Below are 50,114 nucleotides of genomic sequence, written 5' to 3'. Positions count from 1 at the left end.
GGAGACGGCTTTGCCGATCACCTTCGCTCGTTGTCGCTGTACCGGAGACTCGACCGCGACGTCCGTGAGCCCCTGCTCGACGCCATCGCCGAGCGCATCCGCACGCGGATGGGCGACCGAGCGTCACGCCGCTACCTGAGTGTCCTCCGTGTCGGGCAGCGCACCGACGCCGTGGGTTCCCAGTGAAAGCACCTCAGTCACGCTGAACTCACGGCCGATGTGCCGGCGGGCGAGCGTTGAGGGGGCGCGGCGCCCCACCGAATCAGCGGAAGGCGGCGGTGCTGCGGGCGGCCCAGTCCGCGAAGGGGCGCGGCGCACGGCCCAGGACCCGCTCGACGTCGGGGCTCACCCGGCGCTCGGCGGGCAGCGGTTCTCCGAGGATGGCGAGGGTGCCCTCCACCACCGGCTCGGGCATGAACGCCAGCATCTGCTCTCGGGCCTCCTGACGGGTCTGCTCGACGAAACGGACCGGCTCGCCGAGCGCGGCGCCGATCGCCGCAGCCCGCTGGCGCGGGGTGGTGGGGGCGGGGCCGGTGAGCTCGTACACGGAGCCGGCGTGGCCGGGCTGCAGCAGCGCGGCGGCGGCGACCTCGGCGACGTCCGCCGGGTCGACCATCGGCAGGCCGACGTCGCCGAACGGGGCGGCGGCCACCCGGTCGGCGCGGATCGACTCAGCCCAGGCCAAGGCGTTGGAGTCCAGCCCGCCGCAGCGCAGCACGGTCCCGTCGAGGCTGGCGCCGAGGAGCGCGGCTTCGAAGGCGGCCGGGTGGCGGTAGGCGTCCGGGCGGGTCGCGACGCCGAGAGAGGAGACCAGGACGACCCGACGGACGCCGCCCGCCTTCGCAGCGTCGAGGACGCCTTGCGGGTCGTCGCCGGCCACCAACATGAACAGTGCGTCGGCGCCGTCGAGAGCGGGGCGCAGACCATCGGGGTCAGCGAGGTCGGCCCGCACGTGGCGCACGCCGACGGGGATGTCGCGCGCCTCGCCGCGCGAGAGTGCGGTCACCGCCTCGCCTGCCTCGGCGAGGATGCGGACCAGTTCGCGGCCGACGTTCCCGGTAGCTCCAGTCACGGCAATCATGAGAACCTCAATAAGTTAGTTGGCTGACTTAGTTCGAGGACAGTAGCACGCCCCTTGATGGAGATCTACAGTTGGTTAGGTGACTAACTCAGCGAAGCCCAGGGCACAGGCAGCCGACAAGCGCCGACGGCTCACCGCCGCGGCAGCACAGGTCCTGCACGAGCAGGGCGTCGAGCGCACCACCCTCGCCGACATCGCACACGCGGCCGACGTCCCGGTCGGAAACGTCTACTACTACTTCAAAACCAAAGACGAGCTGGTCCGGGCCGCATTGTCCGAGCACAGCACGCACCTGGGTGAACTCATTGGTTCACTGGACCAGTTGCCCAACCCGCGCGACCGTCTCAAGGCCCTGATCGAGGCCTGGGTCAGCCGGCGCGACACCGCAGCCCGCTACGGCTGCCCCACTGGCACCCTCGCCGTCGAACTCGACAAGCGCGCCGACGGCACCCTCGACGCTGAGGCCGGCGCCGTGATCCGACGGCTGCTCGACTGGGCCGGACACCAGTTCCGCGCATTGGGGCTGCCCGACCCTGACGATCTCGCCGTCACCCTCGTGTCCGCCTACCAGGGCATGTCGCTTCTGGCCAACGCCCTGCGTGACCCGGACATCATGACCCGCGAGGGCGCCCGCCTCCTCCACTGGCTGGACTCCCTGAAGGCCCCCGGCCAGAGGCCCTGACCAGACGGGCACACCTTGGCCAGGCTCACTGAAAGCACGTACGGTCCCCCACGCCCTGGAAGGAGCGCTCAGACCACCTGGTGGAGCCAGCGCACGGGAGCGCCCTCGCCCGCGTAGCGGAACGGTTCCAGTTCGTCGTCCCAGGGCTTGCCCAGGAGCTTGGCGAGTTCGGCTTCCAGGTCGGTCTCGCCGTGCTGGGAGCGGGTCAGGGCGGCGCGCAGCCGGTCCTCGGGGATCAGGATGTCGCCGTGGATGCCGGTGACGGCGTGGAAGATGCCCAGGTCGGGGGTGCAGCTGTAGCGCTCGCCCTCGGCGGTCGGGCACGGCTCGGCGGTGACCTCGAAGCGGAGCAGGTGCCAGCCGCGCAGCGCGGAGGCGAGCTTGGACGCGGTGCCGACCTGGCCCTGCCAGGAGAACTCCGATCTCCAGGTGCCCGGTGCCGCCGGCTGTCTGATCCAGTCGAGGTTCACACGGGTACCGAGGACGCCCGCGACGGCCCACTCGACGTGCGGGCACAGCGCGCGCGGCGCGGAGTGCACGTACAGAACTCCACGTGTCGTCACCGGGGCCTCCACAGAGCAGGACATCTTGTAACTTAGCGGAACGTGAGCGGCGCGGCAGCCACGGGGCGAGGCTACCGTGCGGCGGGGCAAGGAGTGTGACGTACCGTCGGAGCCGACACCGGGAAAAAGCGATGTTTCACCCGTGGGGACGCGCATTCGATCGACGGTCACGCGCCCGGCCGGGGTACGACCGTGACGTGGTGTAACTCCTGTGGCGCAGTCGCCGACGGATATGTGTCCCTCTCGCATGCCCAGCCACTCAAGGGGACGCATGTAACGGGCCCCACAGTTGCAGCTGCCGCAAAAGGGAACCTTCGCGCGTTGTTATGGGGTGGGGGGCCATCGTACGACCGACGAGGGGACCGACGCATGCGGCACCGACGCCACCGATCACGGGCGGTTCTCTCCGTCGTGGCGGCGACCCTGCTGGGAGCGACCGGCTGTGACGCCATCGGTGGCGGAACACCCGGCCCGTCCGGCAAGGAGGCGTCGGCGCGGCCCTCCCCCACGCCCACCTGGGACCGCACGCCTCGTTCGATCGCGGCCGTCGGGGACTCCATCACCCGTGGGTTCGACGCGTGCTCGGTGCTGTCGGACTGCCCGGAGGTCTCGTGGGCGACCGGCAGCGACCGTACGGTCAAGAGCCTCGCCGTACGGCTCCTGGGTCCCGCCAAGGCGGCCGAGCGCAGCTGGAACTACGCGGTGTCCGGGGCCCGGATGGCCGATCTGCCGGGACAGATGACGGAGGCGGTGGCCAAGCGACCGGAGCTGGTGACGGTGATGGCCGGCGCGAACGACGCGTGCCGTGCGACCACCGATGCCATGACGTCCGTCGACGCTTTCCGCGCTTCCTTCGAGGACGCCATGAAGACGCTCCGCAAGTCCTCGGCCAAGACCCAGGTGTATGTGACGAGCGTGCCCGATCTGAAGCGGCTGTGGTCCCAGGGCCGTACCAACCCGCTCGGCAAGCAGGTGTGGAAGCTGGGCATCTGCCCGTCGATGCTGGGCGACCCGGACGACCTGGACGCGGCGGCGACCCGGCGGCGCGACACGGTGCAGGACCGTGTGGAGGCGTACAACGAGGTACTGAAGGACGTGTGCGCGAAGGACCGGTACTGCCGCTTCGACGGGGGCGCCGTCTTCGAGTACCGCTTCGGGACCGCGCAGTTGAGCAAGTGGGACTGGTTCCACCCGAGCAGGAACGGGCAGGCGCGGCTCGCGGAGATGGCGTACCGCAATGTGACCGCCCGTGAGGATCCCTCCTGATCACCGCCTGATCACCGCTTTTCCCGGGCCGTGACCTAGGGTTCCGCCCATGAGCGAACTCTTCGGCACGCTTCCCGACGGCACCTCCGTCCACCGCTGGACCCTGGAGCGGGGCGGAGTACGGGTGCGGGTGCTGACGTACGGCGGGATCGTGCAGTCGTGCGAGGTCCCCGACCGGGAGGGGCGGGTCTCGGACGTGGTGCTGGGGTTCGCGGACCTCGACGGCTACCTCGCGCATCCCGAGCCGTACCTCGGTGTGCTGGCCGGGCGGTACGCGAACCGGATCGCCGGCGGGCGGTTCACGCTGGACGGCCGGACGCACGAACTGACGGTCAACAACGGGCCCAACTGCCTCCACGGCGGCGAGCGGGGCTTCGACAAGCATGTGTGGGACGCGGAGCCGGTGGAGCACGGTGTGCGGTTGTCGCGGGTCAGCCCCGACGGTGAGGAGGGGTTCCCCGGGCGGCTGTCGGTCTCGGCCACGTATGCGCTCCGCGCGGACGGGGCGCTGCGGATCTCGTACGAGGCGCGGACCGATGCGGCGACCGTGGTGAACCTGACGAATCACACGTACTGGAATCTGGCAGGGACGGGTGACACCGCTGGTCATCGGCTGTCCCTTGCCGCTTCCCGGTACACGCCGGTGGACGCCGATCTGATCCCCACGGGGGAGCTCGCCGCGGTTGAGGGGACGCGGTTCGACTTCCGTGCGGGGCGGGAGGTGGGCGGTGGTTACGACCACAACTTCGTGCTGGACAAGGGAGTGACGGAGGGGCCGGTCGAGGTTGCCGTGTTGAGTGATCCCGGTTCTGGGCGTGTGGTGACGGTGGAGACGACCGAGCCGGGGGTGCAGCTCTATACGGCTGATCACTTGGGCGCGCCCTTCTCGCCCGGGGACGGGGTCGCGCTGGAGACGCAGCACTTTCCGGACTCGCCGAACCGGGCGTCGTATCCGAGTACGGTTCTGCGGCCCGGTGGGGTGTATCGGTCGGAGACCGTGTATCGGTTCTCTGGTGGTGAGTGAGAGCTCGGCCCGCGGGGTTGTTGGGACGCCGCGGGCCGGTGGTGGTTGTTCGCGCAGTTCCCCGCGCCCCTGAAGGCGCGTCCCCCTACGCTTCGATCGTTGCCGTGAGGCGGACGTTCCCGATCGAGCGGGCCGCCTGGATCTCGTACGTGCCCTTCCTGCGCGTCCAGGAGTTCGTGCTCTCGTCCCAGGTCTCGAAGGCTCGGCCCGGTATGTCGATGACCGCCTCCGCCGTCTGCCCCGGTTCCGCCTCGACCGTCGCGAAACCCGCCAGCCAGCGCACGGGACGGTCAGTGGACGAGTCAGTCGGGGCCAGGTACAGCTGGACCACCTCGCGGCCCGGGCGCTCACCGGAGTTGCGGACGCGTACCGTCACCCTCGTACCGTCGGTCTCCAGCGACCCGTACGTCCAGTCGGTGTAGCCGAGGCCGTGGCCGAAGGGGTAGGACGGGGTCCTGTTCTCCTTCTCCCAGGCGCGGTAGCCGATGAACACGTCCTCGGTGTAGGGGAGTTCGCCGTTCGTGGGGGTGACCTCGGTGACCGGGGCGTCCGGGAGCGAGCCCCACGTGGTGGGCAGGCGGCCGCCCGGTTCGTGGGTACCCGTGAGGACGTCGGCGAGGGCGGCGCCGCCCTCCTGGCCGGGGAACCAGGTGAGGAGGACGGCGGCCACGTCGTCGCGCCAGGGGAGCTCGACCGGGGAGCCGGAGTTGACCACCACGACCGTGTTCGGGTTGGCGGCGGCTACCGCGCGGACCAGGTCGTCCTGGCGGCCGGGGAGCCGGAGGTCCTTGCGGTCGAAGCCCTCGGACTCGACACGGTCGGTGGTGGCGACCACGACGACGGCGGTGCCGGCGGCGCGGGCCGTCTCGACGGCCTCCGCGATCAGCTCGTCGGGGTCGCGCTGCGGCTCCTGGTGGCAGAGCGAGAAGCTGATGACCTTGAGGGGAATGCCTTCGGGGAGCTGGACGACGTGGGTCAGGGAGACCTCTACCGGTTCGCCCGCTGTCAGTTCGGCCTGGGCGCGGGGTACGGGCGCGCCGAAGAACGACACGAAGGGGTCGTCCTCGTCGGTGCGCTGGGCGTCGTCGTAGTGCGTGGTGCCGTCGACGGTGAGGGTGAAGGCGCCCAGGCCCTTGATGCCGAAGGTGTGCGAGCCGCTCTCGCGCGGGGTGAACGTGCCGGTCAGCTCGACGCTGTGGAGGCGTTCGTGGGTGACGCCGTCCGGGAGGTCCGAGCCCATCCACTGGAGCTGGCCGTTCGGGGCCGAACCCGTGCCGATGACCGTGCCGTCGAGGTCGCGGCAGACGGCCCGGAGCTCGAATCCCCTGTCCGCGACGGCGAGTTCCTCGTTCGGGTCGGCGCCGACGGCGTAGGTGAGGGAGCCTTCGGGGAGGGCGGCGGTGAGGCCGTCGAGCGGGGAGACGATCCGGGCGGGGAAGACGGTGGCGGAGCCGCCGCCGAGAACGCGGGCGTCGCGGGCGGCGGCGCCGATGACAGCGACCGTGCCGCCCTGCTTCAGGGGGAGGGCCTCGCGCTGGTTCCGTACGAGGACGAAGGAGCGGTGCGCGATCTCGCGGGCCAGCCCCTCGCCGTCGACCGTGCCCGGCAGTTCGGTCACAACCGGTTCGGCGCCCTCCAGGATGCCGACGCGGGCGGCGAGGCGCAGGACGCGCCGTACCGCCTCGTCGACGTCCGACTCCGCCACCTCGCCGTCGCGTACGGCACGGGCCAGGGCCTCGCCGTGGACGGTGACCGGGCCCGGCATGGCGACGTCGAGGCCGCCGGTGAGGGCGGCGCCGGTGGAGCGGGCGGCCATCCAGTCGGAGACGTTGAAGCCGTCGAAGCCCCACTCGCCGCGCAGGACCTCGTTCACGAGGTAGCGGTGCTCGGTCATCGTCGTGCCGTTGACCGTGTTGTAGGCGGTCATGATGCCCCAGGGGTGGGCGTTGGCGACGATGGCCTCGAAGGGGGCCAGGTACAGCTCGCGCAGGGCGCGTTCGGAGACCAGGTTGTTCACCGTGAAGCGGTCGGTCTCGGCGTCGTTGGCGACGAAGTGCTTGACCGTGGTGCCGACGCCGCCGGACTGCACGCCGTTCACATACGCGGCGCCGATCCGCCCGGTCAGGTACGGGTCCTCGCTGTACGCCTCGAAGTGGCGGCCACCGAGCGGGGAGCGGTGCAGGTTGACCGTGGGTGCGAGGAGGACGTGGACGCCCTTGCGGCGGGCCTCCTGGGCGAGCAGTACCCCGGCCCTGCGGGCGAGTTCGGGGTCCCAGGTGGCGGCGAGCGCGGTCGGGGAGGGCAGGGCGACGGACGGGTCGTCGGCGGTCCAGCGCACGCCCCGGACGCCGATCGGGCCGTCGGACATGACCAGGGACTTCAGGCCGATCCCGGGGAGTTCGGGCAGCGACCACATGTCCTGTCCCGCGAGCAGGCGCGCCTTCGCGTCCAGGTCGAGCTTGCCGAGAGCCGCCTCGACGGCTGCCTCGCGGGCCTCGTCGGCCGGGGTGGGGTTGGTCCTCGCCATCGGGGCGCCTCCTCGTTGAAGCGGTGAAGTCCGTGCGACGTCCGTACCGTTCTGTTCCGTCCACATCCTGCACCTGATCCCTGTAATGCAGTAGGTTCCGTTATGTTGTCGTTATCTTTGGGGTGATGCGCCTGCCCAGGGTTGCCGTACGGTGACGCCATGAGCACCAGGGCCAGGAGCGAGGAGCGGCGCGCGGAGATCGTGCGGGCCGCCCTGGAGGTGATCGCCGAGCGCGGCTACCGGGGCGCGAGCATGGCCGCGGTCGCCGAGCGCGTCGGGCTCACCCAGCAGGGTCTGCTGCACTACTTCCCCACCAAGGACGCGCTCCTCGTGGCCGTGCTCAAGGAGCGCGACCAGTGGGACGCCGTGCCCGGCGGTCGGTGGCGGCTCGATCTGCTGGGCTCGCTCGTCGAGTACAACGCGATGCGGCCGGGCATCGTGCAGACCTTCTCGGCGCTGCTCGGCGAGAGCGTGACCGAGGGGCATCCCACGCGGGAGTTCTTCACCGAGCGGTACGTCGGGGTGCGGGCGAGCATGGCGGAGATGCTGCGGGCCCAGTACGGGGACCGGCTGCCGAGCGGGCTCACGCCGGAGCGCGCCGCTCCCCTGATGGTGGCCGTCATGGACGGGTTGCAGTACCAGTGGCTGCTGGACCCGGAGTCGGTGGACATGCCGGGGGCGTTCCGGGACTTCGTCGCGTTGCTGGGCGAGGACGACTCGCGCTGAGAGGCATGGCCGTCACCTGAGTCGCACGACTGTGCGTGCGCCCCTTCCGACACGGGCATACTGCCGCCGTCCGGCGACACCCCGTGCACAGCGGAAGGAACCGAACTCCCTTGACCCCCATACGTGTTCGGATCGGCATACTCGGACTGGCCCTCCTCGCGGGCCTGGCCTCACCCACGGCGGCCTCGGCCGCCGGGAAGACCTCCGCGGCACCCCCGACCGTCGAGGAGCAGCGCCTCGACAGGGCCGCACCCCAGGAGATCCTGCGACGCTCCGGATTCGACACGGTGGCACCCGACTTCGCACGGGCACTCGCCGGGGCGCGCTCGTACGCGCAGGCCGAGCGGATCGCCGCAACCGAGGGATCCCGGCTGTGGCGGCGGGCCGTGGACCGGGCGCAGGGCCGTGGCCCGTCAGGCGGTGATCTCAGCCGGGACGACGACCGGCCGCTGTACTGGGCGCGGTTGGGGATGACGCGTGAAGTGCGCGGCTGGGAGCCGGAGTTCGGTCTGACGGACGCACAACGGTCGAGACTCCTCGCCACGGTGGAGGAGACCTCACGGGGACAGAACGCGATCCGCTATCCCCATGGTGCCCGGGCCGTGAAGCGTGTCCTGCTCACCGGCTTCGACCCGTTCACCCTGGACCGCGACATCCGCATCTCCAACCCCTCCGGCGCGACCGCGCTCGCCCTCGACGGCACGGTGATCGAGACCGCGGACGGCCCGGCGCGCGTCGAGACGGCCGTCTTCCCGGTCCGCTGGCAGGACTTCGCCGAAGGAACGGTGGAGCGGACGCTGCGCCCGCACCTGCGGAACGTCGACCTGGTCACGACGGTGAGCCAGGGCCGCGTCGGCCGCATCGACGTCGAGCGGACCAACGGGGCCTGGCGCGGCGGCTTCCCCGACAACGAGAACCTCTCGCGGACGGAGACGGTCCCGGTCGCCGACCCGGCCTCCCAGCCGCAGTGGACGACGACGACCCTGCCGTACGCGCGGATCGTGGCCGCGAGCACGGGACGTTTCCCGGTGTACGACAACACGAGCGTGACCGAGATCCCGGCGGGCGGGACGGAATCCGTCGTCCGGCCGGACGGACCGACGCCCGGCTCGACGGCCCGCGCCGGAGGCGGCGGCAACTACCTCTCCAACGAGATCGCCTACCGCGCGACGCTGCTGCGCGACCGGATGGGGCTGCACGACCGGCTGCCCGCCGGGCACGTGCACACGCCGGTGCTGCAGTTCGGGGCGGGCAACACGGACCCGGCGACGGGGGCGGTGACCGATCCCGAGTTCGTACGGAACCGGCTGGACATCATCGCGCAGGTGCGGGCGATCGTGGCGGTGGCGGCGACGGGGTCCGCCTCGGGGCCGGGGGCCGGTCAGGGCGCGGAGGCCTCTTCCTGATCGTCGTCCCGGTCGCGGTCGCCGTCCTCCGTCTCCTCGCCCATCAGGTCGCGGGCCATGAGGGTGGCGCCCGCGACCGCGCCCGGCATCAGGAAGACGGCGACGACCGGGACCAGGAAGGCGATGCCCAGGGGGGTGCCGAAGCCCCAGACCAGCGTCTTGCGGGTGCGGAGCAGGGCGAGGCGGTCGCGGAGTTCGACGCGGCGGCGCTGGAGGGCGACGGCGGTGAGTTCCTCGGTGAGGAAGAACCCGGTGACGAAGAAGCCGAGCACCGGAACGGCGGTCTGTCCGACGAAGGGGAGGAACCCGAGGGCGAAGAGGAGGATGCCCCAGAGCGCCGCCCGGATGACGATGCGGAGGCTGTCCCGGGCCGAGATCCACAGCTCCCGGGGGAGGGAGAGGCCGGACTCGGGTGCCGTGCCGTCCGGGGAGACGTCACGGTCGACCTGCTCCGAGAGGTTCTCGTAGAACGGCTGGCCTATGAGCAGGGTCGCGGCGGTGAAGGTGACGACCGCGAGGAGGAGACCGAGGCCGAAGAGGACGGCGGTCAGGAAGCCGCGGAAGAGGCCCAGCCAGGGGCTGGACCAGTCGTCGGCGAAGGGAGTCGACCAGGCGACGAAGTCCGGGCCCCACAGGGCGAGGGCGGTGATCGCCGCGGCGTACAGCACGAGCGTGATGAGTCCGGGCAGGAGCCCGAACCCGTACTGTCTGCCGTGCCGGGCGATCCATCGCTGTCCCTGCAGCAAGTACCTGAAGCCAACCCCGAGATCGCGCATGGGGGAACCCTATCGGGGCGTCCACGAGGGGTGATTACGCCCCCGCCGCCCCTACCCGTCCCATCCCCAGGGGCTCCGCCCCTTCGACCCCGCACGGGGCTCCGCCCCGGACCCCGCCCCTCAAACTCCCCCAGCTACCGCTGGGAGGTGCCACCAAGGGGCTGAATTTTCAGCCCCTCCGGCGTTTGAGGACGAGGCCGCAAGGCCGACAGCGGGGGTCTGGGGGCGCAGCCCCCAGGGATGGGACGGGTAGGGGCGGCGGAGGCGAAACAACCACCCCTGTGTCCGCGAGCCGCTACGCCGACGCCCTCTTGTTGCGCGAGATTCGAACAGGTACACCTCGCGTACCGAGCGTATCGATCACATCAGGCACCCTCGCCCCTGGAGGTACCGCGTGCTCCTGCCGAGACGCAGCGCCAGCGCCCCGCGCTCCACCCCGAGAACCGCCCTGATCGCCACCGTGACCGTCGCCGCCACCGCGGCCGGCTCCCTCCTGCTCGCCCCGCTCCCCGCGGGCGCGGACGACCACGACGCACCCGCACCGCCCGTCCGTGAGGGCTCCGCACTCCCCCGTGACGCCGCCGAGGCCCCCGCCGGCGTCACGCAGCGGGCTCTCACCGCGCCCGTCACCGACCTGTCCGGCAAGGGCACCATCCGCGGCTACCCGCGCGAGCAGGTCCTCACCCCGGACCCGGAGAACCCCGCCGACAAGTCCATCAAGCTGGGCCTCGTCCCGTACCACGGCATCGCGCCGAAGCTGAACGGGTTACAACGACTCGGCGACCGGGTGAGCGTCGAGATCGCCGGACGGTCGGCCGGCGGGCACCGGCTCTACCTGGTCACCGTCACCGCCCCGGAGACCGCGCACCAGGCCCGCGCCCAGGACCGTATGCGCGAACTCATCGAGAACGCACCTCGGTCGGCCGCCAAGGACCCGGCCGTCAAGAAGACCTACAAGACGCCCGTCTTCTTCAACAACAACATCCACGGCAACGAGTGGGAGGGCACCGACGCCGCCCTCAAACTGATCGAACGGCTCGCCACGGCCAAGGACAAGGAGACCACCGACCTCCTCGCCCACAACCGGCTCTACTTCAACATCACCGCCAACCCCGACGGCCGGATCGCCGGCACCCGCGCGAACGCGAGCGGCTTCGACCTCAACCGGGACCTCGTCACCGCCTCGCAGCCCGAGGCGCGCGCGATGCGGCAGATCGAGATCGACAAGCAGCCGGCCGTCATGCTGGACCTGCACGGTTACGTCAACGGCACGCTGATCGAGCCGACCACCCCGCCGCACGGCGAGAACTACGAGTACGACCTCTTCCTGAAGAACACCTACGCCAACGCCCTCGGCATGGAGGCCGCCGTCAACGGCCTCGGCTACACGCCCGGCAAGGACGGTGTCGAGCCCGCCCAGATCCCCTTCCGCGACCAGCAGGAGGGCTGGGACGACTGGCCGCCGATCTTCACCCCGCAGTACGCGGCGTTCCACGGCACGGTCGCCGCGCACACGGTCGAGATCCCGTTGGAGGTCAACAACGAGGCGTACGACTCGCTGCCGGTGGCCGAACTGCGTCGCCGGTCCGCCATCAACGTGGACGTCGCGGGAGCGGCGATGCGCGCGACGCTCGCGTACGTACAGGAGCACCGGGCGTCCCTCGTCGCGGACCAGATCGAGGTGTTCCGGCGGGGTGCCGCCGGGGCCGCCCAGGTCCCGGTCTCCGAGCGGACCGTTCCGGGAGTGCCGGGCATCGGCCCCGAGGACGTCTACACCACCGAGTTCCCGCGCGCGTACGTCGTCCCGGCCGGCGGGGGCGGACTGGGGGTCCCCCCGCTCGAGCGAAGCCGAGAGTGGGGGAGATCCGCCACCGCCGCCGCACGCCTCGTCGACCATCTGCTCGCCAACGACGTACAAGTGCGGCGCTCCACCCAGGCCTTCCGGCTCGGCGGCCGGTCGTACCCGAAGGGCTCGTACGTCGTCGACATGCGCCAGCCCAAGCGCGGACTCGCCAACGTGCTGCTGGCCGACGGGCGGGACATCAGCGCCAAGGTGTCGGTGATGTACGACATCTCCGGGTGGAGCCTGGGCCGGCTGTGGGGCGCGACCGTGGACGAGGTGAGGAGCGGCCGTCCGGAAGCGGTCCCCGCGCGGCCCGTCCAGGCCGCCGCACCGGTCGGTTACGTCGCCCCGCGCGGCGACCTGCGGCTGCGGCTCGACGACCCGCAGGAGATCGCCGCGCTCAACTCCCTTCTCCGTCAGGGCGTTTCGGTGCGGCAGGCCGCCGACGGCAGCGCACTCGTGCCCTCGACGGCGCGCCGGACGGCTCAGGTGCTGGCGCGGACGTACGACGTGGCCTTCGACGCGACGAAGACGTCCCGCGGCACCCCGCTGCGGCACGTGCGGGTCGCCGCGGCCGTCACGCCGGGTGAGCTGTTCGCGCTGCGTGAGATGAACTTCGACGTCGTCCCCGTGTCGACGGCCGTCCTCAACGAGGGCTTCGACTGGTCGGCTGCGGACGTGCTGTTCGTGTCGGCGGGACTGTCGTACGACCGCCTGAACACGGCCGCGCGGAAGGCGCTCGACCGCTTCCTCGGCACGCACGGTCTCGTCGGCAGGGGAGCTGCGGGAGCCGCGCTCAACTCCGCCGCCGGGCTGCTGAAGGCGACGGCCGTGGAGGGCAACGGGGACGCCAACGGTGTCGTGAGGGTGGTGAACTCGGGCCGGATCACGGCCGGGGCGCCCGACCACGGCTTCGTCTACGCACCCGTCTGGTTCACCGGCCTCGGCCGGGGAGTCACCGTCGAGCAGTCGTACGCGACCGGCAATCCGCTCGTCGCCGGCCACTGGCGGCCCCTGGATGACGGCTCGGGCGGACCGGCAGCGGCGGCGGGCCGGGCATCCGTCGTCAGCGGGCCGCACGCGGTCCTCTTCGGCACGGAACCGCTGTTCCGTGACCATCCGAAGGGCGAGTTCCCGCAGGTGGGACGGGCGTTGCTGACGCTGTCCTGACCGGGTGACCGAACGGGCCGGGCCCCTGCCCACGGCACGGCCGCCAAGTGGCTCGAGAGTCCCAGCGACACGCCACATTCACGGCGTGTCGCTGGGACTGGGAAGCCAATTGGTCTGCGGGTCCAGGGCTTCGTTGTCGCGCGGGCAGGGTCAGCGGACAGGGTCGTACGTCAGCCCGGGGCCGTCTGGCCCGTGCGGATCAAGGCCAGCAACTCCTCGTCCGACAAGCCCAGTCGGCGTGCCTCGGCGATCAGTCCATGGGCACGCTCGGCCAGCCGTGCCCGGTCGGCCGGGACCGTGCCGCCGGTGACCACCGCGCCCCGGCCCCGGCGCAGTTCGATCAGCCCCTCGTCGCGCAGCCGTTGGTAGCCGCGCAGCACGGTGTGCACGTTCACGCCGAGCGAGTCGGCCAGTTGCCGGGCGGGGGGCAGCCGCTCTCCGGTGTGGAGCTTCTCCGCGGCCAGCGCGCCGCGCACGTTCGCCGCGATCTGCTCCCCCAGTGACACCTGCGAGTTGGGATCGACGCGGAAGAGCATGTCACCTCCCCGGGGAGCGGCGCTGGTCGACCAGGGTGTTGAGCAGGGCCGCAGCCGTGTCCGCGTCGTCCACCGTCACGGCGAACTCCCGGCCGCCGACCAGCCTCAGCACCAGTGCCTGTCCGCCGTGCAGGACCACGGCAGTGGACCGGGGTCGCACCCGATAGCCCCAACCGCCGTACTCCAGCGGCCGGATGTCCCGTCGCACGGCGGACTCGACTTGCTCCAGCTTCACGCGTCTGCGCACGGCGGGCACAAGCAGCGACGCCACGGTCAGGCCGCGGATGTCGACGGTTACCCGCAGCACACCGAGCACGACGGCCGCCAGGCCGACCCCTGCCGCGAGCGGCAGGCCCACCCACGGGCTGGGGCCCTCGTCCAGGGCGTACCGCAGCGTCGGCACGGCCACCGCCACGGCGAGTACTGCGACGACAAAGCCGCGCGAGGCGCTCGGCCGACTCCAGGCCGCGCGCTCTCCTTGGCGCAGGTCGAGGCGCTCCCCCTGAGACGCGGTGTCGCCCGGGGCCGTGCCGGCCTGGGGCCTGGCGTCGGGCGGCAGCAGAAGCCAGGCCAGCGACCAGCCGAGCGCGGCGGCGGCCACCGCTGTTCCCAGACCGGCCAGGAGGTGCCACATCGAAAAGCGCGCTGCCGAGGGGTCCGTGAGGCCGGCGTTGACCGAGATGGTGGCGCAGAACAGGTAGCCGAGCAGCCCCGCGGTGCCCCAGCCAGTCGCCAGCAGGCCCCTGTGGCCCTTCCCCGGCAGGGCTCCCCTCAGCAGGGGCAGCAGTAGTCCGATGGCGGCCATGGCCGTGATCCCGGCGGTGACGGCGACCCAACGACCGGTGTCCATAAAGCCGTTGGGCACTCCGGCGAGGTCGAAGTGACTGGCCATCTCCGCGGGCAGCCGCTCGCGGTGCGCAGCGAACACACTCAGTTCCAGCAAGAGGGCGAAGGCGAACGGGGCCGTGCCCAACAGCGAGGGCGCGAGTATGCGACTGCGCGAGGGTCGCGTCATGTGAATCACCTCTTGTTCGCATACTACTAGAACAAGTGGGGGGGGGCGTAACTCCCCGTGCGCGACGACTTCACGTGACGGAGTTCAGAACGGCGGAGTCCGCACCCCACGTCCAAGGGTGCGGACTCCGCCTGTGCAAACGAACGTGGCGGGCGGGCGTCACGGGCACGCCACGCCCGTGACACACCACGCCGTTCGCTCGGAGCGCTCGGATTGCTCGGAGCGCTGGGATTGCTCAGAGCGCTCGGATTGCTCAGAGCTTGACGATCATCTTGCCGATGTTGTCGCCGCGCAGGACCCCGAAGAACGCCTCCAGGTTGTTCTCGATGCCCTCGACGACGGTCTCGCGGTACTTCAGCGCGCCCGAGGCGACCCAGGGGCCGACCTCCTGGACGAACTGCGGCTGGAGGTCGTAGTGGTCGCCGACGAGGAAGCCCTCGATGCGGCCGCGGGTCTGGATGAGGCGGGCGAGGTTCTTCGGGCCGGGGGCGGGCTCGGTGTTGTTGTAGACGGAGATCATTCCGCAGACGGCGACGCGGCCACCGCGGTTGAGCGAGCCGATGGCGGCCTCAAGGTGGTCACCGCCGACGTTGTCGAAGTACACGTCGACGCCGTCGGGGGCGGCCTCGCGCAGCTGCTGGGCGACCGGCCCGTTCTTGTAGTTGAAGGCCGCGTCGAAGCCGTACTCCTCGACGAGCAGCTTCACCTTCTCGTCGGACCCGGCGGAGCCGATGACCCGCGACGCGCCCTTGAGCTTGGCGATCTGGCCGACCTGGCTGCCGACGGCACCGGCCGCGCCGGAGACGAAGACGGAGTCGCCCTCCTTGAAGGACGCGGTGCTCAGGAGGCCTGCGTAGGCGGTGAGGCCGGTCATGCCCAGGACGCCGAGGTAGGCGGACAGGGGCGCCGCGTCGGCGTCGACCTTGACGGCCTGCTTGGCGTCGATCGTGGCGTACTCGCGCCAGCCGCCGAAGTGGAGGACGTGGTCACCGGGTGCGATGCCGTCGATGTTCGACTCGACGACCTCGCCCACGGCGCCGCCCTGCATGGCCTTGCCCAGCTCGAAGGGGGCGACGTACGACTTGGCGGCGCTCATGCGGCCGCGCATGTACGGGTCGACGGAGAGGTACTTGTTCCTTACGAGGACCTCGTCCGGGCCGGGCCGGCGGATCTCCGCGTCCACGAGGGCGAAGTCCTCGGGCTTCGGCCAGCCGACGGGGCGGCTGAGCAGGTGCCATTCGCGGCCGGTGGCGGGGAGGGCGGGCGTGTCGGACATGAGGGACCTTCCTGCGGACGTGCGTATGTACGTGCGTGTGGTTCGGGTAGCCACCCGGTCGCCTGCTTACGCTTCATACCGGGCGGTTAATTCACTGCCTGAAACAACAATGCGCTTGAATATTTCATGATGTCAAGTATCGGGGTAGCCTGGAGCTCATGGCCACGCAGAAGACCACCACTCCCACCACTCCCACCGACCCGCTGACACTGGAGGTCGTCGACCTCATCGGCGCGGTCGTGGCCCGTTACCACGAGGAGTACGAGGAGGCCGCCGCCGGGCACGCGCTGACGGGAGCGCAGGCGCGGTTGCTGAGTCTGCTGTCCCTGGAGCCGCTGCCCATGCGGCGACTGGCCCAGAAGCTGAGGTGTGAGCCGTCGAACGTGACCGGGATCGTGGACCGGCTGGAGGCGCGGGGGCTGGTGGAACGGCGGCCTGATCCCAAGGACCGGCGTGTGAAGCTGGCGGCGGCGACGGAGGAAGGGGGGCGGTTGGCGCGGGGGTTGAGGGAGTCGCTGGACTTCGCGCGGGAGCCGCTTGCCGGGTTGTCGCGGGAGGAGCGGCTGGCTTTGCGGGGGCTGCTGCGGAGGATGCTGGACGCGTAGGTTTTTCGCCCCCGCCGCCCCTACCCGTCCCGTCCCTGGGGGCTGCGCCCCCAGACCCCCGCTGTCGGCCTGCGGCCTCGTCCCGGGGCGGAGCCCCGGGGACAAGACGGGTAGGGGTGGCGGGGGCGAGAAACGCCGAGCGGTCCGTCGCACGGCGTACGTGCGACGGACCGCTCCGGCCGAAAGGGTCCCTCGGTGGCCCGTGGCCGCCCTTTCGGCTCAGGCTTTCCTACGGGTCGTCATGGCCCGCTGGATCAGGATGAACGCGCAGAGCAGCACGCCTGTCGCGATCTTCGTCCACCAGGAGCTGAGCGTGCCTTCGAACTGGATGATGCTCTTGATCAGGCCGAGCACCAGCACACCGAAGAGGGTGCCGATCACGTAGCCGGATCCGCCGGTGAGCAACGTGCCGCCGATGACGACCGCGGCGATGGCGTCGAGTTCCATGCCGGTCGCGTGCAGCGGGTCACCGGACTGGATGTACAGGGTGAACAGGAGCCCGGCCAGAGCCGAGCAGAACCCGCTCACGGTGTACACGGCGATCTTCGTGCCGCCCTGCGGAAGGCCCATCAGCATCGCCGACTGCTCGTTGCCACCGATGGCGTACACCCGCCGTCCGAAGCGTGTGTAGTGCAGGACGTAGAAGGCGGCGGCGAGGACGACCAGCGCGACGATCGCGCCGATCGACAGGAAGCCCGCTCCCAGCGAGACCTGCGCCTGGGCCATGCTGCTCACCGAGGCGTCGCCGATGGAGATCGACTCCTTGCTGATGACCAGGCACAGGCCCCGGAAGAGGAAGAGGCCGGCGAGGGTCACGATGAAGGGCTGGATCTCGAAGTTGTGGATCACATATCCCATCAGGAAGCCGCCGAGGGCTCCCACGGCCAGCGCCATGGGGATGACGAGCAGGATCGGCAGCCCCTGGCGCTCCACCAGCCAGGCCGTGAACATGGTCGTGAAGCCGATCACGGAGCCCACGGACAGGTCGATGCCGCCGGACAGGATGACGAAGGTGACACCGACGGCGGCGACCAGCAGATAGCCGTTGTCGATGAACAGGTTCATGAAGACCTGCGGTTCGGCGAACCCGTAGTTCTGGTACCGGTTCAGGCCCGCTATGTACATCACGAGGAAGAGCAGGGCCGTCACCAGGACGGGCATCCGCCGGTCGGCGAGCAGACGCGCGGCCTTGGACGCGGGGGACGTGGTACCGCTGTCCGGTGCCGTGGGGCTCTGGGTGGTCGCGCTCATCACGACACCTCCATCTTGGGAGCGGCCTCGGTCGCCGTGGCGGTCTCCGCCGGGGCCGCGGCCGGCTTGCCGCTGCCCTTCGCGCCGGGCCTGGCACCGAACTTGTTGCCGAAGACCTTGGCGCGGAACTTCGGGGACTGCAGCAGGCAGACGACGATGACGACGACGGCCTTGAAGACCAGGTTGGTCTGGGTCGGCACGCCGATGGTGTAGATCGTGGTGGTCAGGGTCTGGATGACGAGGGCTCCGACCACCGTGCCGCCGATGGAGAACCGGCCGCCCAGGAGCGAGGTGCCGCCGATCACCACGGCGAGGATCGCGTCGAGTTCGATCCACAGACCCGCGTTGTTGCCGTCCGCGGCCGAGGTGTTGGAGCTGATCATCAGGCCCGCGATGCCCGCGCACAGCGCGCAGAAGACGTACACCATGATCTTGATGCGCCGGGACCTGATGCCCACCAGGCGGCTGGCCTCGGCGTTGCCGCCGACCGACTCGACGAGCAGTCCGAGCGCCGTGCGGCGGGTCAGCGCCACCGTGACGGCCACGACCGCGGCCACCACGAAGATGGAGAACGGCAGCGTGAGCCAGTAGCCGCCGCCGATCAGCTTGTACGGCTCGCTGTTGACGGTGATGATCTGCCCGTCGGTGATCAGCTGGGCGACACCGCGGCCGGCGACCATGATGATCAGCGTGGCGATGATCGGCTGGATGCCCATCCGGGCGACCAGGAAGCCGTTCCACAGGCCGCAGACGACCGCGGCCACCAGGGCCAGGGCCATGGCGAGCAGCACCCCGGACAGGGCGCTCTGGTCGGCCTGGTCGCTGATGTACGAACAGGCCAGTGCTCCGGTGATGGCGACCACGGCGCCGACGGAGAGGTCGATACCCCCGGTGGCGATGACCAGGGTCATACCGACCGCCACCAGGATCAGGGGCGAGCCGAACAGCACGATCGAGACGAGGCTGCCGTAGAGGTGGCCGTTCGACATCCGGATCGAGAAGAAGTCAGGGGTGAAGGGGACGTTGACGAGCAGCAGGAGGACCAGGATCGCGACCGGCCAGAACAGGTGGTGGTGCGTCAGCGCTCGCCATCGGGGAGTGGTGGTCACTGGTGTTCTCCGCTCGCGATGGTCTCGAGGATCCGGCTGGGGGTGATCTCGGGCCCATTGGCGATCTGCGCCACCAGCCGGCGGTCGCGCAGCACCCCGATGGTGTGGCTGAGCCGGAGCACTTCCTCCAGTTCGGCCGCGATGTACATCACGGACATGCCGTCCTCGGAGAGTGAGACGACGAGCTTCTGGATCTCCGCCTTCGCGCCGACGTCGATGCCGCGCGTCGGCTCGTCCAGGATCAGCAGCTTCGGCTGGGTGATGAGCCACCGGGCCAGCAGCACCTTCTGCTGGTTGCCGCCGCTGAGCTGCCCGACACGGGCCTCCGGGTTGGCGGGTCGGATGTCGAGGGCCTTGATGTACTTGGCGACGAGTTCGTCGCGCTGGGCGACCGGGATGGGACGGGTCCAGCCACGCGCCGCCTGCAGGGCGAGGATGATGTTCTCCCGCACCGTCAGGTCCGGTACGAGGCCCTCGGTCTTGCGGTTCTCCGAGCAGAACGCGACTCCGGCGCCGATCGCGTCGTTCGGGGCGCTCATCGAGACCTGCTTGCCGCCGATGGACACCTTGCCGCTGTCCGGCTGGTCGGCGCCGAAGAGCAGCCTGGCGAGTTCGGTACGGCCGGAGCCGAGCAGACCGGCCAGTCCGACGACCTCGCCCTTCTTGATCTCCAGGTCGAAGGGGGAGATGGCGCCGGCCCTGCCGAGCCCCTCCGCCCGCACCAGCATCTCGCCGACATCGGCGTGCAGCTGCTGGTCGTGGAGCTCTTCCAGCTGGTCCAGGGCCTTGCCGATCATCAGCTGGACCAGTCCGACCTGGTCGAGGTCGCTGACCATGTGCTCGCCGACCAGTGTGCCGTTGCGCAGCACCGTCATCCGGTCGCAGACCTCGTAGATCTGGTCCAGGAAGTGCGAGACGAACAGGATCGCGACGCCTTCGTCCCTCAGCTGCCGCATCAGGCGGAACAGCTCCAGGACTTCGTCGCGGTCGAGGCTGGACGTCGGCTCGTCCAGGACCAGCACCTTGGTGCCCGATCCCTCGCCGTCGCTGTCGCCGGTCCCCACCGACCGTACGATCGCGACGAGTTGCTGCACGGCCAGCGGGTAGGAGGACAGGGGCGCGGTGACGTCGATGTCGAGGCCGAGCCGGTCCACCAGCTGAGCCGCCTCACGGCGCAGCTGCTTCCACTGGATGCGGCCCATGCGGGTCGGTTCGCGTCCGATGAAGATGTTCTCCGCCACCGACAGGTTGGGGCAGAGGTTGACCTCCTGGTAGACCGTGCTGATACCGGCGTGCTGCGCCTGCAGCGGGCTGCCGATCGCCACGGACTTCCCGTCGAGGGTGATGGTGCCTTCATCGAGGGAGTAGACCCCCGTCAGCACCTTGATGAGGGTGGACTTCCCCGCGCCGTTCTCGCCCATCAGGGCGTGGATCTCGCCGGGGAAGAGCCGGAAGTCGACGCCCGACAGAGCCCGTACCCCCGGAAACTCTTTGACTATGCCCGTCATCTCCAGGACGGGCCGCGGCTCTGCCATACCTCTCCTAGTGAGGGATCACCGGCTTTTCACCCGGTGGAGAATTCGCTGCGTGTAGGATTGATTACGCCCCGCAAGGGGTCGGTTCGGGCTGGACCGCAGCCTTTGGGCTGGAAGCCCCTCACGCGGGGCGGAGTCACGGCAGCGCTCCTCATGGGAAACAGCCGCTGCAGGCCCACAGGGCCCGGCCGACCGAATCTCGGTCGGCCGGAGACTCCTACCGGTGGTGCGGTCGGTCAGTACTTGCGGTTCGGGAGCGCGGCCTTGGCCTGGTCCTGCATGAAGTCGCCCTCCTTGGTCTTGATCCAGCGCTCGACCGACTCGCCGTCCTTGACCTTCTTCACGACCTCCATCAGCTGGGGGCCGAGCAGCGGGTTGCACTCGACGATGGCGTTGATCTTGCCCTCGGACATGGCGACGAAGCCGTCCTTCACGCCGTCGACCGAGACGATCAGGATGTCCTTGCCGGGCTTCTTGCCGGCCGCCTCGATCGACTGGATGGCGCCGATGGCCATGTCGTCGTTGTGCGCGAACAGCACGTCGATGTCCGGGTTGGACTGCAGGAAGGCCGCCATGACCTGCTTGCCGCCGGCGCGGGTGAAGTCGCCGGTCTGGCTCACGACGATCTTCCAGTCGTCCTTGTGGTCGGCGTCCATGACCTCCTTGAAGCCCTTGGCACGCTCGAGCGCGGGGGCGGCACCGGTGGTGCCCTCCAGCTGAGCGATCTTCACGGGGCCCTTGTGGCCGGCCTTCTCGAGGACCTTCTCCAGCATCTTGGCCGCGCGCCGGCCCTCGTCGGTGAAGTCGGAGCCGACAAGGGTGACGAACAGGGAGTCGTCGGAGGTCTCGACGGAGCGGTCGGTGAGGACGACCGGGATCTTCTTGGCCTTGGCCTCCTTCAGCACCGCGTCCCAGCCGGTGACGACCACCGGCGAGAAGGCTATGACGTCCACCTTCTGGGCGATGAAGCTGCGGATCGCGGAGATCTGGTTCTCCTGCTTCTGCTGGGCGTCGGAGAACTTGAGGGTGTAGCCCGCCTCCTTGGCCGCCTCCTTGACCGAGTCGGTGTTGGCGGTGCGCCACCCGCTCTCCGAACCGACCTGGGAGAAGCCGAGAGTGATCGCCTTGCTGCCGCCCCCGGAGGAGGAACCGTTGGAACCGCTGTCCTCCTTGGCACAGGCGGCGAGGCCACCCGCTGCCGCCACGCCGACCGCCGCAGTGAGGAAGTTCCGTCTGTTGAGCATGTTTCTTCTCCTTTGAAGAGCCGGCCCGGGGATGGACCCGCTGGTACTCGATGGGACCGGCCGCACTGCGTCCAGCCTGTCGATCATTGTTCGAGATGTCGGCCGCACCGGTGGACGGCGACCGATCGGTGCCGCGTCAGCCTGAAGTGCCTTCCGGTTGAGGTGCGTACGGAAAGGTACTGGCGCGGACGACGAGTTGGGGCTCGATGGCGACCCGGGGCTTCCCGGAGAGGGCTCGGCCCTCGATGAGGTCCAGCAGCAGGGCGATGCTCTGCTTGCCCACCGTCGAGAAGTCCTGCCGGACCGTGGTGAGCGGTGGAGCGAAGAACTCCGACTCCGGGATGTCGTCGAAACCGACCACCGCGACGTCCTGGGGAGTTCGCACGCCCGCCTCACGCAGCGCCCGCAACACCCCCAGCGCCATCTGGTCGTTGGCGACGAAGACGGCTGTCAGCCCCCGCCCCAGCCAGCCGGCCAGTTCCTGGCCCGCGCGGTAGCCCGACAGCGGACTCCAGTCCCCTCGCAGCAGCGTCGGCGGCTCGACGCCCGCCGCTTCGAGGGTCGACCGCCAGCCGGCGGCCCGGTCGGCCGCCTCCAGCCAGTCCTCGGGTCCGGCGAGATGCCAGACCGTACGGTGGCCGGCGGCCAGCAGATGACCGGTGGCCAGCCGCGCGCCCAGGTGCTGATCCACGTTGACGCTGGGGATCCCCACTCCGGGCCCGCTGCCCACGGTCACCACCGGGAACGGATGGCGGAGTTCGGCCAGAGCCTCGACCGCCGACCGCTGTGGGGCGATGGCGACCACTCCCTCCACCCCACCCTCGCTGAGGTGGTCCAAGGCCTCGGACAGCTTCTCCACGGTCAGTTTGCGCAGACTCACCGTGGAGACGAGGTACCCCTCGGCACGGGCCGCCTCCTCGAGCGCGAACAACGTGCTGGCCGGTCCGTAGAGGGTGGTGTCGGAGGCGACCACGCCCAGGGTCCGGGTGCGACGGGTCGCCAGGGCCCGTGCGGAGGAGTTGCGGCGGTAGCCCATCTCCTCGATCGCCCGCAGCACCCTGGCCCGTGTCTGCTCCCGCACATGGGGGTGGTCCCCCAGCACGCGGGACACGGTCTGGTGGGACACGCCGGCCTGGCGTGCCACGTCGGCCATGGTGGGCGGCCGAAGCTGAGCGTCCGTCACGGCCGCACCTCCTTGGCGGTCGTCTGCCGATAAGACCTGTGGTGTGGGCGGGTGAGTCCCCGCCGCCGGCTTCACGCCGGGATTCCGGAAAGCCCCAAGGCACCGGGCGGGGCGACGAGTTGAGGCGCTGTCGGCACGACGCTCATACCTCCTTGGATGCCGTGGGACGCCGAGTGGTGAATGCGGAGGTCATTGTGAGCGCTAACAATTCATGGTCGTCAAGAGGGCTGCAACGGGAAGGCGTCACGGTTGAATAACGTGCCCAGCGGCGCGAGGTGAGGAGGCGGCAGGCCGCGACGGCACCTCCCGCCCGAGATCGCGGGCCCCGCCCGAAAGGAGTTGACAGACGGTTCCTCGTAGCCGTATCCAGACGTGGAGGCAGAGCCGATCCGCCTGGTACGACACCCTTCCCCCGCACCGCGGGGCGCCCGCGCCGTACGGCGGCCTGGCCAGGGCCTCAGCGGGCGGGCCGCACCACAACTCGCGCCGGCGCCACGCACACCCTTGGCGTCCGGGCCGTCCGGCACGCCACCCTGGTCGGTACCGGCAGCCGGGCCGCGCGACAGTTCACGCGACGGACGGGACGGTCACCCGGCTCGGGCCAAGTGCGGTCCGCCCGACCGGAATTCCTACGAGCACCACCACAGGAAGCGCGTGCACGTCTGCGAGGGGGTCGGATCCGGGGTCGGCGAGTCCGCGGTCGGCCGGGGAGTCGGGGTGCTGGAGTCGCGAGACGGGTAGGCCGGGGCGGGAGCCGAGAACGTGGGGTTCGCTGTCGTGTCCGGGTCCGAGGGCTCCTTGGACTTGTCCCGGTCCTTCTTCTCGGGCTTCTTCGACTCCGAGTCCGAGGGAGACGCCGACTTGTCGGCCGAATCCCCTTCCGTGTCGGCCGGTCTCCCCGCCCCGCCGCCGGACTCCTTGATCCCCTCCGCCGACGGCGTCGGTGAACCGGCGGAGGCGTCCTCCACGGAGGCCCCGTTCGGCTCTCCCGAGGGGGCCTCCATACCGAGTTCCGCGAGACTCAGTCCACCCGCGGCGAGCAGCAACGCCGCCCCGACCATCAGGACCCGTCGGCGGCGGCGCCGGTGCAGCGCCGCCCGCCGGTCCCGTCGGCTCGCCCGCACACCGCGTCCACGGTCCCGCGACCGGGCGCGCCGTCCACCGGTCCCCGGCTCGTCGGCCTCGTAGGCTTCGCCATGTCCGCCCGCGGCCTCACCGTCCCCATCGGGGAGCGAGTCCTCGAATGCCCGGCCGTCTTCGGCCGGCGTGCCGCACCCCGGGCAGGCGAGGGCGCCATTGAGGTGCCGTTGGCACGGGTGGCAGTAGTCCATGACGTGGGAAGATTAAGTTCCACACCGGTGACGTTCCTAGGCGTGACGGTGAAAGTTGTGTAGCAACTTCACCTTCTGGCGCACCGGAAGGAAGGACAGGCCGGACCATTCCCCGCCATCGTGTCGAAACCGTTGTGGCCTCAACCCATTGACACCCCGACCGAGACATCCTTACTGTCCGACCAGCATTTCGAACGAGTGCCGAAATTTCGAACAGGGCCGCAGAGCAGCAGGGAGCGATCGCCGTGCGCATCACGGGAATCAGCACGCACGTAGTGGGTACGCCATGGCGCAACCTGACCTACGTCCAGGTACACACCGACGAGGGTCTCACTGGCGTTGGTGAGACCCGCATGCTGGGGCACACCGACGCGCTGCTCGGCTATCTGCACGAAGCAGAAACCAATCACATTCTCGGGTCGGACCCGTTCGCTGTCGAGGACCTGGTGCGCCGTATGAAGTACGGCGACTACGGTCGGGCCGGCGAGATCGTCATGTCCGGCATCGCCGTGATCGAGATGGCGTGTCTGGACATCAAGGGCAAGGCCCTCGGCGTCCCGGTCTGGCAGCTGCTCGGCGGCAAGGTCACCGACAAGGTCAAGGCGTACGCCAACGGGTGGTACACCACGGAGCGCACGCCTGAGGCGTACCACAAGGCCGCGCAGGAGGTCATCGCGCGCGGTTACAAGGCCCTCAAGATCGACCCCTTCGGCACCGGCCACTTCGAGCTCGACCACGAGGCGACGCTCTACTCCGTCTCGCTCATCGAGGCCGTGCGGGACGCCATCGGGCCCGACGCCGAGCTGATGCTGGAGATGCACGGCCGTTTCTCGCCCTCCACCGCCGTCCGCCTCGCGCATGAGCTCGCCCCCTTCAAGCCCGCGTGGCTGGAGGAGCCCGTTCCGCCGGAGAACCTCAAGGCCCTGGAGAAGGTGGCCGCGAAGGTCGACATGCCGGTCGCGACCGGTGAGCGGATCCACGACCGCATCGAGTTCCGCGAGCTCTTCGAGAGCCAGGCCGTGGACATCATCCAGCCCGACGTCGGCCACATCGGCGGAATCTGGGAGACCAGGAAGCTGGCCGCCACCGCCGAGACCCACTACATGCTCGTGGCGCCGCACAACGTGGGCGGCCCCGTCCTGACCGCCGCCTCCCTCCAGGTCGGCTTCAGCTCCCCGAACTTCAAGATCCTGGAGCACTTCAACGACTTCGCGGACGCGGACATCAAGAAGGTGGTCAAGGGCGCGCCCCAGGTCGTCGACGGGTACTTCCACCTCTCCGACGCTCCCGGTCTCGGTGTGGAGCTGGACACCGACGCGGCGGCGGAGTTCCCGCAGCAGCAGGCTCGCTTCGACCTGTGGGCGGACGGCTGGGAGCAGCGCAAGCCGAAGGGAACGAAGTGAGCTTCGCGGTCGTCATCGAGGCGCCGGGCGAGCACCGGATCGTCCCGCACGAGCCCACCGCTCCGGCCGCCGGGGAGGCCCTCGTACGGGTCCACGCGAGCGGCATCTGCGGCAGTGACCGCGAGGTCTACCAGGGCAACCGGCCCGAGGGGTACGTCCGTTACCCGCTCACACCCGGCCACGAGTGGTCGGGAACGGTCGAGGCGGTGGGCTCCGGGGTCCCGGCGTCCCTCGTCGGCCGCAAGGTGGTGGGCGAGGGCTTCAGGAACTGCCAGGTCTGTGACCGCTGCCACGCGGGTGAGACCACGCTGTGCTCGGCCGGCTACGAGGAGACGGGCTTCACCCAGCCCGGCGCGATGGCCACCACGCTCACCCTGCCGGCCCGGCTGCTCCACGTCCTCCCCGACGACGCCGACCTGACGGCGGCGGCGCTCCTGGAGCCCGCCGCCTGCATCGCGGCCGCCGCCCTCAAGGCGAACGCGCGGCCCGGCGAGCGGGTCGCGGTCGTGGGCACGGGGACGCTCGGGATGTTCGCCGTTCAGTTCCTGAAGGCGGGTTCGCCCTCGGAGCTGCTGGTTGTGGGCACGCGCCCGGACCGCGAGGAGCTCTCGAAGACCTTCGGGGCCACCGACTTCCGTACCCGGGACCAGGAGCTGCCGGACGACTTCGACGTCGTCATCGAGACCGCCGGGTCGGCGTCCGCCGCGAACACCGCCGCCTCCCTGCTCAGACGCGGCGGGCGTCTCGTCCTCACGGGTATCCCGGCCTCGGGTGCCGACGGACTCGACCCGACCGATCTCGTCGTACGGCAGCTGGAGGTGCACACCGTGTTCGGGGCGCCGCCGGAGGCCTGGGCGCACACGGTGCGCGTGTTCGGCGCCGGTCTGCTGAATCCGCTGCCGCTGGTCACGCACGAGCTGCGGCTGGAGGAGTTCGCGCACGCCATCGAGCTGGTCGGCTCGGGCGACCCGAAGGTGGGCAAGGTCCTCATCCGGCCTTGAGTCCACCGGGCGCCCGCGCCGCCCCCGAGACGTACGCCGGTACGGAGACCCTGACGCTCCGTACCGGCGTACATCCACTGAGACGAATGACGTCCGAAATACCGAACCCGAAGAAGGACACCCAGTGACCGACGCTTCCGCCACGGCGCCCCGTCGACCCGGTGAGCAGGCGCTCGCCGCGCTCGGCCTGGGCGCGCCCGACCTGTCCCCCGCCGACGCCTCGCCGCACACCTTCCCCGGGGGCGGCCGCTGGCGCACCGAGGTCCCCTCGTGCGAGGGGCCCGAGGCGCTGGCCGTGATCCTCAAGGAGGCCTCGCGTCTCGATGTGCCGATCCACCGGATCAGCCAGGGCTCCGGCGTGTGGATGCTGACCGACGCCGAGATCACCGAGATGGTCGAGGCCACGGGCGAACGTGACATCGAGCTCTGTCTGTTCACCGGCCCGCGCGGCACGTGGGACATCGGCGGCTCGACCCGTACCGACTCGCGCGGGGCGGGCCTGCGCGCCCGGGGCCACGACGCGGTGGCCGGGTGCGTGGAGGACGCGATCCGCGCGACGGAGCTGGGCGTCCAGTGCCTGCTCGTCGCCGACGAGGGCGTGCTGTGGACGCTGCACCGGGCGCGCGTGGCCGGGATCATCCCCGCCGACACGACGCTGAAGGTGTCCGCACTGATCGGTCCGGTCAACCCGGCCGCGTACGCCGTGTACGAGAACCTGGGCGCCGACTCGGTCAACGTGCCGAGCGACCTGACGCTCGATCACCTCACCGAGATCCGCCGGGTGTCGGGCGCCCCCATGGACATGTACATCGAGGCCCCCGACGATCTCGGCGGCTACGTGCGGATGTACGAGGTCGCCGAGCTGATCCGGCGCGGCGCGCCGCTCTACCTGAAGTTCGGCCTGTCGAAGGCCCCCGGGATCTACCCGTACGGGCACCACATGCGCGACCTGACCCTGGCCACGGCCAAGGAGCGGGTGCGGCGCGGCCGGCTCGCCCTGGACCTGCTCGCGCGGCACGGAGTCGATGGGGACATGGCGCCGCTGGGGTCCCGGCTGCCGGGTGCGCTCAACCGATTCGACACACCCTCATAACGTTCCGAACACGCCCTCTTCACAGAAGACGACGCAGCCGCACAGAATCCGACACATCGCTTTCTCGGTCTTTACCCGCACCGCCCGGAGTACAACCGCGCATCGCAGACCGAGCCCGGTCACACACATCAAGGAAGATGATCATGCGCACTCGCAAAGCAACGCTCGCCGCCATCGCCACGGCCGCCTCCCTCGCTCTCACCCTCTCCGCCTGTGGGCAGGACAGCGAGGGCGGCAGCGATGACACCGGGGGCAGCGCCAAGGGCGGCACCATCGGCATCGCGATGCCGACCAAGTCCTCCGAGCGCTGGATCGCGGACGGCAACAACGTCGTCAAGGACCTGCAGTCCAAGGGCTACAAGACCAAGCTGGTCTACGGCGAGGACGACCCGGACCAGCAGGTCTCGCAGATCGAGAACCTGATCACCCAGGGTGTGAAGGCCCTGATCGTCGCGGCCATCGACAACAAGTCGATGAACAACGTGCTCCAGCAGGCCGCCGACGCCAAGATCCCCGTGATCTCCTACGACCGCCTCATCCTCGGCACCAAGAACGTCGACTACTACGCGTCGTTCGACAACGAGAAGGTCGGCGAGCTCCAGGGCAGCTACATCGTCGACAAGCTCGGCCTGAAGGACGGCTCCAAGAAGGGCCCGTTCAACATCGAGCTCTTCGCCGGCTCCAACGACGACAACAACACGCGCTACTTCTTCCAGGGCGCGATGAACGTCCTGCAGCCGTACATCGACAAGAAGCAGCTCGTCGTCAAGTCCGGCCAGACCCAGCTGACCCAGGTCACCACGCTGCGCTGGGACGGCGCCACCGCGCAGCGCCGCATGGACGACATCCTCACCAAGTCGTACACGAGCGGCAAGGTCGACGCCGTGCTGTCGCCGTACGACGGCATCTCCATCGGCATCATCTCGGCCCTGAAGTCGGACGGTTACGGCTCCAAGAGCAAGCCGCTGCCGGTCGTCACCGGTCAGGACGCCGAGGTCGCCTCGGTGAAGTCGATCATCGCCGACCAGCAGGCCATGACCGTCTACAAGGACACCCGTGAGCTCGCCAAGGTGGCGTCGACCATGGTCGACGACGCGCTCAACGGCAAGAAGCCCGAGGTCAACGACACCAAGACCTACGACAACGGCGCGAAGGTCGTCCCGGCCTACCTGCTCACGCCGGTCGCGGTCGACAAGACGAACTACCAGAAGACGGTCGTCGACTCCGGTTACATCAAGGCGAGCGACCTGAAGTAAAAGCCCGCCACCGAACGACGATTCACCACTGATTGGAAGGCAAGACCATGGCGGGACCCGTCCTGGAAATGCGCTCGATCGTCAAGACCTTTCCCGGCGTCAAGGCGCTGTCGGACGTCACGCTGACCGTCCAGCAGGGCGAGGTCCACGCCATCTGCGGTGAGAACGGCGCCGGCAAGTCGACCCTGATGAAGGTCCTCTCCGGCGTCCACCCGCACGGCACCTACGAGGGGGAGATCCTCTTCGAGGGTGAGGTCTGCGAGTTCAAGGACATCAGAGCGAGCGAGCAGCACGGCATCGTGATCATCCACCAGGAGCTGGCGCTGGTGTCGTACCTCTCCCTCGCGGAGAACATCTTCCTCGGCAACGAGCACGCCAAGAGCGGGTTCATCGACTGGCGCGAGACCCTGAAGCACGCCAGCGAACTGCTGCGCCGGGTCGGTCTCTCCGACCACCCGGAGACCCGCGTCGCCGACATCGGCGTGGGCAAGCAGCAGCTCGTCGAGATCGCCAAGGCGCTGTCGAAGAAGGTGAAGCTGCTCATCCTGGATGAGCCGACCGCCGCGCTGAACGACGAGGACAGCGGCAAGCTCCTGGACCTGATCCTGGAGCTGAAGAAGCAGGGCATCACCTCGATCATCATCTCCCACAAGCTGAACGAGATCCGCAAGGTCGCCGACTCGGTGACGATCCTGCGCGACGGGCAGACCATCGAGACGCTCGACGTGAAGGCGCAGGAGACCACCGAGGACCGGATCATCAGCGGCATGGTGGGCCGTGACCTGGACCACCGCTTCCCCGAGCGCACTCCTCACGAGGCGGAGAAGGGTGCCGCTCCGGCCCTGGAGATCCGCAGCTGGACCGTGCACCACCCGATCGACCAGACGCGCAAGGTCGTCGACGACGTGTCGCTCAGCGTGCGGCGCGGGGAGATCGTCGGGATCGCGGGCCTCATGGGCGCCGGCCGCACCGAGCTCGCGATGAGCGTCTTCGGGCGGACGTACGGCCGGTACGCGGGGGGCACCGTCCTCAAGGACGGCAAGGAGATCCGGACGAAGCACGTGGCCGATGCGGTCGAGCACGGCATCGCCTACGTCACCGAGGACCGCAAGCACTACGGCCTCAACCTCATCGACACCATCAACCGCAACATCTCGCTCACCGCCCTGAACAAGGTGTCTACGCGCGGTGTCGTCGACGAGCACGAGGAGCGCAAGGTCGCCGAGCGCTTCCGGAAGTCCATGAACATCAAGGCTCCGACCGTCTTCGAGCCGGTCGGCAAGCTGTCCGGCGGCAACCAGCAGAAGGTCGTCCTCAGCAAGTGGATCTTCGCGGGTCCGGACGTGCTGATCCTGGACGAGCCGACGCGCGGCATCGACGTCGGTGCCAAGTACGAGATCTACACGGTCATCGACCAACTGGCGGCCGAGGGCAAGGCGGTCGTCTTCATCTCCTCCGAACTGCCCGAGCTGCTGGGCATGTGCGACCGCATCTACACCATGGCCGCCGGGCGGCTGACCGGTGAGTTCTCGCGGGCCGAGGCCACGCAGGAATCGCTGATGCGCCAGATGACGAAGGACAAAGAGGTAACCCGATGAGCACGGATGTGACCGCCAAGACCCCGGCCCCGGCGCCGCCGGGCAAGACCGGAGAGGGTACGGGCGGGGGCCTGCTGCAGCTGGTGCTGAACGGCCTGCGCCGCAACATGCGCCAGTACGGCATGCTGCTCGCCCTCGGCCTGATCGTCGCCCTCTTCGCGGTCTGGACCGACGGAGACCTGCTGCTGCCGCGCAACGTCTCCAACCTGGTCCTGCAGAACAGCTATGTCCTGATCCTCGCGATCGGCATGATGCTGGTGATCATCGCGGGCCACATCGACCTGTCGGTCGGCTCGGTGACGGCGTTCGTGGGAGCGTTCGCGGCCGTGCTGACGGTGCAGCACGGTGTGTCGTGGCCCCTCGCCGTGGCGCTGTGCCTGCTGGTGGGCGCGGCGGCGGGCGCGGCGCAAGGGTTCTTCATCGCGTATCTCGGCATACCGTCGTTCATCGTCACCCTCGCCGGAATGCTGGTCTTCCGCGGCGCGACGGAGATCCTGCTGGAGGGCCAGACCCTCGGCCCCCTCCCCGACGGTCTGCAGAAGATGGGCAACGGCTTCCTGCCCGAGGTCGGCCCGGACACCAACTACCACAACCTCACGCTCCTGCTGGGCATCGTCCTGATCGTCTTCGTGGTGCTCCAGGAGTTCCGGGACCGGGGACGCCAGAAGGAGTTCTCGCTGGACGTGGTGCCGCTGAACCTCTTCCTGCTCAAGATCGTCTCCATCGTCGCCGCGGCCCTCGTCGTCACGATGCTGCTCGCCAGCTACAAGGGCGCGCCGATCATCCTGCTGGTCCTGGGCGTCCTGGTGGTCGGTTACGGCTACGTCATGCGCAACGCGGTCTTCGGCCGGCACATCTACGCGATCGGCGGCAACCTGCCGGCGGCGAAGCTGTCCGGTGTGAAGGACAAGAAGGTCACCTTCCTGGTCTTCCTGAACATGGGCGTGCTCGCGGCCCTGGCGGGTCTGGTGGTCGCCGCCCGTCTGAACGCGGCCGGTCCGAAGGCGGGACTGAACTTCGAACTGGAGGCGATCGCCTCGGCGTTCATCGGTGGCGCGTCGATGAGCGGCGGTGTGGGCACCGTCCTCGGCGCGATCATCGGTGGTCTCGTCCTCGGCGTGCTGAACAACGGTATGAACCTCCTCGGCGTCGGCAGTGACTGGCAGCAGGTCATCAAGGGCCTGGCCCTGTTGGCGGCGGTCGGGTTCGACGTGTGGAACAAGCGCAAGGTCGGTTCGTAACCGCGTCGTCACGAGGGGCCCCGTCGAACGGCGGGGCCCTTCCGCGTCCGTCGCCGTACGCCATGAGAGACAGGAAAGAAGCGGTGAAAGAGCTCTTCGGAAAGCTCGCCGACGGCACCCCGATCCACAGCTGGTCGCTGGCGAACGGCGGCACGCGTCTGAAAGTCCTGTCGTACGGCGGAATCGTGCAGTCCCTGGAGATCCCGGACCGCGAGGGCCGGTACGCGAACGTCTCCCTGGGCTTCGCCACCATCGAGGACTACGTCGCCAAGAGCCCCTACTTCGGCGCCCTGATCGGCCGGTACGGCAACCGCGTCGACGAGGGCCGGTTCACCCTCGACGGCAAGGGCTACCAGCTCCCCGTCAACGACGGCGCGAACAGCCTGCACGGCGGCACCGAGGGCTTCGACAGGGCTGTCTGGGACGTCGAGCCGTTCACCGAGGGCGCCGACGCCGGACTGCGTCTGTCCCGCACGAGCCCCGACGGCGAGATGGGCTACCCCGGCACCCTCGACATGAAGGTCACGTACACCCTCACCGGGCAGGGCGACTGGCGCATCGACTACGAGGCCACCACCGACAAGGCCACGGTCGTCAACCTCACGAGCCACGTCTACTGGAACCTCGCGGGCGAGGGCAGCGGCTCGGCCCACGACCACGAACTGGAGATCGCCGCCTCCCGCTACACCCCCGTCGACTCGGGCTTGATCCCCACCGGTGAGCTCGCCGAGGTCGAGGGCACCCCCTTCGACTTCCGCCGGAGCAAGACGATCGGCGAGGATGTCCGCGAGGCGAACGAGCAGCTGCTGTACGCCAAGGGCATGGACCACAACTGGGTGCTCGACAAGGGGACAACCGCCGAGCCGGAGCACATCGCGACGCTGTGCGACCCGAAGTCCGGCCGCACACTGAAGATCGCGACCACCGAGCCGGGCCTGCAGTTCTACTCCGGGAACTTCCTCGACGGCACGCTCGTCGGTACGGACGGGAAGATCTACCGCCAGGGCGACGCCGTGTGCCTGGAGACGCAGCACTTCCCGGACTCGCCGAACAAGCCGTCGTTCCCGTCGACGACGCTGCGCCCGGGCCAGGTGTACCGCTCGACGACGGTCCACTCGTTCAGCTGACCCACCGCCACAGGTGGCTCACAGGTCCTTACCGATTTCTCAGCGGTTGAACAGCGCCACCCAAGCCACCGTATGTATGGGCGGCCCGTGCTCCCCCGCACGGGCCGCCCAGAACTGTCGGGCCCGGTCGTCCCCAACGGGTCCGTCCTCAACGGAGGTTTCATGGCCGGGAACGTCGCCTCACTCTTCCGCAGCACGGCAGCGCACAGCCCGTCGATGGCTGCGCTGACGCGCGAGGGCGGTGAAGGCGTCGGGCCGATCGACTTCTGCATCCCGTGCAACCCGTACTTCCCCACCCCGGCCATGTTCGACGACCTGGCCGGCCGGCTGCGCGAGATCATCACGTACTACCCGAGCAGCGCCGACACCATCACGGCCGAGCTGTGCAACCTCCTCCAGCTGCCGCCGCAGTGCGTGGCGATGGGCAACGGCTCGACCGAGCTCATCACCTGGATCGACCACCTGCTGGTCCGCGAGTCCCTCGCCATCCCCGTCCCCACCTTCGGCCGCTGGACCGACCAGCCGATGGAGACCGGCAAGCGCGTCGACATGTACCCGCTCCAGGAGTCGAGCGGCTTCGCCCTGGACCTCGCGCAGTACGCCGAGTTCATCCGCCAGCGCGGCACGAAGGTCGCCGTCATCTGCAACCCGAACAACCCCGACGGCGGCTTCCTCCACCGCCACGCGCTGGTGCAGTTCATGGACGCGATGGCGGACCTGGACCTGATCGTCATCGACGAGTCGTTCCTGGAGTTCGCCGACGCCGAGTCCGAGCCGAGCACCGTCGAGGACGCCGTGATGCGGCCCAACGTCGTCGTGCTGCGCAGCCTCGGCAAGAACTTCGGTCTGCACGGCATCCGCTTCGGCTACATGGTCGCCAACCCGGCACTCGCCGGGAAGGTCCGCTCGATGCTGCCCAAGTGGAACCTCAACTCCTTCGCGGAGACCGTGGTGTTCATGCTGAAGAACCACGGCGCCGAGTACATGGAGAGCCTGCACCAGGTGCGCAGGGACCGCCTGGAGATGGCCCGTCTGCTCTCCAACCTGCCCGGTCTGACGGTCTACCCGTCGCAGGGCAACTTCCTCTTCGTGCGCCTTCCCGTCGGCGCCGAGGGCACTGTGGTCCGGGACCGGCTGCTCACCGAGCACCGGATCCTGGTCCGCGAGTGCGGCAACAAGATCGGCTCATCCAGTCGCTTCCTGCGGCTCGTGGTCCGACCCGAGGTGGACGTGCGTCGCCTGGTGTCCGGCCTGGAGTCGGTGCTGTACGGGTCCAGGAGGGGAGCCGCCGTACCCGAGCTGAGCACCGGGACCAGCTACAGCTCGGGTACGGCGGCCGTGGACCGGCTGATGAGCGAGACCAACGGCTCGGGCATGCAGGGCGTGGCCGCCCAGGCCATGGGAATGCCGAACCTGACTGCGGCCCCCGCCCCGGCTCCGGCCCCGATGCCGGCCCCGGCGCCCACGCCGGCTCCCGCGCCCATGCCCATGCCGACTCCGACCCCTGTTCCGGCTCCGGCCGCCGCGTCGATGCCTCAGATGCCCCAGATGCCCCAGATGCCCCAGATGCCCTCGACCCCGTCGATGCCGTCAACGCCATCGATGCCGAACGTGGCCTCCATGCCGGGGATGACCCCGGCTCCGGCCGCCGGCCTGCAGCCGGTCGCCCAGACGGGCATGCCCGGCATGGCCGCCGCCGCCAACCGCCGCGCGATGGGCGCCGCGCAGGGCCTCACGGCGGCCCAGGTCCGCGGCCGCACGGCCCCGGAGGGCCAGCCGGAACCGCTGGGGTGGCCTGCGGCCGGGGCGATCTAGGTAGTAGGTCGGCTGCGGGCACGTTGGAGTTGTTCGCGCAGTTCCCCGCGCCCCCGACAGGGGCGCGGGGCTGTATCAATGTGCGGCTCCGCCGCGTGGGCGCGAGCAGCCACAACCGACCCGCACTCGTCACACGGCCCGCAGCATCCATTGCTGACACGCGTTGGCCAGCCACGACCACTGCCGCACGTCCGCCCCATCGGCACCGGAGCAGTTGGCCACGTCGGCGACCTTCCCCGTGGCCTGGTTGACGATCCGCACGTAGCCGCCGTCCGTCGCGAGGAACCGGAACCTCTGGCACGTGTTGTTGAGCCAGGACCACTGGCGCAAGTCCGCCCCGTCGGCCGAGGAACAGTCCGCCGTGTCCAGGACCTTGCCGGTCGCCACGTTCACCAACCGGCTCGTGTCGTCCCCGAGATCCTCGATCCGCCATCGCTGATTGGCCCCGCCACCGCACGTCCACTGCTGGACGTTCGCACCGTCGGCCGTCGAACTCCCGGCCACGTCAAGGCACTTCCCACTGTTCCGGTTGACCACCGTGTACGTCGTGGACGTACTGGACGGCTCCCCGGAAGGCCCCGGCAGCGACGTTCCCAACCGCACCGGCGTCCCGAGGTTCGGTGTCCCGTCGGAGTTCCACGTGAACTTCTGCGCCCGGGTGGTCCGCCCGTTGTCGCACCCCTCGCTCGCGCCGTCGTTGGCGTGGTAGACGATCCAGCTCTCACTGCCGTCGGGCGAGGTGAAGAACCCGTTGTGCCCGGGCCCGTACACACCCGCGGAGTCGTTGCGCTGGAAGACGGGCGTGGACTTCTTCGTCCACGACGCCGCGGACAGCGGATTCGACCCCGTGAGCTCCAGCTGCCCGAGCTTGTAGTCCGGCGTCCAGCACCCGCTCGCCGAGTAGATCAGGAACGTCCGGCCGTTCCGTTGCAGCACCTCAGGACCCTCGTTGACGGTGCCGCCCTGCCGTTCCCAGTCATACGTCGGCGTCGAGATCGTCGAGTACGAGCCGCTGACCGTGTACGGGTTGGACATGGGGGCGATGACGAGGTTCTGTGTCCCGCCGCTCGCACTGCCCAGCATGTACAGCCTGCCGTTCACGCTGAGCACGCTGGGGTCCAGCATCCAGGCCGAGTTCAGCTGCCCCTTGTACGTGTACGGCCCCATGGGGTCGGATCCCGCGCTCTCCAGGACGTGGCTGCGCTGGGTGGGGTTGTAGTCGGAGATGTTCTGCCCGGCCACGTAGTACAGGTACCAGCGGCCGTTCAGGAAGTGCAGCTCCGGCGCCCAGATGTTGCAGCAGCGCGACGCGGCGTCGCCCTTCCACACCTGGACGCTGGGCGCGGTGGACAGCCCGGCCAGGGTGGGTGACTTGCGCATGGTAATGACGTCGGTCCAACTCGTCGTCACCAGGTAGTAGTTGCCGTCGTGGTACGAGATCCAGGGGTCGGCGCCCTTCACCGACTTCACGGGGTTGGTGAACGAGGCCGCGCTCGCCGAGGGCTGGCCCAGGGTGAGGGCGAGGAGCAGCGCGGCCAGCAGGGTCAGTAGGCGACGGGCCATCCGCTGCTCCAGTTCAGGAGGTTGATGCCGAGCTTGGGCGTGCCGTTGTCGTCGCCGTCGTAGTAGTGGTAGACGATCAGGTCGCCGTCGACGTCGCCCAGGATCGACTGGCCGCCGGGTCCGATGACGCTGCCGTGCGACTCCAGCACGGGTGTGCCGCCGTTGTTCGTCATCGCGACGCCGTTCCGGTCGCGGTAGGGCCCGGTGACGCTGGTGGCGCGGCCGACCTTGACCTTGTAGGTGGAGCTGGTGCCGGCGCAGCAGGTGTCGTACGAGGCGAAGAGGTAGTAGTAGCCGTTGCGCTTGACGACGAACGGGGCCTCGACGGCCTTGGTGCCGGTCGGGCGGGACGCCAGCGAGTAGCGCGTGGTGTTGGACGAAAGCTGCTTGCCCGTCGACGGATTGATCTGGATCATCTTGATGCCGGACCACCAACTGCCGAAGGACAGCCACCACTTGCCGTCGTCGTCGACGAAGAGGTTGGGGTCGATGGCGTTGTAGTCGGTGGCGGAGCTGGACGTGTAGACGATGCCGTAGTCGGTCCAGCTGCCCGGCTGTCCGGTGGTCGAGCCGGCCAGCCCGATGGCCGAGTTCTGCGAGCCGAAGGACGAGACCGAGTAGTACATCAGGTACTTGCCGCCGTGGTACGAGACGTCCGGCGCCCACGCCTCCGGTACGGAGGAGTAGGTGGACCACCAGCCCGGTTTCGTGCGGAAGGCGTCGGCGCCGGCGCTGAAGGCGACGCGGTCGGTGGACGTCTTGTTGGCGAGGCCGCCGCCGGTGGCGTACAGCAGGTACTGGCCCGACGAGGTGCGGATCATCGTCGGGTCGTGGACGACCGTCGAGCCGGTGACGCGCCCGGGGTTCGGGTACGCGTTCGCCGTACCGGGGACGAGGGCGAGCAGGACGGCCGCGGGGACGGCGAGGAGAGCGGTTCTTCGGGAGGTGCGGCTCATACGGAACCTCCTGGAAGTGGGGGGGAGGATTACCCAGCACGACCGTACGGAATACCGAACAGCGGCCGTTCGGTCGGACAGCCGTGTGCCCGAAACGTAGAATCGAAGCGCTTGCGCGTCAACGGTTCCCACACGGGCAACTCGCGTCAGCCGCATGTGTTTTGCCCTCCCCACCCCACTCCCGTCCCACTCCCGTCCCAGCGTGCTGTGAAACGCCCAGGTCAAGCGGCTCATGCCGTCTCGGCCATCCCACTGGGACGCGTTTCCTTGCCGGTGGCCGGTGCGCCCTGCCAGCGTCGGTCCGGCATCAGCAGCACCACCGCGACAGCGGGACCACCGCCGAAAAGGGGAATTGAATGCGACCGAGCGTTTTGACAAGGTCACTCGTCAGTGTCACGGCAGTCGTCGGGATCGCCGCCGCGAGCCTGGCGGGTGCGAGCGCGAGCTTCGCGGCGTCCGCGCCGGCCTCGAAGCCGGCGGCGAGCACCAGAACAGTTGCCCCGCTCGCGACGGTCAACCTCGGCCTGAGCACCGCGCAAGCCAAGAACGTCCAGTGCTGGCTGGTTGTGTACTGGGACTACAACGACTACCTCGACGGTCAGCTGGGCACCAACAGCTGGAAGGCGATGCAGCGCTTCCTCAAGGCGCACTACGGCTACACCGGCCAGATCGACGGAGTCGTCGGCAGCGGCACGGTTTCGGCGCTGCAGCGCTATCTGAAGTCCAGCCATGGCTACGAGGGCGGCATCGACGGGCAGGCCGGACCGCAGACCCAGGCAGCGTTCAAGCGGTTCGCCGCTTGGGCCGGCGGCTTCTGCAACTGACCCCCGTGGCCGCCGGGCCCCGCCGGGGGACGGGGCCCGGTCACCCACCACTCCGCCCGGTCACCGACGACGACCGCGGCCCCGCCTCCCGGGGCGCCTCCACTGTCTCCGGGGCCTCCACTGTCTCCGGGGCCTCCGGGTGCCGGGCCCCGGATTCCGACGACTCGGGGGCCCCGGCCGCGAGCTCCTCCCCGGTGCCCCGGCTCGTTGCCTTCGCTGCCTTCGCTGCCTCCGGCGAGGGCTGCGGCTGTTCCTCCGGTGCGGGTTGCCGCCCTTCCTCCGGAGAGGCGCGCGGACCCCGCTCGGCGTCCGCCAGGGCCCAGAGGCGGTGCAGTTCGCGCAACTCCGCGGGGGTGGCCCCGCAGACCGTGGCGATGCGGTGGGCCACGCCGTAGTCCGGCGGGACGGAAGTGCCCGCGCAGTAACGATGAAGGCTGGAGCGGCTGATACCGGTCTTCTGGGCGAGTGCCTCGTAGCTGTGCCCGGCTCTCTCCCTCAGCATCCGCAGCCATGAAGCGAACCGTTCGACGTCGCCGTACTGGGCCATGGTGCCCCCCTGTTTTCCGCGAGCCCCGGCGGTCGTCCCCCCGACATCCCAGCAACTCGGTGTAGTTCCCGGGACGCGGTCGGTGTCCCGATGTCTCAATGCGCCACAGCATCTTGGCAGGCTCATTACACATCAGGGCTGAACTTTCACATCACCGGGACCAGTTCCGTGATATCGCGGGCAGTTCCACAGTGATGTGGATCCCCCCGGCAGGGCGCGGAGTGAGCGTGAGCGTTCCGTCGTGTGCCTGAGTGATGGTCTTGACGATGGCCAGGCCGAGGCCGACGCCGGCGTGGTCGGTGTGTATGCGTTCGGTGCCGCGCCGGAAGGGTTCGGTGAGTGTCGAGGCCAGCTGCGGGGTGAACTTTTCGCCGGTGTTTTCGACCGTGAGCACCACAGTCCTGGGACCGACGCCGGTGTTCACCCACACGGTGCCCTCTCCAGGCAGGTTGTGGACGATCGCGTTGTGCACGAGGTTCATGGTCAGCTGCAGCAGGAGCGTTTGCGACCCGGTCGTGGGGGCGATGTCACCGTGGGTCTCGATGGTGACGCCGTGCTTTTCCGCGAGAGGAAGGAGGGTTTCGGTGGCTTCTTCCGCCATGAGGGACAGGTCGACGCGTTCTCGGGTGAAGGACCGCTGCTCGGCGCGGCTGACCAGGAGCAGTGCCTCGGTGAGGTCGATCGCCCGGGTGTTGACCGCGTGGAGGCGGTCGACGAGTTCGCCGGTGTCGTGGTCCGGATCGGTGCGGGCCACATCGAGAAGCGCCTTCGAGATCGCCAGCGGGGTGCGCAACTCGTGAGATGCGTTGGCTGCGAATCTCCGCTGCTCGGCGACGTGTGCTTCGAGCTGCGCGAGCATCCCGTCGAAGGCGTCGGCGAGTTCGCGGAACTCGTCCTTGCGGCCCGGGAGATGGATCCGGTGGGACAGCGATCCGGCCGCGGCCGTGCGGGTGGCGTGGGTGATTCGGTCCAGGGGTGCGAGCATGCGTCCCGCGAGGATCCATCCTCCCAGGAGGCCGAATACCAGCAGGAACACCATTACCGCGGCTGCCGTCGGGGCGAAACCGCGCACGAAGAGGGTGCCCGGAGTTACTCGCACCGCCCCCGACTCGTTGGTTTGCAACCATCCCTGTCGCAGGAGGAACACTCCCACGGCGACGAGCAGGAAGACACCCGCGAGCATGAGGAATCCGGCATAACTGAGGGTGAGCTTGAGGCGGACGCTCAAGCCGGGTGACCTATCCACGGTCACCAGCCCCATGCCCGCTGACAGGTGCTGTGTCGATGCGGTAGCCGACGCCCGGCGCGGTCGCGATGATCCAGGGTTCACCGAGACGCTTGCGCAGTGCCGAGACGGTGATGCGCACGGCGTTGGTGAACGGGTCGGCGTTCTCGTCCCACGCCCGCTCCAGCAACTCCTCAGCGCTGACGACACCGCCTTCGGCGGCGACGAGGACATCGAGCACGGCGAACTGCTTCCGGGTCAGCGCGACGTAGCGGCCGTCCCGGTAGACCTCTCTGCGGAACGGGTCGAGGCGCAGGCCCGCGATCTCCCGCACGGGAGGCCTGTTGTGGGCGCGTCTGCGGTCGAGTGCTCTGAGCCTGAGCGCGAGTTCCCGGAGTTCGAAGGGTTTCGTGAGGTAGTCGTCGGCGCCGAGTTCGAACCCGGAGGCCTTGTCGTCGAGACGGTCGGCCGCGGTGAGCATGAGGATGGGCATGCCGCTGCCGGAGGCGACGATGCGTTTGGCGATCTCGTCACCGGACGGTCCGGGGATGTCGCGGTCGAGGACGGCGATGTCGTAGGTGTTGATGCCCAGCAGTTCCAGAGCGGTGTCGCCGTCACCCGCGATGTCGGCCGCGATCGCTTCCAGGCGCAGGCCATCGCGGATGGCTTCTGCCAGATAGGGCTCGTCCTCGACAATCAACACACGCATGCTCTCGAGGCTACGAGCCCTCGCATATCGTCGGCATATCGAAAACCACATACGGGCCGGCAACACCGCGCTGCCTTGACTGGCGGTATGACTCGAATCCCACCATCAGCACGGACAACGGCCCGACGGATTCGTTGGTTACCTGTCGTCGGCCTGATAGTCGTCATAGCAGTGATCACCGCAGCCCTCGGCTACCATTCGCGGAATTCCTCGTCCTCCCCGGCAGCACCACTGGCCTCCTCGGCCCCCTCACCCTCGAATACTCCTCGCAGTGCCCCCCGTGGTGGGCTCGGCGAGGCTGACGGCGCCGTCCCTGACGGGGTGTCAGTGTTTGATGACGGGTATCCCGCCGTGGCCGACCTCGACCACGATCTGCTCCGGGCCCTGCGCGAGGCGGCGACGGATGCCGCTGACGACGGCGTCCAGTTCTACGTCAACAGCGGCTGGCGTTCCCCGGAATACCAGAATGAGCTGCTTCGCGAGGCGGTCTCCGAATACGGGTCCAAAGACGAGGCTGCCCGATGGGTGGCCACAGCGGACACGTCTCCTCACGTGTCGGGGGACGCGATCGACATCGGGCACACCAACGCCACCGCGTGGCTGTCCGAACACGGTGCCGAGTACGGGCTGTGCCAGATCTACCGCAACGAACCCTGGCACTACGAACTGCGCCCCGAAGCGATCGACCGTCGTTGCCCGCGCATGTATGCCGACCCCACCCAGGACCCGAGGATGCAGCGGTGACCGGGAGTGAGCGAGGCAGTGAGCGAGGACAGAGGATGGCGCAGGTGGACAAGGTGGACGCAGCGGAGACCGGACAGGGCGGCGCCGACGGCCGGGATACCGACTCCGGCGCCCGGCCCGCGAGTACCGGCCGGGATACCGACTCCGGCGCCCGACCCACGGGTACCAGCCGGGATACCGACTCCGGCGCCCGTACCTTGCGCGCCGGCATCCGCCGGGCGATCCTCATCGGCTCCCGGCCCGGGCCCTGGAAGCGCGGCCCGGTGCTCGCGTCGTCGGCGCTGCTGCTCGGCCTGCTCATGCTGCTGCACGCGAAGATCCCGAACCGGATCGGGAACCTCGGCAGCCTGGTGGAGACCCTCCTGCCGTGGCTCGGCCTGCTCGTCCCGGTACTGCTGGCCGGGGCGCTGTGGCGGCGCTCCGTCTCCGCGGTGGCCGCGCTGCTGCTGCCGGTCACGGTGTGGCTGAACCTCTTCGGCGGGCTGCTCGGCGACAAGTCCCACCCGGGCAGCGACCTCACCGTGGTCAGCCACAACGTCGGCGCCGACAACCCCGATCCGGTCGGCACCGCGCGCGACCTGGCCGCCTCCGGTGCGAACGTGCTGGCGCTGGAGGAGCTGACCCCGCAGGCCGGGGGCACGTACGAGAAGGAGCTGGCGAAGGCGTACCCGTACCACACGGTGCAGGGCACGGTCGGGCTGTGGAGCAAGCTGCCGCTGTCGGACACCCGGCCGGTCGACACCGAGATGGACGCCGGGCCGCTGGGGGCCGCCAAGCCGGCCGCCGTCAAACTGGCCTACAACCGGGCGCTGCGCACCACCGTGGCCACCGACCGCGGGCCCCTCGCCGTGTACGTGGCGCACCTGGGGTCCGTACGGTTGACTCCCAGGACGGGCTTCTGGACGGACAGCCGGGACAGAAACGCGCGGGCTCTCGGCGAGGCCATCGCCGCCGAGAAGAACGAGCGGGTGGTGCTGCTCGGCGACCTGAACGGCACCATGGACGACCGCGCGCTCGCCGGAATCACCTCGCGGCTGCACTCGGTCCAGGACGCGGCCGGGGACGGCTTCGGCTTCAGCTGGCCGGCGAAGTTCCCGGTGGCGCGGATCGACCAGATCCTGGTGCGCGGCGTGGAGCCGCAGAGCTCGTGGGTGCTGCCGGCCACCGGCAGCGACCACCTGCCGGTGGCGGCCGGAATCAGCTGGTCGGCCGCCCGTTGAGGGCACCCACGGTGCGGCCCGGCCGGTAAGCGGCTTGACGTTCCGTCACTTTGCCCAACACACAGCTCATCGACAGCTCACGCCCCTACGTTGCCGTGCTCATGACAGACAAACAGGCAACTCCCCCCATCGGGCGCCGCACCGTTCTGATCGCCTCGGGCGCCACTGCCGCCACACTCGCCGTGAGCGCCGCCGCGCCCGCCACCCCCACCTCCGCGACGGCCGGCACGGCCGACACGGCCCCCGTGGCCGCCGCGGCCGTCTGCACCCTCACCAAGGAGATGACCGAAGGTCCCTACTACCTCGACGGACAGTACGTCCGCTCCGACATCAGCGAGGACAAGACCGGCTTCCCGCTCCAGCTCACCCTCACCGTGGTCGACGACGACACCTGCGCCCCGCTTCCGGACGCCCTGGTGGAGATCTGGCACTGCGACGCCCTCGGTGAGTACTCCGGGTTCGTCGGCAACAACGGCCACAACGAGCCGGACAACGGCACGTTCCTGCGCGGGGGCGTGCTGACGGGCTCGGACGGTGTCGCCCGGATCACCTCGGTCTACCCCGGCTGGTACCGGGGACGGTGCGTGCACATCCACCTCAAGGTGCACACCGATGTCACGCTCACCCCGGACGGCTCGTTCGAGGGCGGCCAGGAGCTCCACACCGGCCAGCTCTTCTTCGACGAGACGATCACAGCCAGAGTCGGGGCCCTCTCCCCGTACTCGGCCAACACGGTCCCCCGCACCACACTCGCCCAGGACGGCATCTACGACGACGGAGGCGCCGCGTCCGGCCTGCTCACGCTGACGGCGCTGGGCAGTTCGCCGACGGCGGGCTACGCGGGCACGCTGACGGTGGGCGTCGAGACGAGCTGACGCGCACCCCCTGCCGCACCTCGCCGTGGGGTGGCCCGAGTACGACGTCTCGGTCCGCCCCGCGGCGCCGGCCAGCCGGGAAACTCAGATCATGCGTCGTAGCGCGGTCTCCACGGCATCGATCAGCGGATCGCCCTCGGACCGTGGGTGCCGTGCGAGGCCGAACTCGACGTCCGGCAGAGTGGGCAGGGCGTCCTCGTGGCAGGCCATGGCCGGCTCAAGGTTCGTGGGCATGAGCGCCGCGACGCCGAGCCCGGCCCGTACCGCGGCGAGCACACCGACCAGGCTGTTGCTTTCGAACGTCACCCGCCAGGGCCGATCGGCACGTTCCAGCGTTTCCAGCACCGACGTACGCCAGGAGCACGTGTTCGAGAACAGCACCACCGGCAGCGGATCGGCGGCCACGTCCACACCCTGGCCGGTCGCCCAGACCAGCGGGCGGCGTACCGTCCAGCGCGGCGGTCCGGGTACGGCCGCCACTTCGTTGAGCACGAGTTGGACGCGGCCGGTGTCGTAGGCCTCCCGCATCTCGGCGTTGGACATGCTGAGCACCTCCAGGGTCGCGCCGGGGTGCAGCCGGGCGAGGTCGGCGAGGGCCTGCGGAAGCTGGGACGCGGCGAGATCTTCGAGCAACCCGACACCGCAGCGGCCGGTCAGCACGCGCCCGGTTTCGGTGAGCGCCTGTGCGGCGAGCGAGAGAATACGTTCGGCGTACGGCAGGAGTTCCTCACCCGCCCGGGTCAGCGAGACGCCGGACGGTGATCGGTGGAGCAGCGGACGGCCGACGGCCCTCTCGAGCTTGCGCATCTGCTGGCTGAGCGCGGGCTGGGTATGTCCCAGCGCGGTCGCGGCGCGGCTGATGCTGCCCGCCCGCACGACGGCGACGAAGGACCGCAGCAACGCGGTCTCAAGATCCCTGGCCATAACGATCCATTATGTCTGCCCCAGAAAATGAACCACTACCTATGACGTGACGGAGGATCTAGCGTCACGCAAGTGACCGGATACCGGCAGATACTCGCCGTGCCAGGGATGGCACCGCTGTTGGCTGTTTCCTTTCTCGCCCGTACCGCGATCACGGCTGACGTGATGGCGCTGACGATGTATGTCGTGCTGGACCTGCAGATGAGCTATGCGGCAGCCGGCGGTGTCGCGGCGGCTCTGACCACCGGGCTGGCGCTGGGCGGACCGCTGCTCGGCCGCATGATCGACCGGCGGGGCCTGCGTACGGTGCTGCTGGTGACTGTCGTGGTGCAGGTCGTGTTCTGGCTGAGCGTGCCGGTGCTGCCGTACGGGGCCCTACTGGGTGCCGCCTTCGCGGCGGGTCTGCTGATGGTGCCGGCCCAGCCGGTGACCAGGCAGGCGATCGCCTCGATGACGACGGCGGAACAGCGCCGGGCCGCGTTCGCGCTGGAGTCGGTGCAGGGCGAACTGTCGTACATGGTGGGCCCGGCGGTCGTGATCCTGTGCGCCACGAAGGTGTCCCCCGGTGCGGTGGTGTGGGGGCTCGGCGCCGCGATCGTGGCCGGCGGAACCGGGATCGCCTTGCTCAACCCGCCACTGCGTGCCGAGGGCGAGACGGATGCGGGCGCGGCCGGACGGCCCCCGCGACGGCAGTGGCTGGGCGTCGCCATGATTGCCGCACTGACGATGGCGTTCGGTACCACGGTGCTGCTCAGCGGCGTCGACCTCGCCATCGTCGCCACGCTCGAAGAAGCAGGTCAGGTGTCCTGGGCCGCCGTGGTCGTGGCCGTACTCGGCGTGGCCTCTGTCACCGGCGGGCTGATCTACGGCGCGCTGTCCCGGTCGCTGCCCACGTGGTTGCTGCTCGGCTTGCTCGGGCTCGTGACGATTCCCGCGGGGCTTGCCCACGACTGGCCCTGGTTGTGCGTGGCCGTTGTCGGCACCGGGTTCCTCGCCGCGCCGACCCTTTCCGCGGTGGCCGACGCGGTGAGCCGACTGGCGCCGGCCGGGGTGCGGGGTGAGGCGACGGGTCTGCAATCCTCGGCGCAGAGTGCGGGTTTCGCCCTCGGATCCCCGATCGTCGGGGTGGCGATCGACGTCTCCGTACCGGCGGGCGGCTTCGCGGCGGCCGGGCTGGCCGGCCTCGCCGCCGCGTTGACCGGATGCCTGCTGTCCCGCCGCTGTCCGTCGCCCCGTTCGCCCCGTTCGCCCACTTCAGCTTGTCGCGAGTCGGCGGGAAGAGGGGCAAGGCGAGCAACGACCATCGACCGGAAGTAGTCATTCCGCGATCGCGAACGTACAACTCCGACCGGTATCCGCCCCCAGGCAGTCCTTCACGCATGAATCCCCCCACCGCGGCTAGCGTGGATATATGCGGCTGAGCGGCCTTGACGACTCCGAGACGGTCCTGTTGAAACGGCACTTCACAGGAGCGAACCTGTCGGTACTGCGCGCCCTGGTGGAGGACACGGCGGCCGCCGAGGGCCTCGCCGGAGTACGCCTGGGCGAGTTCACCCTGGCCATCAGCGAGATCGCCGACAACGCCGTCGAGCACGCGGGCGGGCGCGGCCATCTCGAACTGCGCCGTCTGGCCGACGAGCTGGAGTGCCGGATCACCGACAACGGCCCCGGTTTCACGCCCGCCATCCCCGAGCTCCTCCCCGGCCTGGACGACACCCGCTCCGGCCGCGGCCTCTGGCTCGCCCACCTGGTCACCGACCGCCTCACCATCGCGGCGGGCGCGACGGGGGCCGCGGTCACACTGGCGATGCGCCTGCACTGACCATCGGATGCAGGGCCGAGGCGCGAAGAGTGTCCCAACTCCCATGGAAACACGAGCGGTTGGGACTTACATCCCCAGCGTACGCACAGTCCCGTGTTAAGGATTTCCTCAGATGCCTGCCTAACTTCGCTGGGCATGACAGAGAACACCACCAACGAGAACCAGTCCGGCCGCCACCGTCTGGACAAGAGCGTCCAGCGGCGACGCGTCCTGATCGGCGGCGGCAGCGTCGCCGTCGCGGGCGGACTCGCGGCGGCCGGACTCGCCGCCGCCAACCCGACCACCGGGACGGCGACGACCAAGGCGTCCACGGCGTCGGAGTCCGCCGCGGGCTCCACGGACTCCTCGTCCACCACCGCCGACGTGTGCGTCCTGAACGCCGAGGTCACCGAGGGCCCGTACTCCCTCGAAGGCGCTCTCGTCCGCGAGGACATCCGCGAGGACAAGGAGGGCTTCGAGGTCCAGTACACCTTCACGGTCGTCGACGTCGCGAACGACTGCGCCCCGCTCGCGGACGCGCTCGTGGAGATCTGGCACTGCGACCACCTCGGCGAGTACTCCGGCTTCGTGGGCGGCAACGGCCACGAGGAGGAGGACAACGGCACGTTCCTGCGCGGCGGACGGATGACCGACGAGAACGGCCAGTGCAGCATCACCTCGATCTGGCCCGGGCACTACGTCTCGCGCGCCGTCCACGTCCACATGCGGGTGCACACCGACGTCACGCTCACCGACGACTCGTACACCGGCGGCGAGATCATCCACACCGGCCAGCTGTTCTTCGACCCCGACATCAACGAGGAGATCCAGGCGACCTCCCCGTACTCGGCCAACACCACCCCCGAGACGGCCCTCGCCGACGACAGCGTCTACGACGACGGAGGCGCCTCCAGCGGCCTGCTCACGCTCACCGCGCTGGGCTCCGGCGTCTCGGACGGCTACAAGGCGACGCTGACCGTGGGCGTCGACAGCGCGTAAGCGCTCCGCTGGCAGAGGTGGATCTGCGTGCCGGTGGGGGCGCTTGTCGCGCGGTTCCCCGCGCCCCATGTTTTTCAGGGGCGCGGGGCTGTGACGATATGCGGCTCCGCCGCGCGGCGCGACAAGCCACGACGGGCCCGCAGACGCCGTTCAAACCGCTCACGCCCCCACGGTCTGCGGCTCCTCGGCCACAGGCTCCGCGGCCCTCTCCCTCCGGTACGCCCGCACCGAGTACGCCACAGCGGCACCCCACAGCACGTACAAGAGCACGTAGACAGCGGAGCTCACCGCACCCGTGGCCCCGATCCAGTCGCTCTTCAGCAGCGTACGGACGTTGGTGACGACGATGATCCCGCCGACCGCGGAACCAAGCACCCGCGGCGGCACCAACCGCACGAGCCACGCCGCGACCGGCGCGGCGACCAGCCCGCCCAGCAGGAACGCCAGCACCCACAGGAAGTCGATCCCCTGGGAGCCGAGCGAGAACAGGAAGCCGAGGCTGGCGGCGATCGCGACCAGGAACTCACTCGTGTCGATGGAGCCGATCACCTTGCGCGGCTCCATCCGCCCGCTGGCGAGCAGGGCCGGCGTACCCACCGGGCCCCAGCCGCCCCCGCCCGTCGCGTCCAGGAACCCGGCGACCAGGCCGAGCGGTGACAGGAACCGCTTGCGCAGCGGCTTGCCCAGCTGGCCCTTGGGCAGACCGCGGAAGGTGAAGCGGGACATGACGTACAGCCCGAGCCCCAGCAGGATCAGCGACATGACCGGCTCGGCGACCCCGGTGGCCAGGGAGGACAGCACCGTCGCGCCCAGGAACGCGCCGACCGCCCCCGGCACACCGATCTTCGCGACGACCTTCCAGTCCACGTTGCCGAACCGCCAGTGCGCGGCGCCCGACATCAGCGTGGTGCCGATCTCGGCGAGGTGGACCGTGGCCGAGGCCGCGGCCGGGTTGGTGCCCATCGCGAGCAGCAGGGTCGTGGAGGTCACGCCGTAGGCCATGCCCAGGCTGCCGTCCACGAGCTGGGCGCCGAGGCCCGCGAGCGCGAGCAGTACCAGCGTCCGCATGTTCGTCCGTCTCCTGTCTTCCGTCTGCCCTCTGCCGTCTGGCGCCTGCCGTCTGGCGTCTGCCGTCTCCCGTCTTCCCTGGTTTTCCGACCGGTTAAGTAGGGATTGACGGCCGGGCCGACGATAGGGGACGAAACTGAGGAAAGCCTGAGCACGCGGTAACGATCCTGTGGGGAGCGCCCGTGACCCGCGGGCCACGGGCGCTCCCCCGGTCGGTGTGCGGCTAGCGCAGCCGGATCACGTTCCACGACAGCGGCTCCAGGACGGCGTTCAGCGTGCCGTCCCGGAGGGTCGTGCCCTCCACGGTGTGCGGGGTGACGCGCTCCGGGGCGTCGAGGGTGTTGCGGGCGTCGGGGTCGGCGTCCGCGAGCACGCTGTGCTCGACGACGTCGGTCAGCTCCAGCCCGCTCAGGGCGACCTCGAGCGGGAGGGACTCGGCGCGGTCGCGGTTGACGGCGAAGACGGTGACCGAGCCGTCCTCGGCCCGTACGGCCGTGGCGTGCAGCAGGTCCGCCTCGCCGTACTTCTTCGTCTCGTACGTCGGTGAGTCGACCCGTACGTCGAGGACCTGCCCGCGCCCGTACCGGGAGGCCTGCGCGAACGGGAAGAACGTCGTCTGCCGCCAGGCCGGGCCGCCCGGCTCGGTCATGATCGGCGCGATCACGTTGACGAGCTGGGCGAGGCAGGCGACGGTGACCCGGTCGGCGTGCCGGAGCAGCGCGATGAGGAGCGAGCCGAAGACGACCGCGTCCATGACGCTGTAGTTGTCCTCCAGCAGGCGCGGGGCCTCCGCCCAGTCTCGCGCGCCGGAGTTCTCGATCGCGTGCCACTCCGAGATGTACCAGACGTTCCACTCGTCGAAGGAGAGGTTGATCTTCTTCGTGGACTTCAGCCTGGCGCCCACGTGGTCACAGGTGGCGACCACGTTCTCGATGAAGGACTCCATGTCGACGGCGGAGGCGAGGAAGGAGTCGACGTCGCCGTCCTCGGGCTGGTAGTAGGCGTGCAGCGAGACGTAGTCGACGAGGTCGTACGTCTCCGCCAGGACCGTCGCCTCCCACTCGGCGAAGGTGGGCATGGACTGGCTGGAGGAGCCGCAGGCGACGAGTTCGACGGTGGGGTCGATCTGGCGCATGGCGCGGGCGGTCTCGGCGGCGAGGCGGCCGTATTCGGCGGCGGTCTTGTGGCCCGTCTGCCAGGGGCCGTCCATCTCGTTGCCCAGGCACCACAGCTTGATGCCGAAGGGGTCCTTGTCGCCGTGGGTGACGCGGAGGTCCGACAGGGCCGTGCCGGCGGGGTGGTTGGCGTACTCCTGGAGTTCCAGGGCCTCGGCGACGCCTCTGGTGCCGAGGTTGAGGGCCATCATGGGCTCGGCCTGGGGGCCGAGCTTGCGGAGGAAGTCGACGTACTCCGAGAGCCCGAAGTGGTTCGTCTCCGTGGAGCGCCAGGCGAGGTCGAGGCGGCGGGGGCGGTCCTCCACCGGGCCGACCGAGTCCTCCCACTTGTAGCCGGAGACGAAGTTGCCGCCGGGGTAGCGGATGGTGGTGACGCCCAGTTCGCGGACGAGGTCCAGGACGTCGGTGCGGATGCCTTCGGCGTCGGCGGTGGGGTGGTCCGGTTCGAAGATGCCGGTGTAGACGCAGCGGCCGAGGTGCTCGACGAAGGATCCGAACAGGCGGGGGTCGACCTTGCCGATGCTGAAGGCGGGGTCAAGGGTGAAGCGGGCGGTGCGCATGGGGTCCCTTCGGGGGGTGGTGCGGTGCGGTGTGTTGGTGCGAGGTGGGTGCGTTGGGGTGAGGTGGGGTGGGGTGGGGTGGAGGGATTGTCGCCCCCGCCGCCCCTACCCGTCCCATCCTGTCCCGGGGGGGGGGGCCCCCCCCCCCCCCGGGGGGGGGGGGGGGGGGGGGGGGGGGGGGCCCGCGCCGGGTGCTGCGAGCGGTTCGCCGTCGGAGGGCGCCGGACGGCTCGTCCCCGGC

The 50,114-nt window shown here is 69.7% G+C and carries 43 protein-coding genes and 1 pseudogene; 23 read left to right on the top strand and 21 right to left on the bottom strand.

Annotation, left to right across the window (positions count from 1 at the left end; all coding sequences use genetic code 11):
* Nucleotides 1-186, top strand: a pseudogene (locus tag AB0959_RS48215) (hypothetical protein); the annotation flags it as partial.
* 76 nt (nt 187-262) lie between these two features.
* Here AB0959_RS48215 and AB0959_RS48210 read toward each other — a convergent pair.
* On the bottom strand, nt 263-1,081 hold the full coding sequence (locus AB0959_RS48210; RefSeq protein WP_366833317.1) for an NAD(P)H-binding protein: 819 nt from the start codon (nt 1,079-1,081) through the stop codon (nt 263-265).
* 79 nt (nt 1,082-1,160) lie between these two features.
* Between AB0959_RS48210 and AB0959_RS48205 the strand changes: the two genes are divergently transcribed.
* Nucleotides 1,161-1,763, top strand: a complete 603-nt coding sequence (locus tag AB0959_RS48205) for a TetR/AcrR family transcriptional regulator (protein WP_366833316.1) — start codon at nt 1,161-1,163, stop codon at nt 1,761-1,763.
* Between the two features lie 68 nt (nt 1,764-1,831).
* Here the strand turns inward: AB0959_RS48205 and AB0959_RS48200 are convergent, their stop codons facing one another.
* The gene (locus AB0959_RS48200) at nt 1,832-2,326 is read right to left on the bottom strand and encodes a DUF3145 domain-containing protein (RefSeq protein WP_322726050.1); all 495 of its coding nucleotides are present in this window, start codon (nt 2,324-2,326) and stop codon (nt 1,832-1,834) included.
* 369 nt (nt 2,327-2,695) lie between these two features.
* On the opposite strand from AB0959_RS48200, the gene AB0959_RS48195 reads away from it, so the two are divergent.
* Both AB0959_RS48195 and AB0959_RS48190 read left to right on the top strand, forming a co-directional pair.
* Nucleotides 2,696-3,592, top strand: a complete 897-nt coding sequence (locus tag AB0959_RS48195; protein WP_366833315.1) for an SGNH/GDSL hydrolase family protein — start codon at nt 2,696-2,698, stop codon at nt 3,590-3,592.
* A 49-nt stretch (nt 3,593-3,641) separates the two neighbouring features.
* Nucleotides 3,642-4,616, top strand: coding sequence for an aldose epimerase family protein (locus AB0959_RS48190; RefSeq protein ID WP_366833314.1), 975 nt, complete (start codon nt 3,642-3,644; stop codon nt 4,614-4,616).
* Between the two features lie 85 nt (nt 4,617-4,701).
* Here AB0959_RS48190 and AB0959_RS48185 read toward each other — a convergent pair whose 3' ends face one another.
* Complete coding sequence (locus tag AB0959_RS48185) at nt 4,702-7,143, bottom strand: glycoside hydrolase family 3 C-terminal domain-containing protein (RefSeq protein WP_366833313.1); 2,442 nt, start codon at nt 7,141-7,143, stop codon at nt 4,702-4,704.
* 141 nt (nt 7,144-7,284) lie between these two features.
* Between AB0959_RS48185 and AB0959_RS48180 the strand changes: the two genes are divergently transcribed.
* Together AB0959_RS48180 and AB0959_RS48175 are read left to right on the top strand one after the other, a co-directional pair.
* A complete protein-coding gene (locus AB0959_RS48180) occupies nt 7,285-7,869 on the top strand; it encodes a TetR/AcrR family transcriptional regulator (RefSeq protein ID WP_366833311.1) in 585 nt (194 codons plus the stop codon).
* Nucleotides 7,870-7,979: 110 nt separating this feature from the next.
* Nucleotides 7,980-9,275 carry a pyroglutamyl peptidase gene (locus AB0959_RS48175; RefSeq protein ID WP_366833310.1) on the top strand — a complete coding sequence of 432 codons (1,296 nt, stop codon included), beginning with the start codon at nt 7,980-7,982 and terminating at the stop codon, nt 9,273-9,275.
* Here AB0959_RS48175 and AB0959_RS48170 read toward each other — a convergent pair.
* Complete coding sequence (locus AB0959_RS48170; protein WP_366833309.1) at nt 9,251-10,051, bottom strand: EI24 domain-containing protein; 801 nt, start codon at nt 10,049-10,051, stop codon at nt 9,251-9,253. The genes AB0959_RS48175 and AB0959_RS48170 overlap by 25 nt on opposite strands.
* Before the next feature lie 460 nt (nt 10,052-10,511).
* On the opposite strand from AB0959_RS48170, the gene AB0959_RS48165 reads away from it, so the two are divergent.
* The gene (locus AB0959_RS48165; protein WP_366833318.1) at nt 10,512-13,064 is read left to right on the top strand and encodes a M14 family zinc carboxypeptidase; all 2,553 of its coding nucleotides are present in this window, start codon (nt 10,512-10,514) and stop codon (nt 13,062-13,064) included.
* A 170-nt stretch (nt 13,065-13,234) separates the two neighbouring features.
* Here the strand turns inward: AB0959_RS48165 and AB0959_RS48160 are convergent, their stop codons facing one another.
* The 3 genes from AB0959_RS48160 to AB0959_RS48150 all read right to left on the bottom strand — a co-directional run bounded on the left by AB0959_RS48160 (nt 13,235) and on the right by AB0959_RS48150 (nt 15,891).
* Nucleotides 13,235-13,600: a GntR family transcriptional regulator gene (locus AB0959_RS48160; protein ID WP_366833308.1), complete on the bottom strand. Its 366-nt coding sequence runs from the start codon at nt 13,598-13,600 to the stop codon at nt 13,235-13,237.
* A gap of 1 nt (nt 13,601) precedes the next feature.
* On the bottom strand, nt 13,602-14,615 hold the full coding sequence (locus AB0959_RS48155) for a DUF1648 domain-containing protein (protein WP_366833307.1): 1,014 nt from the start codon (nt 14,613-14,615) through the stop codon (nt 13,602-13,604).
* A 253-nt stretch (nt 14,616-14,868) separates the two neighbouring features.
* Complete coding sequence (locus tag AB0959_RS48150; protein ID WP_366833306.1) at nt 14,869-15,891, bottom strand: NADP-dependent oxidoreductase; 1,023 nt, start codon at nt 15,889-15,891, stop codon at nt 14,869-14,871.
* Between the two features lie 158 nt (nt 15,892-16,049).
* Between AB0959_RS48150 and AB0959_RS48145 the strand changes: the two genes are divergently transcribed.
* Nucleotides 16,050-16,496 carry a MarR family transcriptional regulator gene (locus AB0959_RS48145; protein WP_366833305.1) on the top strand — a complete coding sequence of 149 codons (447 nt, stop codon included), beginning with the start codon at nt 16,050-16,052 and terminating at the stop codon, nt 16,494-16,496.
* Between the two features lie 219 nt (nt 16,497-16,715).
* On the opposite strand, the gene yjfF is transcribed toward AB0959_RS48145, so the two are convergent.
* From yjfF to AB0959_RS48115, 6 genes are all read right to left on the bottom strand, one after another.
* Nucleotides 16,716-17,747: a galactofuranose ABC transporter, permease protein YjfF gene (gene yjfF / locus AB0959_RS48140; protein WP_366833304.1), complete on the bottom strand. Its 1,032-nt coding sequence runs from the start codon at nt 17,745-17,747 to the stop codon at nt 16,716-16,718.
* Nucleotides 17,747-18,856 carry an ABC transporter permease gene (locus tag AB0959_RS48135; protein ID WP_366833303.1) on the bottom strand — a complete coding sequence of 370 codons (1,110 nt, stop codon included), beginning with the start codon at nt 18,854-18,856 and terminating at the stop codon, nt 17,747-17,749. The genes yjfF and AB0959_RS48135 overlap by 1 nt, the downstream gene beginning before the upstream one ends.
* Nucleotides 18,853-20,391 (bottom strand): sugar ABC transporter ATP-binding protein, encoded by a 1,539-nt coding sequence (locus AB0959_RS48130; RefSeq protein WP_366833302.1) that lies wholly within the window; start codon nt 20,389-20,391, stop codon nt 18,853-18,855. The genes AB0959_RS48135 and AB0959_RS48130 overlap by 4 nt, the downstream gene beginning before the upstream one ends.
* 236 nt (nt 20,392-20,627) lie before the next feature.
* The gene (locus AB0959_RS48125; RefSeq protein ID WP_366833301.1) at nt 20,628-21,635 is read right to left on the bottom strand and encodes an ABC transporter substrate-binding protein; all 1,008 of its coding nucleotides are present in this window, start codon (nt 21,633-21,635) and stop codon (nt 20,628-20,630) included.
* 136 nt (nt 21,636-21,771) lie between these two features.
* Complete coding sequence (locus AB0959_RS48120; RefSeq protein ID WP_366833299.1) at nt 21,772-22,818, bottom strand: LacI family DNA-binding transcriptional regulator; 1,047 nt, start codon at nt 22,816-22,818, stop codon at nt 21,772-21,774.
* A 629-nt stretch (nt 22,819-23,447) separates the two neighbouring features.
* A complete protein-coding gene (locus AB0959_RS48115; RefSeq protein ID WP_366833298.1) occupies nt 23,448-23,942 on the bottom strand; it encodes a hypothetical protein in 495 nt (164 codons plus the stop codon).
* 452 nt (nt 23,943-24,394) lie between these two features.
* On the opposite strand from AB0959_RS48115, the gene AB0959_RS48110 reads away from it, so the two are divergent.
* The 8 genes from AB0959_RS48110 (at nt 24,395) to AB0959_RS48075 (ending at nt 34,683) form a co-directional block, all read left to right on the top strand.
* Nucleotides 24,395-25,552 carry a mandelate racemase/muconate lactonizing enzyme family protein gene (locus tag AB0959_RS48110; protein WP_366833297.1) on the top strand — a complete coding sequence of 386 codons (1,158 nt, stop codon included), beginning with the start codon at nt 24,395-24,397 and terminating at the stop codon, nt 25,550-25,552.
* The gene (locus AB0959_RS48105) at nt 25,549-26,553 is read left to right on the top strand and encodes an alcohol dehydrogenase catalytic domain-containing protein (protein WP_366833296.1); all 1,005 of its coding nucleotides are present in this window, start codon (nt 25,549-25,551) and stop codon (nt 26,551-26,553) included. The genes AB0959_RS48110 and AB0959_RS48105 overlap by 4 nt, the downstream gene beginning before the upstream one ends.
* 124 nt (nt 26,554-26,677) lie before the next feature.
* Complete coding sequence (locus AB0959_RS48100) at nt 26,678-27,646, top strand: hypothetical protein (RefSeq protein ID WP_366833295.1); 969 nt, start codon at nt 26,678-26,680, stop codon at nt 27,644-27,646.
* A gap of 143 nt (nt 27,647-27,789) precedes the next feature.
* Complete coding sequence (gene chvE / locus AB0959_RS48095) at nt 27,790-28,902, top strand: multiple monosaccharide ABC transporter substrate-binding protein (RefSeq protein WP_366833294.1); 1,113 nt, start codon at nt 27,790-27,792, stop codon at nt 28,900-28,902.
* A gap of 47 nt (nt 28,903-28,949) precedes the next feature.
* Entirely contained in the window at nt 28,950-30,500 is a 1,551-nt protein-coding gene (gene mmsA, locus AB0959_RS48090; protein WP_366833293.1) for a multiple monosaccharide ABC transporter ATP-binding protein, read from the top strand.
* Entirely contained in the window at nt 30,497-31,741 is a 1,245-nt protein-coding gene (mmsB, locus tag AB0959_RS48085; protein WP_366833292.1) for a multiple monosaccharide ABC transporter permease, read from the top strand. The genes mmsA and mmsB overlap by 4 nt, the downstream gene beginning before the upstream one ends.
* A gap of 62 nt (nt 31,742-31,803) precedes the next feature.
* Entirely contained in the window at nt 31,804-32,868 is a 1,065-nt protein-coding gene (locus tag AB0959_RS48080; RefSeq protein ID WP_366833291.1) for an aldose epimerase family protein, read from the top strand.
* Nucleotides 32,869-33,030: 162 nt separating this feature from the next.
* On the top strand, nt 33,031-34,683 hold the full coding sequence (locus AB0959_RS48075; protein WP_366833290.1) for a histidinol-phosphate transaminase: 1,653 nt from the start codon (nt 33,031-33,033) through the stop codon (nt 34,681-34,683).
* Nucleotides 34,684-34,812: 129 nt separating this feature from the next.
* On the opposite strand, the gene AB0959_RS48070 is transcribed toward AB0959_RS48075, so the two are convergent.
* Both AB0959_RS48070 and AB0959_RS48065 read right to left on the bottom strand, forming a co-directional pair.
* The gene (locus AB0959_RS48070) at nt 34,813-36,246 is read right to left on the bottom strand and encodes a family 43 glycosylhydrolase (protein WP_366833289.1); all 1,434 of its coding nucleotides are present in this window, start codon (nt 36,244-36,246) and stop codon (nt 34,813-34,815) included.
* Nucleotides 36,228-37,202 carry an arabinan endo-1,5-alpha-L-arabinosidase gene (locus tag AB0959_RS48065; protein WP_366833288.1) on the bottom strand — a complete coding sequence of 325 codons (975 nt, stop codon included), beginning with the start codon at nt 37,200-37,202 and terminating at the stop codon, nt 36,228-36,230. The genes AB0959_RS48070 and AB0959_RS48065 overlap by 19 nt, the downstream gene beginning before the upstream one ends.
* Nucleotides 37,203-37,558: 356 nt before the next feature.
* Here AB0959_RS48065 and AB0959_RS48060 point away from each other — a divergent pair, with 356 nt between their 5' ends.
* On the top strand, nt 37,559-38,026 hold the full coding sequence (locus AB0959_RS48060; RefSeq protein ID WP_366833287.1) for a peptidoglycan-binding domain-containing protein: 468 nt from the start codon (nt 37,559-37,561) through the stop codon (nt 38,024-38,026).
* A gap of 40 nt (nt 38,027-38,066) precedes the next feature.
* On the opposite strand, the gene AB0959_RS48055 is transcribed toward AB0959_RS48060, so the two are convergent.
* The 3 genes from AB0959_RS48055 to AB0959_RS48045 all read right to left on the bottom strand — a co-directional run bounded on the left by AB0959_RS48055 (nt 38,067) and on the right by AB0959_RS48045 (nt 40,507).
* The gene (locus tag AB0959_RS48055; RefSeq protein WP_366833286.1) at nt 38,067-38,573 is read right to left on the bottom strand and encodes a helix-turn-helix domain-containing protein; all 507 of its coding nucleotides are present in this window, start codon (nt 38,571-38,573) and stop codon (nt 38,067-38,069) included.
* Between the two features lie 151 nt (nt 38,574-38,724).
* On the bottom strand, nt 38,725-39,819 hold the full coding sequence (locus AB0959_RS48050) for a HAMP domain-containing sensor histidine kinase (protein ID WP_366833285.1): 1,095 nt from the start codon (nt 39,817-39,819) through the stop codon (nt 38,725-38,727).
* Nucleotides 39,812-40,507, bottom strand: coding sequence for a response regulator transcription factor (locus tag AB0959_RS48045; RefSeq protein WP_366833284.1), 696 nt, complete (start codon nt 40,505-40,507; stop codon nt 39,812-39,814). The genes AB0959_RS48050 and AB0959_RS48045 overlap by 8 nt, the downstream gene beginning before the upstream one ends.
* A gap of 87 nt (nt 40,508-40,594) precedes the next feature.
* Here AB0959_RS48045 and AB0959_RS48040 point away from each other — a divergent pair, with 87 nt between their 5' ends.
* The 3 genes from AB0959_RS48040 (at nt 40,595) to AB0959_RS48030 (ending at nt 43,346) form a co-directional block, all read left to right on the top strand.
* Entirely contained in the window at nt 40,595-41,251 is a 657-nt protein-coding gene (locus tag AB0959_RS48040; protein WP_366833283.1) for a D-alanyl-D-alanine carboxypeptidase family protein, read from the top strand.
* A gap of 35 nt (nt 41,252-41,286) precedes the next feature.
* Nucleotides 41,287-42,471, top strand: a complete 1,185-nt coding sequence (locus AB0959_RS48035) for an endonuclease/exonuclease/phosphatase family protein (protein WP_366833282.1) — start codon at nt 41,287-41,289, stop codon at nt 42,469-42,471.
* A gap of 101 nt (nt 42,472-42,572) precedes the next feature.
* Nucleotides 42,573-43,346, top strand: a complete 774-nt coding sequence (locus AB0959_RS48030; protein WP_366833281.1) for an intradiol ring-cleavage dioxygenase — start codon at nt 42,573-42,575, stop codon at nt 43,344-43,346.
* Nucleotides 43,347-43,430: 84 nt separating this feature from the next.
* Here the strand turns inward: AB0959_RS48030 and AB0959_RS48025 are convergent, their stop codons facing one another.
* On the bottom strand, nt 43,431-44,270 hold the full coding sequence (locus AB0959_RS48025) for a LysR family transcriptional regulator (protein WP_366833280.1): 840 nt from the start codon (nt 44,268-44,270) through the stop codon (nt 43,431-43,433).
* A 72-nt stretch (nt 44,271-44,342) separates the two neighbouring features.
* Between AB0959_RS48025 and AB0959_RS48020 the strand changes: the two genes are divergently transcribed.
* The 3 genes from AB0959_RS48020 to AB0959_RS48010 all read left to right on the top strand — a co-directional run bounded on the left by AB0959_RS48020 (nt 44,343) and on the right by AB0959_RS48010 (nt 47,070).
* Nucleotides 44,343-45,587 (top strand): MFS transporter, encoded by a 1,245-nt coding sequence (locus tag AB0959_RS48020; protein WP_366833279.1) that lies wholly within the window; start codon nt 44,343-44,345, stop codon nt 45,585-45,587.
* A gap of 94 nt (nt 45,588-45,681) precedes the next feature.
* Nucleotides 45,682-46,092 carry an ATP-binding protein gene (locus AB0959_RS48015; protein WP_366833278.1) on the top strand — a complete coding sequence of 137 codons (411 nt, stop codon included), beginning with the start codon at nt 45,682-45,684 and terminating at the stop codon, nt 46,090-46,092.
* A 135-nt stretch (nt 46,093-46,227) separates the two neighbouring features.
* Nucleotides 46,228-47,070: an intradiol ring-cleavage dioxygenase gene (locus tag AB0959_RS48010; RefSeq protein ID WP_366833277.1), complete on the top strand. Its 843-nt coding sequence runs from the start codon at nt 46,228-46,230 to the stop codon at nt 47,068-47,070.
* A gap of 159 nt (nt 47,071-47,229) precedes the next feature.
* Here the strand turns inward: AB0959_RS48010 and AB0959_RS48005 are convergent, their stop codons facing one another.
* Together AB0959_RS48005 and AB0959_RS48000 are read right to left on the bottom strand one after the other, a co-directional pair.
* The gene (locus tag AB0959_RS48005) at nt 47,230-48,138 is read right to left on the bottom strand and encodes a sulfite exporter TauE/SafE family protein (protein ID WP_366833276.1); all 909 of its coding nucleotides are present in this window, start codon (nt 48,136-48,138) and stop codon (nt 47,230-47,232) included.
* Nucleotides 48,139-48,361: 223 nt separating this feature from the next.
* Nucleotides 48,362-49,873 carry an alpha-N-arabinofuranosidase gene (locus tag AB0959_RS48000; RefSeq protein ID WP_366833275.1) on the bottom strand — a complete coding sequence of 504 codons (1,512 nt, stop codon included), beginning with the start codon at nt 49,871-49,873 and terminating at the stop codon, nt 48,362-48,364.
* Nucleotides 49,874-50,114: the final 241 nt, after the last annotated feature.

Origin of the sequence: Streptomyces sp. NPDC046862 (genome assembly GCF_040704615.1) — a bacterium.
Taxonomy (GTDB): domain Bacteria; phylum Actinomycetota; class Actinomycetes; order Streptomycetales; family Streptomycetaceae; genus Streptomyces.
The sequence above is the reverse complement of the archived record's forward strand: the minus strand, read 5'-3'. Positions and strand labels throughout refer to the sequence as shown.

What these genes read in the sequence shown, in the direction of transcription:
- AB0959_RS48210 (WP_366833317.1), bottom strand. Translation starts at nt 1,081, where the DNA reads ATGATTGCCGTGACTGGAGCTACCGGGAACGTCGGCCGCGAACTGGTC.
- AB0959_RS48195 (WP_366833315.1), top strand. Translation starts at nt 2,696, where the DNA reads ATGCGGCACCGACGCCACCGATCACGGGCGGTTCTCTCCGTCGTGGCG.
- AB0959_RS48190 (WP_366833314.1), top strand. Translation starts at nt 3,642, where the DNA reads ATGAGCGAACTCTTCGGCACGCTTCCCGACGGCACCTCCGTCCACCGC.
- AB0959_RS48185 (WP_366833313.1), bottom strand. Translation starts at nt 7,143, where the DNA reads ATGGCGAGGACCAACCCCACCCCGGCCGACGAGGCCCGCGAGGCAGCC.
- AB0959_RS48170 (WP_366833309.1), bottom strand. Translation starts at nt 10,051, where the DNA reads ATGCGCGATCTCGGGGTTGGCTTCAGGTACTTGCTGCAGGGACAGCGA.
- AB0959_RS48160 (WP_366833308.1), bottom strand. Translation starts at nt 13,600, where the DNA reads ATGCTCTTCCGCGTCGATCCCAACTCGCAGGTGTCACTGGGGGAGCAG.
- AB0959_RS48155 (WP_366833307.1), bottom strand. Translation starts at nt 14,615, where the DNA reads ATGACGCGACCCTCGCGCAGTCGCATACTCGCGCCCTCGCTGTTGGGC.
- AB0959_RS48150 (WP_366833306.1), bottom strand. Translation starts at nt 15,891, where the DNA reads ATGTCCGACACGCCCGCCCTCCCCGCCACCGGCCGCGAATGGCACCTG.
- AB0959_RS48145 (WP_366833305.1), top strand. Translation starts at nt 16,050, where the DNA reads ATGGCCACGCAGAAGACCACCACTCCCACCACTCCCACCGACCCGCTG.
- yjfF (WP_366833304.1), bottom strand. Translation starts at nt 17,747, where the DNA reads ATGAGCGCGACCACCCAGAGCCCCACGGCACCGGACAGCGGTACCACG.
- AB0959_RS48130 (WP_366833302.1), bottom strand. Translation starts at nt 20,391, where the DNA reads ATGGCAGAGCCGCGGCCCGTCCTGGAGATGACGGGCATAGTCAAAGAG.
- AB0959_RS48125 (WP_366833301.1), bottom strand. Translation starts at nt 21,635, where the DNA reads ATGCTCAACAGACGGAACTTCCTCACTGCGGCGGTCGGCGTGGCGGCA.
- chvE (WP_366833294.1), top strand. Translation starts at nt 27,790, where the DNA reads ATGCGCACTCGCAAAGCAACGCTCGCCGCCATCGCCACGGCCGCCTCC.
- mmsA (WP_366833293.1), top strand. Translation starts at nt 28,950, where the DNA reads ATGGCGGGACCCGTCCTGGAAATGCGCTCGATCGTCAAGACCTTTCCC.
- mmsB (WP_366833292.1), top strand. Translation starts at nt 30,497, where the DNA reads ATGAGCACGGATGTGACCGCCAAGACCCCGGCCCCGGCGCCGCCGGGC.
- AB0959_RS48080 (WP_366833291.1), top strand. Translation starts at nt 31,804, where the DNA reads ATGAGAGACAGGAAAGAAGCGGTGAAAGAGCTCTTCGGAAAGCTCGCC.
- AB0959_RS48075 (WP_366833290.1), top strand. Translation starts at nt 33,031, where the DNA reads ATGGCCGGGAACGTCGCCTCACTCTTCCGCAGCACGGCAGCGCACAGC.
- AB0959_RS48070 (WP_366833289.1), bottom strand. Translation starts at nt 36,246, where the DNA reads ATGGCCCGTCGCCTACTGACCCTGCTGGCCGCGCTGCTCCTCGCCCTC.
- AB0959_RS48065 (WP_366833288.1), bottom strand. Translation starts at nt 37,202, where the DNA reads ATGAGCCGCACCTCCCGAAGAACCGCTCTCCTCGCCGTCCCCGCGGCC.
- AB0959_RS48060 (WP_366833287.1), top strand. Translation starts at nt 37,559, where the DNA reads ATGCGACCGAGCGTTTTGACAAGGTCACTCGTCAGTGTCACGGCAGTC.
- AB0959_RS48055 (WP_366833286.1), bottom strand. Translation starts at nt 38,573, where the DNA reads ATGGCCCAGTACGGCGACGTCGAACGGTTCGCTTCATGGCTGCGGATG.
- AB0959_RS48045 (WP_366833284.1), bottom strand. Translation starts at nt 40,507, where the DNA reads ATGCGTGTGTTGATTGTCGAGGACGAGCCCTATCTGGCAGAAGCCATC.
- AB0959_RS48040 (WP_366833283.1), top strand. Translation starts at nt 40,595, where the DNA reads ATGACTCGAATCCCACCATCAGCACGGACAACGGCCCGACGGATTCGT.
- AB0959_RS48035 (WP_366833282.1), top strand. Translation starts at nt 41,287, where the DNA reads ATGGCGCAGGTGGACAAGGTGGACGCAGCGGAGACCGGACAGGGCGGC.
- AB0959_RS48030 (WP_366833281.1), top strand. Translation starts at nt 42,573, where the DNA reads ATGACAGACAAACAGGCAACTCCCCCCATCGGGCGCCGCACCGTTCTG.
- AB0959_RS48025 (WP_366833280.1), bottom strand. Translation starts at nt 44,270, where the DNA reads ATGGCCAGGGATCTTGAGACCGCGTTGCTGCGGTCCTTCGTCGCCGTC.
- AB0959_RS48015 (WP_366833278.1), top strand. Translation starts at nt 45,682, where the DNA reads ATGCGGCTGAGCGGCCTTGACGACTCCGAGACGGTCCTGTTGAAACGG.
- AB0959_RS48010 (WP_366833277.1), top strand. Translation starts at nt 46,228, where the DNA reads ATGACAGAGAACACCACCAACGAGAACCAGTCCGGCCGCCACCGTCTG.
- AB0959_RS48005 (WP_366833276.1), bottom strand. Translation starts at nt 48,138, where the DNA reads ATGCGGACGCTGGTACTGCTCGCGCTCGCGGGCCTCGGCGCCCAGCTC.
- AB0959_RS48000 (WP_366833275.1), bottom strand. Translation starts at nt 49,873, where the DNA reads ATGCGCACCGCCCGCTTCACCCTTGACCCCGCCTTCAGCATCGGCAAG.